The sequence below is a fragment of the Clostridioides sp. ES-S-0001-03 genome (assembly GCF_020676075.1).
Taxonomy (GTDB): domain Bacteria; phylum Bacillota; class Clostridia; order Peptostreptococcales; family Peptostreptococcaceae; genus Clostridioides.
Window position 1 is genome coordinate 115,344 of the sequence record NZ_JACVWJ010000006.1, and the last position, 57,671, is coordinate 173,014.

A 57,671-nucleotide genomic window follows, 5' to 3' on the forward strand; every position below is an offset into this window, starting at 1 on the left:
ACTTCTCCATTTTGAATCATCCCTTCTTTTCTTTTGTTGTAAAGCTTAACAAAACCTTTTCTCTTTTTTAATTATACTTATAAATATTACTCTTTGCAACTTTATTTGTCATTTTTTTATCATAAATAAAATGAAAACCAGTATTCCAATAATAAAAATTTTTCAGATTTCTGCAAGTTTTCGACATATTATCTTTCATATATAAAATGATACAATTTCTTACTAAATAGATATAACCTCCTCTAACGACCTAATATCTAATAACAAGTTGTAACTTATAACTTTTATATTAATCAAAAAAGATTATGAAAAATTTTTTCCTTCAATATTTTTCATAATCTTTTTTTCTATTTTTATAAATTTTTTTCAAAAATTTTTTTTTAGTTATGTATTATTTTAATTTTTCAGCTATATATTTTACTAAATCAACAGTTCTTGAGGAATATCCCCATTCATTGTCATACCATGAAACTACTTTGACCATATTATCCTCTATAACCATTGTGGACAGAGCATCTATGATAGATGATCTTGAATCGCCTCTATAATCTATAGAAACAAGTGGTTTGTCACAGTATCCTAAAACACCCTTTAATTCTCCTTCAGCAGCTTCTTTTAATACAGAATTCACTTGCTCAACTGTAACGTTTTCTTTAAGTTCACATACTAAATCAACAAGTGAAACTGTTGGTGTTGGCACTCTAAGTGAAAAACCATTTAATTTTCCTTCTAATTGTGGTAATACTCTTGACACAGCTTTTGCTGCTCCTGTAGTGGTAGGTATTATAGATTCAGCCGCTGCTCTCGCTCTTCTCAGGTCTTTGTGGCTCTTATCTAATATTCTTTGATCGTTAGTATATGAATGTACAGTAGTCATTAAACCTTTTACTATACCAAATTTTTCGTCCAATACTTTAGCAAATGGTGCTAGGCAATTTGTAGTACAAGATGCATTTGAGATTATATTATGCTTTTCATTATCATATTGTTCTTCATTAACTCCAACAACTATAGTTATATCTTCATTTTTTCCTGGAGCTGTTATTATTACTTTTTTTGCACCTGCTTTAATGTGTTTTTCTGCCTTTTCTCTTTGTGTAAATAATCCTGTTGATTCTATAACTATATCAACCCCTAACTCTTTCCATGGTAATTCTTCCGGGTCATTGTATCTCAGTATTTTTATTTCTTTAGAGTTTACTATTAGTGTATCTTCATCCTTTGCTTCTACCTCACCTCTAAAAGTTCCGTAACATGAATCATATGTAAATAAATGTGCCAAAGACTCTGTTGTTGCTCTTGCATTTATGGCTACAATTTCTATATTATCTCCTAATTCTTCTTGAGCTATTCTCAACACAGCTCTTCCTATTCTTCCAAATCCGTTCATTGCTACCTTAATTTTCATTATGAAATGTCTCCCTCCATTACTATGTTTTTACATGATTATTGTACACTAAATAATTCATTTGTTCAATACTTTTTCTAGATTAAATAATTAAATTCTGTGTTTTTTTATTGTCAAAAGACAATTAGTGTATCATTTTTATCTCTTTTAACCCTTATTTAGTATATACTTTTTAATATAAAGAGGCTGGAGGGATGTATTTTACCCAATGTCCCTTGGGACATATTTCACCACCATTTTTTTGAATTTTTAAACTATATCTATATTTGAAAATACAATATGTATTAAAAGATTATCTCTCAATACAAAAACATCTAAAGATTACCTAAAAATAACCCTTAAATTTTTGTATTGATTACTTTACATCTTAAAAAATAAAACAAAAAAGAGATTATATCATTATATGAATAAAATAAATTTTTATACTTTACTCACTTACATAATACAATCTCTTTTTTGTATAATTATTCAAATAATTTAGTTCCTAAACTTACAAACATTTGTAAAATTAAAAATGCTTTTGTATCTATCTTATGATTACTCTGTAAAATTTCTTTTGCTTCATCTTGTGAAACTAAAATAGCTTCAATATCTTCATCTGGTTCTAAGAATTCATCAGTTATATTACCATCGCATATACAGTAAACAAATGCAATCGATTCATCACTCATACCAGGAGATAGATATACTTTCTCATTACTCTTATTTTTTTGAATTTCTAAAAGAGTAAGCCCAGTTTCTTCTCTAAGTTCTCTTTCAACAGAAATATCTATAGATTCACCCTTATCGATAAGACCTGCTGGCAATTCGTATATATATCCATTAATGGGTACTCTAAATTGTTTTATTAAAATTAATTTTTTACTACTTTTATGAAGACCTACTATTGCAACTGCATCTGCACTATCTTCTTTATTTTCAAGATAAATACTTTTTAGTTGTTCACTGCTTTTTCTTGATGCTACCATCCATATCTTATCTTCATCTAGCTTATTTTTATACTCAATTTCAAAAAGTCCCATAAACTTACTTTCAACCAATGGATTTATATTCTTTATTATAGTTTTTTTCAAATTTACTACGACCTCTCTTTATTTAAATATCCTTAAGTAATTATAGACATAATACTTTAAAATAAGTATTGGATACAGTTTCTTATATCTCCATTTCTAAGTTATCTTTATCTATGAACCCTACTTTAATTTCACAATCAAATATTTCTTTTAATAATTTTGCTAACTCTTCTCTTGCACTCATTACTTGATCTAAATTTGCATTAGTAAAACCATCTATAGGGAAAAATATATTTTTTGAACTACTTGTAATTTTTCCTTCTTCACCTTGTCTCCATATCCATCTTCTAGTTTTTACCATATCTCCAACAGAATAAATTAATTCTCCTTCTTCCATCAACTCAACTTCAGTTTCTCCAAACGGAATAAATTTATCCCCTTTTTTTGAAAATCTAACAAATACATCATCATCTCTAAAATCCATATCATGTGCACCCATTGGAAGTAGATATTTTAAAGAAATAGAGTTTCCTAAGTCTACAATAGGATTTATATGTGGAAGCTTTTTATTTTTAGCAACTCTTGTTGTCATTGCTTCTATCGAACTCATAAATTTATTTGGATTCATCCCTAAACTTCTAAATGCTTCTCTATACGGTATAATTTCTTCTGCTTCTTTTACCTTTTTATCTTTAAAGTACTCTTCTACTCTGTCTATGCTTATATCTAAAAGATTATTTATTCTTTCAATTTCTTTAGTATTGTCTATTCCTTTTGCAACTACTACACCAAAACATACATTTTCTAATTTATCAAATACTTCTTTTTCTACTATGAATTTCATTTTGCCTTGTCCTCCTGTTATTTTACATTATTTTCTAAGTAAATTTTATCACTTTATGTCTTATAAATATACCCCCTATTTTAGCAATTGTTTAATTTTTTTAAATTTTCCAATTAATACAATATTAGTTCTTATGAAATATTTTATATATAGTAATTATAGATTAAGCTTTTAAAAAAAATATTCTTGCTTTATAATGTATAATATATTTTTATTATACGTCTTATGGAGGTAATATTGTGAAAAATTTGATTTCTATATATTTTATAATTATTAATATTATTGGTTTATCTTCAATGTATATTGATAAGAAAAAAGCAATAAAAAATAAATGGAGAATAAAAGAAACTACCCTTCTTGCCATAGCAATAATTGGAGGTAGCATCGGTTCTATCATTGGAATGTATTCTTTTAGACATAAAACTAAGCATATTAAATTTACACTTGGGATACCATTTATAATATTACTACAATTGTTATTATTCTATTTTTATATGCTTTAAAGTGATTTTTAAATATAATAATTCTATTTTTATTAATAATTTAAGGTGTATAAATTTTTTAATTTTATACACCTCTTATCTAGCAATTCATAAAAATCTAACCAATTAAATTAATGACCTTTATGTTTGGCTTTTCTTTTTTCTTGTTTCAAAGTAAAAAGTCTTTCTTTTTCTTCTTCTTTTCTAGACTTAGCTAGTATTTTTTTATCTTGTTTTCTTTCTTCATGTTGAAGCTTAAGAGCATTTTGCGCTTTAGTTCCTATAGTTTCTTTAGACTGTTCTTTTTTTACTTTTCTCTGCATCCTTTTGTATCCAATGTTGTCTTTAGATACATTTTTATCCAATTTGATACTTCCAAAATTTAATGAAAAGAACTTTTCAAGTATGAATTCATATACTTCTACATCCTTAGGTTCTGCTCCAAAAACTACCCTACACACCTCATATTTTTTACCATCTTGTCTTTCGAATATACCTATCCAAAACGGTTCTTCAAATAAGACTGTTAATTTTCCACTAACATTATCCATTGCTAGTTCCTCCTATTTATTTGCTTTATTTCTAAAGAATGGACAACCAAGGAGGCAGGTTACTGACAGCAATTGCTGCGTCTGGACTACCAACCAGACTGTGTTTTTATCTTCATCAGTTAAATATTAACTTTTTTATTTTAATTTGTCAATGTTGATATAAATTTATCTTCCTTACTATTGCTATTAACAACTTTAAATATTATCCATTATTTCTCCATGCATAAACAAAGCTGCTTCTCCAGAAATTTTTACATCATTATCTTTTAATAATTCACACTGAATAATGCCACCACGATTAGAAAGTTGTGATGCTATCATTTTATCTTTTCCCAACTTTTCAGCCCAATATGGTATAAGACTACAATGAGATGAACCTGTAACAGAATCTTCTGAGTCTAATTCTGGACAAAAATATCGAGATACAAAATCTGTATCAGTTCCTTGTGATGTAATTATAACACCTAGCCAACCTGTTAATTTACGTAAATCTTGATAATTAGGTGTATAGTCTATAACTTCTTGTTCATTACTTAGTAACAATATTAAATCTCTTGAAGAGTAGATAGCCACTGGTGTACAACCCAGTAAACTACGTTGTTGTACTGATAATTCAATTTCAATAGGTTCTCTGTTTGGAAATATCATTTCATATAGATTCCCATTTCGTGTAACTTCAAGAGTTCCACTTTGAGTAAAAAAACAAATTTTCTTAATATCTATATCAATAAAATTGGATATAACATAAGCTGCAGCTAAAGTTGCATGACCACATAAATCAATTTCTTCTTTAGGTGTAAACCATCGTAAGTCATAATTTCCATTATTTTTAACTACAAAAGCTGTTTCTGGAAGATTATTCTCTGTTGCTATTTTCTGCATTAATTCTAGTGATAACCTCTTTTCAAGAACACAAACACCAGCAGGATTTCCTTTAAATAATCTATTTGTAAATGAATCAACTACATAATATTTCATTATTCACACCTTCTTTCTAATTTAAAGTTAGGAATACATTCATATTATATTATCCCATATTTAAATAATCAAAACAAATTACTATTTCTTATGAATTTATATAATTCAATATCTTACTCTCGACAAGTATTTATTGAAATACAAAACTAGAATACTTCTTTATCAATATTTCAATAATATTTTCTTTTCTGATAAAATCTCTTCTATAAATCTCTTCTATACTAATTGTAGTGACTTTTCTTTAAACCACATTATGACAGTAATAATTGTTGCACATACATCTGCTACCAATTTAGTTGCAATAAGACCTTTCATCCCCCATAAATTTGTGAAGATCAACAGAAATGGAATGAACAGCAAACCTTGACGACATATACTTAGCATACCACCTTGTTTTGCCTTTCCAATTGCTAAAAAGTAATTTCCTATGACAATTTGAACCCCTAATGTCATAAATGAAATAGCATCAACAATTAAAGCAGTTCTTCCAATTTCCAATACTTTAACTGATTCTTGATTAAATATATAAATAAATTGCTTTGAAAATAAAATGCACAAAGTTCCAAACAATACATTTACAACAGTACTCCAATATATTGCTGTCTTAGTAGCTCTTTCAACTCTATCTATTTTTCCTGCACCATAGTTATATCCAATCAGAGGAGAATAACCTTTTAAAAAACCATATAAAGCATTTGATTCCAAAGACATAAGGCGATTAACAATTCCCATAGCTGCAATAGCAGCTTCTCCAAATGGTTTAGCAACAATATTAGTTAAACTCACTGCCCCACCAGTCAAAAATTGGAAGAAGCAAACTGGTAGACCGATTTTGAAAATCTCTGTGTAAATAGTACGCTTGATTTTAAAATAACTAAAAGAAATTTTCAAAAATGTATGCCCTTTTAAAATATAAAATCCATAAAATGAGGTAGAGACAAGTTGTGAAATTAATGTTGCAATAGCTGCACCAGAAACTCCCATATGACATCCAAATATTAAAACTGGGTCTAATATGAAGTTTGTTAATCCACCAAGCAACATAGCAGTCATACTAAATGAAGAACTCCCTTCTGCAACTATCATATTATTCATCATTATATTTAAAACATTGAATATAAGCCCCAAAATATATATCAAACCATATTCTCTTACATAATAAAGTGTGCTATCTGTTGCCCCTAAAATATTCATAAGAGGATTAAAAAATAATAGCATAATTGTAACCAAAACAGTGATTAAAAATATACCTGAAAAGAAAGCTATACTACTACAAGCCTTTACTTCCTCATATTCTTTTTTACCAAGAAGCCTTGAAATATAAGAACCTGCACCACTTCCAAAAAGCAATCCTATTCCAGTACCAACCATAGTTAATGGATATACTAAGGATACTGCAGCAGTTTGCAGTGTCCCCAAACGACCTACAAAGAAAGCATCAACAATATTATATAATGCTGATACTATCATCCCCATCATAGTAGGCATTCCTAATTTTAACAGTGATTTCCTTACATCTTCTTTTTCTAAAAGATAGATTCTTTTTTGATTTCCATTCATATCAATCATCCTTTCAAATGTTTTGTTTCAATACAGTATAGTTACTAAACATATTTTCAAAAATAATTGCTACCCTCTACGATAGCAATTTTTTCACACACAGCTATTACTTTTCTTCTAATTTTTTATCAATACTTTCTTCAAAAGCAGAAAAATAACTCAACATATACTCATAAAAAGGCTCTGGCATATCATCTAACAGTTTTAGTGATTCATCATTAGTTTGCTTATGATATTCTTGATGAGCTTTATAATTTTTCATTCCATCATCTGTAAGGCTCAAAACTACTTCTGTATCAGAATCAGGAGATACTTTTTTTACTACAGTTCCTTTATCTACTAGTTTATAAATCATCTGAGAAGCTGCTCCTTTTGTAATACCCAAAACATCTGCAAGAGATGTAATGTTTATTCCAGGATTATCACCAACAGCTGATATTGTATGAATTTCTGATTTTGATAATAGAATCTCTGTTCCATAAGTTCGCTTTTTATCTTCCCACTGATTGTATTTGTGAATAATACGTTCCATCAATGTAATTAGTTTAGAATAATCTCTCATACTTTCACCTCTATTTGTTTAGTTTCATTACTGTTTAGTTACTATACATATTATATCTTTACTTATCAATTGTCAAGTTTCTCTTTAAGAAATATCCAAGGATTTATTTTCATAATTGAATGAATCCTTATTTCTGAACCTCCATATAAAAAAGGAGTACTATTTTTTGTACTCCTTTTTTATAAATTTTATTTTTTATATAGATTAAGATTACTATATTATCTTAATCTTCCAAATTGTTAATTTGACTTAAAATTATAAATTGGTTTCAATATATTAATTATGTCAACTGTTTCTCTTATATTTTCTACAATCTCATCAATTGGCTTATACGCTTGAGGTGCTTCATCAATGGTTTTAATATTTACACTCGTTGTAAATACATTTTTCATAGAATCTTCATAATCTTTCATATTTATACTTCTTTTGGCTTCTCCTCTTGAAAGTATACGTCCTGCTCCATGAGGTGCAGAATTAACCCAATCTAAATTTCCTTTTCCTACTCCCAAGATAACACCATCTCTCATATTTATAGGAATCAATAACTTTCTTCCTTCATATGATGCTATAGCTCCTTTTCTTAGTATTCTGTTTTCAATTTCTATATAATTATGTATAGTTTGAAAATGGTCTAAATCATTGAACTTAAGACCTATACATTCTTCAATTATTCTTTTAGCCATTGTATTTCTGTTTAGTTCAGCATATTTTTGTATAATATCCATATCATGAAGATAATCTTCCATCAATTTTCCTTCTAAATAGCATAAATCTTTTGGTATTTTAGGGGTAAAATTATGTTCTTCTTTAAGCGTTATCAATGCATCCTGAATTTCTTCTTCTCTATTTTCCTTTTTGTACTGCTCAACAAGTCTTTTACTGTCTTCATCAAAGCTATTGCTAATTCTGACATAGTAATCATAAGCTTTTTTTTGGTAGTATTTTGCTACCCTATTGCCAAGATTTCTACTACCAGAGTGTATTATTAAATATTTATTTTTTTCACTATCTTCATTTAACTCAATAAAATGATTTCCCCCTCCAAGGCTTCCAATAGCTCGATTATATTCCTCTGTAGCTTTTCCTATACCTTTTATACAATATAATGATTCTATCTCTTTTTTATAGTTTGCTTTACTATATTTATTTATATTAAATCCATGAGGTATTTTTTTTCTTATAAAATCATCTATCTGTTTCAAATTCAAATCAACTTTACCCAGATTTACACATATAACCCCACACCCTATATCTACTCCAACAAGATTTGGGACTATTTTATCTTGTATTGTCATTACAGTACCTATTACACAGCCAGAACCTGCATGACAATCTGGCATTATTCTTATCTTAGATTTTGTTGTAAATTCCTGATTACATAATTCTATTATTTGACTTATTGTTGTACTATCTACATTATCTGTAAATATTTTTGCTTTATTGTATTTTCCTTGAATCTCTAGCACTAATACCACATCCTTCTAAACTATATATTAATTTTAATATCATATTCTGTTAAAAAAATATATTCAAATAAATTTTATATAAAAAATAATAACAAAAATATTGCTTTTATTTTTATATAATCAAATTTATAATGTATTAAAAATAACATAAAAATGTCCATCTTTCAATATATATACTTTTCTTATGTGATATCATTGTAGATTTCAAATTTTTATTCATTTAAATATATTCATTATTTTTTTACTATTTTTGTAAAACCAATCCCATAGTCATACTATCATCAGAATATGCTTCACCTTTGACATTATTAAAAATTTCAATAGATTTAAAGCCAATATCTTTAATTTCTCTAAAAAAACTCTCTTTTGAAAAGTATTTATTCCAAATATAAAATACATTTTCACTTCCTTCTGTTATAACAAGAGTTTGTTCTAATGTATTGTAATCACTATATTTGCAATTATCTTGTATACACATATATCTTTCACTACTCCAAAATCCTCCATTTTCATTTATTTCCCATGTTTTAACTTCTTTAAAATCATCGTATTTATTTATTGTAAATACATCTAATATCAACTTTCCTCCAGGTTTTAAACTCTTGTAAATATTCTCCATCAATAGACTTCTGTTTTTAGTTGATAAAGCTCCATAATCACAATAAATTAAAGTAGCTATATCAAATTCTTCACTGTAATTCATATTTAAATAACTTTGAAATAAATATGTTATATTTAGATTTTTCTTTTCATTTCTACTTTGTGCATAATTAATAGAACGTTTTGAAAAATCAATTCCAGTTACTTTATAACCTTTCTGTGCAAATCTTTCTGAGTATAATCCTGGACCACATCCTAAATCGATTAAATTTGGATACTTATCTGGAGATGCAACTTTAACTATCCAATCTACAGAATCATTAATAAAGTCTAGACTTCTACTTGCTCCTTCAAAATCAACATCTAAATGTGCTTTTAATAACTGTTTTGAGATATATTCATCATCCCAAAAATTAACTTTACTTTCCTTATAAAGTTCTGGTTTTTCTAAATACATGCATAATTTGTTTAACAAAACATACCACTCCTTAAAATTTATTTATAAAATAAAAAAACCACAGATTTTACTCTGTGGTTTAACTTCAAAAAGATGAGTTTAAATAAGAGTAAAATAGAATCAAATATTTTTAAGCACAACAATAAAACTATCGCTTTATTTTGTTTACTTATTAAATTTGATTTTATTTACTCTTTTCCAGCAATACTTACATCAACGATTTTATGATATCAAGTACCCCGAACAACATCATCCTTTCATATTTTTATTTTATAGATGTATTGTATACTTACTATCTCTATTTGTCAATAAATTTCAGTTTAAATAATTTATAATATTAAATTAAAAAGTACACTATTGTATCTAAAATTAATCAAAAAAAGACAACTGAATATCGCTTGAATGTTTTAATTTTTCTTTCATTACTTTGTCATAACTACTTGATAAAGAATACTTATTTCTAAGTTGATTGACCATTTTATAAAGTTGGTTTTTATACTCTTTATTAGCTGAACCTGTACTGTACAATACTGATAATTTATCAAATAAATCAGGAAATTCTTTTTTAATGAATTCAAAAAAAACACCTCTAGTTATACCTCTTAAATACAGAGTTCCAGGTAGCACATAGTGTACATTACTTTCTTTTGCATATCTAAATAATGAATTTATGTTATCAAAATTATCTGTAATATAAGGTATGATTGGCATAATATGAAGACCAACTGAAGCGTTAGTTTTTCTAAATTCTTTTAACATTTCAAATCTTCTCATTGAATCTACTCCATTTGGCTCAATGAGCTTTTGTGTCTTTTCATCTACAGTCGTAATTGTAGATGCTATGTTAATATATGTAATTCTAGATAATTTATCAACCAAATCATAATCTCTTAAAATTAAATCCGATTTTGTAGAAATAATTGCTGGGGTTTTATATTTGATTAATAGATTCAATATTTCTGGCATAATTTTATACTCAGCTTCTATAGGTTGATAACTATCTGTCACTCCACCTATATTAATTACTTCTCGCTTCCACTTATTGCTACTCAATTGTTTCTCAAGCATTTCTACTATATTTGTTTTTACATAGATATCTTCAAAATAATTATTAGAATTAATATACTTATGTGAATAGATAGCATAACAATATTTACATGCATGTTCACATCCACGATAAATATTTAAATCCCATTTATATGGAATACTTCTTTTTAGTTTATTGCAAGCAGTTTCACAATTTATTGGAATATATTTTACTTTATTATACAAACAATCACCTCTTTACATCTAATAATATCATAATATTAAATTATAGTAATTAAAGTAAGTTATTACCATGCCATAATTCATAGTCATCACCGTATTTACAAAGTAATATATCCCATTCATTCATGGATATTCCTCCACACACTGCTTTTTCTTCTAAATTATATAGACATTGCTTTAAATATATTTCATTATGCCAATCTCTATATAAATTTTCTAAATTTAGATTATATACTACAGATACATCCATTGAGAAATTGTTATTGTTCCATTTTAGCATTTCTATAAACTTAGTTTCATTAGGTCTATAAGCCCTTTTTACCATTTCATCATGTACAACTTTAGCATAAAACTTAAATTCATCAATACTATAATTTAATACTTTATTTACTAATAGATGATTTGGAGTACCTTTTTTCTCTATAGAACCTTTTATAGCGAATAGTTCTCTCCATTGACTTACTAATTGATTTTTTGGTAATACATCAATCAAATCTTTATGCCATAATCTCATAATCTAACTCCTCACTATAAAATATTATCTAAATTTAGTACTTAAATTACCTTATAGTTTTACACGTTCAATAATTTTATCTGTAAAAACTATGCCATCCAAATGGTCTATCTCATGACAAAGACATTTTGCCATAAGTCCTGAACCTTTAATTATTATTTTCTCACCATTCTCATTTAAAGCTTGAACTGTAACTTTTTTAGGTCTTTTTAATTTTCCCCATACATCAGGAAAACTTAAACAACCTTCAACAACAATTTGCTCTCCTTCTTCTTTAATAATTTCAGGATTGACAAGTTTAATAAGTCCCTCTCCTAAATCTATAACAACTAAACGTTTTAATATTCCCACTTGGCATCCAGCTAAACCCCCACCATTTGGTGTATTGTACATGGTTTCTGCCATATCATTTAATAGGTCTCTTATCTTATTATCTACTTTTTCTACATTCTTACTCTTTTTTCTTAAAATTTCATCGTCAAAAGTTCTAATCTCTCTTAGAGCCATAATATTCCCCCCTACTTATCTGAGCTCTTGATTTTCTCTCACTTTGTTCAAATAAAAATATACTTTCTATTGGTTCATTAAAAACTCTTGAAATATCATATGCTAACCATATTGAAGGTTCATTTTTTCCAGTCTCTATAGCATTTATAGCCTGCCTAGATGTTCCAACTAATTCTCCTAGTTGTTCTTGTGTTAACCCCAATTTTTCTCTTAATACCTTGATTTTATTTTTCATATATACTCCATTCATGTAATGTTAACCTTACATTTAAACTGTAACATTTTCTAATTTTTATGTCAAGTCAACCTTACATTTATTTTGATAATCTATTTAACTAGATATTTTTTTATTGAATTTTTTAAGTAATAAAACAATCCAAATTAATGATACAATAAATGAGATAAAAATATATATGTAGTTACTATCTTTAAATGCCTTTGCTAACCAAAATGATGGTAAGAAAAGTAAAATATATTGTATTTTATTTAAAATAAAAAATGGTGCTGTAATACCTAACATAAAAAGTCCTGATAACTTTGTAAGTGCCATACCTTCTAATTTATTTGATGATAAAGAAATTATTAATATTGATATAATAATTCCCTGAGTCAAAGATACTAAAGAAATTGCCAAATTTAATAAAAAAGAAATTTTAGTTATCGAAAAAGTTAATAATAAAATTACTGTAATGGCAAAGGCTAATATAGCTGGTATTCCAAGTCTTGAAATAAGATAACCACTTTTTCCAATAGGAGTGATTATCAAATACTTTGAAATATTATCATCAATTTCTCCTAACATAACCATAGTAGAAGCAAAAAAGAACATAAAAGGTGTTATAAAAGCTAAAAGCAAGTCAAATACTAAAAAATATGGTTCTAAAGTTAATTTATAATAAGAACTATCAATTAATATATTTTGAATTAATGGTATTCCAAATTTTATAAGTCCTCCACATAATATTGGAGAAATACATACTACAAAAAGCATAGCATCACCTTTTATTTGCTCAAATTCTTGTCTAAAAGCATTAATAATTTTTATCATAACTTTATACCACCTACCTTTTTCCAAATACTACAAACAAAATAATATGTTATAAAGTAAACTATTATAGTCATCAATATTAAAATTAATATATTAGTTACTAAAGAATTTTTATCTCCACTAATAAGAGAAATACATATATTAAAAGGATACAAGTTGGTGAATACACTTAAATCCATCAATACATTAATTATTGGTGGCACAAAGCAGACAATCTCAATAGGAATAGTTAAAACAATAAATTGATTTAAACTTGATGCTCTACTTGCAAGTATAAGCCCAAGTAATGAAAATATTATGGATGCAAAGAAAGTTCCCATAATTACTATCAAAATATTATTTAAATTTGCTGTAATTGCAATTACCATAGATACAATACTAGATATTATTGACAATGAAATCACCTTTGATAAAATATATTCTGATATTTTTATGGGAGATACAGCTAGGGAATTTAAAACTCTTTGACTCTTCTCAAGAAGTACAATTGCTCCCATAAAAAATAGTCCCATTGCCGCTGGGTCAGAATAAATCATAATTATAGCTACCTTTTCTCTCAATAATGGTGGAAAGGCATTAAGCAAACAAATATATACAATACTTAAAGTAACATATAAAAAATAAAATCCATATTTAAATTGAAACTTTACATCTCCTAAGATAAGATTTTTTAATCTCATTGTAAATTCCTCCCTGTTATCTCAATAAAAATATCATTTAATGTCGGTTCACTGCTATGTATTGATAAGAGCTTATTTTCCTTAATAAGCATATTTAATTTTTTGTCATTACTAGTATCATTTAAAAAACATTCAGAAGTTTTTTCTTCATTATCAAAATCTTCATTATCAAAATATGTATATCTAATTTTAACAGCACCTTTTGACATAATAAGATTATGTGGTGTATCTAATGCAGATATTTTCCCATTTACAATGAATGCTACCCTATCACAAAGTTCTGTTGCATCCAACATATTATGAGTTGTTAAAATAATAGTTTTACCTTTAGATTTTTCTGACAAAATCATATTTTTCATAATCTTACTATTTGATGGGTCAAGTCCACTTGTTGGTTCATCTAAAAACAATATATCTGGATTATGTAATAAAGCTTTTATAAAATTTAGTCTTGATTTCATACCCTTTGAATATTCTGATATTTTTTTATTTGCTTCACTTTCTAATCCTACTGATTTTAGTAGTTCATCAATTGGTAATAATTTTTTAGAATATAAAGATCCAAAGTATTTTAAATTTTCTATTGCAGTTAATTTTTCATATAAACTAGGAAATTCAAAATCAACGCCTATATTCTCATAAAATTTATTTGAATGTTTTTTGCTTTCTATTCCATTTACAAATACACTTCCTTCATAATTGGTTATCATACCAATTAGAATTTTTTGTAATGTTGATTTACCTGCTCCAGATGGTAATAATATATTAGTACAAAAAAATTACTAGAAAACAACCTTTTAAAATCGTTTTTAAGACACTTAGAAACTTTCTTCGATACTTTTATATAGCTAACCCTTAGCATCTTAATTATAAATTTAAGCATAAAAAAGAAGGCAATAGCTTTTAACTATCACCTTCTTTTTTTATTTATAAATTGTCTTTGTATGCTCTTTCTATTCTATTTTTACCTTGTTTAAAATAACTATTGTCTAGCTCTATACCTATAAACTTTCTTTTAGTATTTGCACATGCAACACCAGTCGCACCACTTCCAAAACAATTATCTAGTACAACATTTTCTTCTTTAGTATATGTTTTTATTAAATATTCTAATAGGTTAATTGGTTTTTGAGTTGGATGAATACAATTAGTTTCTTTATTAAAATATAATGTGTTACTAGGATAATTTGTGTATTCTTGTATATATTCTTTGCCAGTTAATCCACCACGATATATATTCTCTCGTTCTCCATCTTTTCTTATTTTTTTAATTGGTTTATCTAATTTTTTCAGACCTTGAGGAGTGTATAATGGTGCATTTTTATAAAAAACATTTATATCCTCTACACATCGTAAAGGCTGATATTTACAAAATGCAAATCCTGTTTTTGTATTTTTAATCCAGTACCAACTATATTTATAATTTTTTAAATTAGATGCAATTAATTTAGTTGTAAATGGTTGAGCTGAAAATAAAACCATAGCTCCATTATTTTTTATTATTCTATTATATTGTTTCCACATCTCTTCTAAGTTTATAATACTATCCCATTTGCAATTAGTCATTCCATAAGGAAGGTCGCATAAAATTAAGTCTATTGATTTGTCTTTTATAGTTTCCATTACCTCAATACATTCCCCATTGAAAAGCTGATATTTTTGTATGTCTAACATATTGTAACCCTCCTAATATTATGTATTATATTCGAGTTGAATCTGGATATAGTATTTATTGTTATGCTTAATATCTTACTTTTTTATAAATAGCAATGCTTTTTTAATTGTTTCCCAAACATCAATATCGTATATTTGTGTAAACTTTTCACCTGTATTTTTAGCTATTTCCACCATTTTTTTACTAGCTCCACCACCAACAACATATAAATTTTGTGTTCGATGTGGTTTATAATTTTCTATGTCTGTGACTAGATAACTTTCTTTTTCTCTCTTGTAATATAACCCCAATAAATCTGCTGCTACTTTATCATCTCCAGCATAAACAATTGTGTGTTTATATCTATTGTAATTGTTTTCTTCTGCTGAACTTACATGTTTAGTTATAGCTTCTACAATTGCATTAGCTAACTTATCAGCTCCTAAATTTAAATATTTATTTGCATCTTCTGTATCAACAAAGCATACTTCTATTAACATACTTTTAGCTTTTGTTTTCTTTACTACATATAAGCCACTTCCATCTTTTACCCCTCTATTTGTAAATCCTAGAGCAGATATTTTTTTGCAAACGTCTATAGCATCTTGATACTGTTTACCTTTATATGTGTAAACTTCGCACCCTCTCCCTTTTCCAGCATTAAAGTGAATGCTTATAAACCAGTCAAGGTCTTGTCTATTTGCCTGTGCTGTTATCTTAGATAAACATTCTGATTGAGTAGACGCTTTATCTATAGTACAATCGACTACATTGTTACCTAAAGCTTTTAATTTATCTATTACTTTATATCCTACATTTCTTGTCTCTACAGATTCGTTTATTATTCCTACTGCTCCACTTCCTGCCCCTGCCTTTGTATGTCCACAATTTACACCTATTTTCATCTTATTTATTCCCCTTTCTAAGTTGTTCTAGTGCTTCTTTTATTCTAGCTGGTACTGGCAAACCTATTGCTGCACAATTTTCTGTTATACTTAATGCTTCATTTGCTATGTAAAAATAACAAACTAATGTCTTAAATATCCAGTCTCCATTATTTATTAGTCTGTCTAATAATGCTGCTACTGCCACAATTACAAGTATTCCACTTTTTTTTGCAATTCCTTTGAATCCTACACTACTAGAAAGTTTCTTAAGCACAAACCCTTTAATCACTCCAAACAGATAGTCTATTAGCATAAGAGTTAATAGGATAGCCAGTACTTCCTCCCAAGTTCCAAATAACCACGTAAAATACGTTCCTATCAGTGCTGTAATAGTGTTTAATTTTCCATCATAAATATTCATTTTTTTCTTTCCTCTCTTTTTATTATTAAATTTTAAATAACTAATTAATAAACATACACATAAAAAAAGAACCTATACTATTTCACTTGGTTCTACTGGTGTTTCTTCTTTAATTAATAAATTTGTTAACTCTGTGTATTCACTTTCTTTTATTCTATTCATTGCATAGAATACATCTAGCTTAGTTTGTAACTCTTCTTTAGTTTCATAATTTTTTTGTTCAATCATTCTTTTTAAAATATTATACATGTTACTACCTCCTAGTCTTATATATTTTTTATAACACATTGTTTGTGTTAAGTTCCAACATAGCTATTCTATAAGCATTATCTATTAGTAAATTATCCTGCTGCTTTTGATTTTCTATTAAAGTTGTAATTTTATTTGCATTTATTTCTTCAATTGGTAGTTCTGATTTAGGTGGATTCTTTTGTAATTCCAACCATCCATTGTAGACTTCTTCTCCTGTCTTAATTAGCCCTCCATTTTCTATTACTGGAGTAAATAATTGTTTATCTTCTGTAACAAAATAATTATCTATATTATTTAAATCATTTTCAAACCCATATTCTATTAAAAATTCTTTCTTTTTTTCTAGGTTTAACATACCTCGATTCCTTTCTTATTCAATAAAATAAGTTCCATAACTATACACATCTACATTACTTCCTAATTGTGTAGTTTGAAGATATCCATTTCCAAAATTAAAAAATATAAAACCTTGAACTAATTGATTGCTTTGAGTTGTAAAAACGGGAAAAACATAAAAGGTTTTAGGTATAAATCCATTTGGTAATTTTAATAAGGTCGTACCATCTGTTGTTGCTCCACCTGTTATTCGCATATGAAAACTAACTTGATTACCATTTTTACTTATTATAAATCCTCCATTATCTGAAACAGTTCTCTTCCATCCATTTAGAAGTTTATTAGATAAATCCATAATTCTAGGACTAGACTGTATATGATTTATATTTTTTATACTGCTTTTAATAACATCTATTTGACTTCCTAAATTTCTAGTACATTCAAAACTAATATTAGTGACAATATTAGAATTACAAATAAATTTAGTTTTATTGTCATATTGATATAAATTTATTGAAGAAATATCTATCTCTTTATGCTCTTTCAAAGGTCTTACTAAAGTAACTTTGTTATTGTTTAACCATGAATTAAAACCCTCTAAATTTGGGGTTGCTAATCTATCTTTAAAAATCCTTACCCAAATATTACTAGACGTCTCATAAACTCCCTCAACAGTATTAGTTGCATCAAATATTACTATTGGTTTAAACATATCACAATATAAGTTTGTATTATTAGATACACTTTTACCTATAGGATTTTTAAATAGCAAGGTTGCATCATTTGAATTAGCTGTAAATTCAGACCAAAAACTTTGACCATCTAATGTGATTTCTTCGCATCTTTGTATTAACTTATAACAACCATCTTTATAAACTATTCCATCTCTTGTACCATCTGGTAATCCTCTAAGTGTATATTGAATTACTTTTTTATCAAACAAACTCATATCTTCTTTACAAGATATAATTTCTATATTATCTCCTTGACCAACACTTTGTAGCCCTTCAAAATAATTAATATCTACACTTGTATAATCACCTTCTAAAATTATCACTGACTTAGTAAACTCTTGTTTATCTGTATCAGTTTCTCCCCAGCCCTTTTCACTGTGGGCTACACAAAGACAGCTAGTATCAGTTATATCTATGTCTATAGTATATAGAGTTTTACTATCTGGATTCATTTTAAATTTAATTACATTATTGTGAAAATAGTATATTTCTTTATTACTTAAATTAATAAATGTATATTCTTTTCCTTTTTCAATGTACTTAAATGGATTTAAATATCGCAAACCTTCTGTTATAGCTATGTTGTTTGGATTAGCTAAATTAACTAGTGTTTTTCCTTCTATATTTAAGTTAGTTAAATAACCTTTCTTACTGTTTTCTATAGTATATTCTCCTGTATTGGTAGTACATTTTATATTTTCAGCCTCAACTAAATTTTCTATATCTAAAATACTTTTTTTACTAGTTTCTGTGTCTGTAAATAATATGTCTAAAGCTTGTTTCGAGTTTGAAATTTCTTCATTTTTTATATTTGTATAATTTATATCTTCTGCATTTGCAACTATTCCTTCTATATCACTAACATTATGTTTATGTTCTTTATTCGCTTTTTTACTAAGTTCTAAATTAATATTATCCTGTTCATTATTTAATTTATTAATATTTTTTACCACATCTTCATTTAACAATTTATCACCTTCTTTTTTATTTAGAGAGCTACAAAAGTAACTCTCCATTTTGAACATAAAAAAGAACTATTCAGTATAGTCCTCATCTATTATTTGCTTATATTCTACTTCAGTTATTTTATTCTTACCTACTGAATTTTTAACCATTTCTTTAGTCCACATTTTATTATCATAATAATATTTTATTTTATCGTAATTTAACATTATATTAATCCTCCCATCATTAAACTGTAATTTATGTTTGCATTTTCCTGTTCTAACTCTTTAATCTTTTTTAATACTTCTTGTTCTGGTGTTAAAGGTATTTCTACATACTCATATGTAATCTCTTTTGTTGCCTTATCTACATACATAACAGATGCAAAACCTTCTCTTTGTTCTGCTTCTACTATTTCATTAACTAATACTCCATTTAATTCTAATTCTTGAGCTGATTTACCCAATCCATTTACTTTATCAAAAGGCATATTGTGTATTAAATTTACTTTATACATATTACCTTCTTTATGTTTTAAACCTGTTAAATATTTTTGATTACTCATTTTTATTTCCTCCAAATTTTTTAATTATAATAAGCTACTTTCTGTACTGTATGTGTATTTTGTATTTTTCTTACAGTTTTATCGTAACCACCACTAATAATATTATTTTGTGAGTCTAAACATACTGAATACACAGTATGTGTATGCCCAATAAAACTCCATATTTCTTCTCCATCTGCTGATAATTTTCTCACTGTATTATCGCTACTGCCACTATAAATATTATCTTGAGAATCTACAAATACTGAATACACACTACTTGTATGACCTGTAAATTTCCATATTTCAGTACCATCAACAGATATTTTTCTTACAGTATTATCATAACTACCACTATATATATTGTTTTGTGAGTCTGCACATACTGAATATACAGTATTTGTATGACCTGTAAATTTCCATATTTCAGTACCATCAACAGATATTTTTCTTACAGTATTATCAATACTGCCACTATATATATTGTTTTGTGAATCTGAACATACACTATTAACATTATTTGTATGCCCAATAAAACTCCATATTTCTGTTCCATCTTTTGATATTTTTCTCACTGTATTATCTGCTCCACCACTATATATATTATCTTGTGAATCTACACATACTGAATATACAGTATTTGTATGACCTGTAAATTTCCATATTTCAGTACCATCAACAGATATTTTTCTTACAGTATTATCATAACTACCACTATATATATTGTTTTGTGAATCTGAACATACACTATTAACATTATTTGTATGTCCTGTAAATTTCCATTCTTCTGTTCCATCTTTTGATATTTTTCTTACAGTTTTATCCCAACTACCACCATATATATTATCTTGTGAATCTACACATACTGAACTTACAGGAGAAGCATTATCAGTAAAACTCCATATTTCAATAGGAGCAGGTAACACCTCTTTCACAATAGTATCTAGTTTAGTTATTTTGTGTATTTCACTTTGATTGTCTTTTGTAACTAAAATACCTAAATTTTGTTGTAGTTTTCTTACAGTAGTATCATTACTTCCACTATAAATATTATTTTGTGAGTCCGCATATACTGAATTTACATAATTTGTATGTCCTGTAAATTTCCACATTTCAGTACCGCTTGATGATATTTTTCTCACTGTATTATCAATACTTCCACTATAAATATTATCTTGTGAGTCCGAACAGACTGAATACACATAATTTGTATGTCCTGTAAATTTCCACATTTCAGTACCGCTTGATGATATTTTTCTTACAGTTTTATCGCTACTGCCACTATAAATATTATCTTGCGAATCTACACAGACTGAGTACGAACTATTTGTATGCCCAGTAAACTTCCATACTTCTACTCCATTTGATGATATTTTTCTCACTGTATTATCGCTACTGCCACTATAAATATTATCTTGCGAATCTACACAGACTGAGTACACAATATCTGTATGTTCTATAAATTTCCACATTTCAGTACCTTCAGAAGAAATTTTTCTTACTGTTTTATCATAACCACAGCTATAAATATTATTTTGAGAATCTACACATACACTTCTAATATAACTCGTATGTCCTGTAAATTTCCATACTTCTGCTCCATTTATTGATATTTTTCTTACTGTATTATCACTACCACCACTGTAAATATTGTCTTGGTAATCTACACATATTGAATATATAATACCTGTATGCCCAGTAAACTTCCATACTTCTACTCCATTTGATGATATTTTTCTTAAAGTTTTATCACTACTGCCACTATAAATATTATCCTGTGAATCTACACAGACTGAATGTACTGTATTAATATGTTCTTTAAAACTCCAAATTTCTTCAACATCATCAGGCATATCTGGCATTTGTTTTATACTACTAATATTACTTGCCATAGTTTGAAATGTATCACTACTATTAGTTGGTACTTTTTTGTCAGTAATAGCAGTAGCGATTAATTCCTTTCCATTACTGACAGATTGAAAAAGTTCATTAACTGCATCTGTTAGGTTTTTAGCATTTGTGCTTAATTCGTTTACACCTATTTTTGCATCAATTTTAACGCTAGAATAAGTACTATCTAGTGCTGTTATATTATCGTTTATTGTAGCTGTTATAACTTCTTTATTTGTATTACCATTTACAACAGTCACTTTTACATCTATATTACTTTCATTAAAAATTTCTATTGTATTAGAATCAACTACAGTATAAGAATTAGTCATACTTTTCTTAGTTGCTTCATCCAATATGGCAACAAATATATTCTCCGTAACAAGATTATGGTTAACTGTAAGTTTAAAGTATTCTCCATCAGATAACCAATCAGATTCAACATAAGACTTACTAAAGGCTACATTAGTTGCAGCCGAACTCATTTCAGCTATTTTTTCATATACTTTATCAAAATCATATGTAAATCTTTCTTTCAATGTATTTTTTTGAGTTCCATCGTAAGCTTCTCTTGTTTGTATTATTTCTCCTGTTGTATTTGTACTTTCCAACTCTTCAAATCTTTGTTCAAATTCAGTTAATTTATTAGATACAGTTGTTGTCATATCTGTTTTAGCAGTATCCACTTCAACAATCTTGTTGTCAACTTCAACTATTTTAGTATCTACTTCATTTATCTTATTATTAGTTTCAACTATTTTATCATCAATTTGTTTTTGTTGTTCTTTTAATTTATTATCTAGCGTTATATCAACCTCATTAAATTTTTCATCAGTTTTATCAATTAATTCTTTTTCCATTCTTTTTATAGAATTTTGCCTATCTATTTCTTGTGTTTTTCTTATTTCTTCATTTTCTTTTCTTACTAACTCATTAGCTTCTCTTGTTTCTTCACTGGTTTTTCTTACTTCTTCACTTTCTTTTCTTACCAGTTCATTAGCTTCTCTTGTCTCTTCACTGGTTTTTCTTATTTCTTCATTTTCTTTTCTTACCAGTTCATTAGCTTCTCTTGTCTCTTCACTGGTTTTTCTTATTTCTTCATTTTCTTTTCTTACCAGTTCATTAGCTTCTCTTGTTTCTTCACTGGTTTTTCTTACTTCTTCATTTTCTTTTCTTACCAGTTCATTAGCTTCTCTTGTTTCTTCACTGGTTTTTCTTACTTCTTCATTTTCTTTTCTTACCAGTTCATTAGCTTCTCTTATTTCTTCCTGTTCCTCTATCAAATTTTCTAAATTTTCAACTCTAGTAACCAGAATATCATTATCTTTCAAGACTTCTTTGACTTGACTTATTAATAATACTAAAACACCAAATTCATCTGCATTTTCAATATCATCATCATTTACAAGCCCTTCTTCTACTCTATAATAAAATCTTGGAGATTCTAAAGACCCCTCACTATTTATAGCCATGATTGTAAATGGGTTTATACCTGCACCCTTCAAAGCTTCCCTAGTAATTGGAATCTCTACTTCTCCATTTTCTGCATCCAATATGACACATGGAGAGTTCACCTTATTACCTACATTCTTCCATATGTTGACTATGACATCATAGTTACTTAAATCCATTATCTTTCCATCATTTTTTAGTTGTGCTTTAATAAAAGCTGTATTAATATCATTTTCACTATATATTATTTTTTTTACTATATTTTTTCTATTTTCATACTCTGAAAAATCTATTTCTAAAAAATATTGTTTTACTTCATAGTCTCTGTTTCGCATTGTTCAACACCCTCTACATTTTCAGATAGTTTTTTAAGCGATATAATATTTTCTTCTAATTCTTTTATTTTTTTATCTTTGTCTTTTATCTCTATATCTTTTTGCATTGCTATACTCTTATAGAGCAACATATTAGACATACTCTTATTCAATTCTTCTTGTACATTCTCATACAGAATTTTAAAATCTACATCCATTTTTATTCTCCTTTACTTTGTAATCCTTGTATATTTTTTTCTAATTCTTTTATTTTATTTTCTAATTCTTCTCTTTTTAATACTTCTTCTTTTAACGCTGCTGCTATAATAGTTGTATATCCAGATACACTAAATTTTAGCCCTTCATCGTTATAATCATAAACAAACATTTTTCCAACTTCTGTATCTTTTATATCATTTGCTATAAATCCGATTTGTTGATTATTTTCTTCTTCACTAAAATTTTTATAATTAAATGTAGCTATTTTCAAATCATCTGTTAAAAAATTTAAAAAAGGTGTTTCTATATTCATTGAGAAAGACCTTCTTTTTGTCATACTTATATAATTAATATTTTCTTTGAACCTGTTATCTGATGTACTTCTAACATCATCACACCTTAATGTATCGCAGTAAACATTTCTCCATGTGTTATAGCTTTGTCCTAAGTCAGTTCTGCTTTGGTCTGGGAAGAATGAATATGGGTCATTAGTAAAACAAAATCTTGCATTTCCACATTTTACAAAAGCATCATCTTGTTTTACTTGTAGTCTTACCTCTCCATCAACAAATATGTTTGCTCCATATCTATTTATAAATAGATAGTTTTCATTATACTTTAATCTTACTGCACTTCCTTTTACAGAACCATTGCTTTCTTGTGCATCTAAGCATATAGATGCACTACTATCTTCAAACAATCTAATAATAGGGTCGTGACCTCTTGGAGTAGTTAAACAATCACATGCTATAGAGCCATTCAAAATTGTTATCCCATCATAGTTAATAGTCACAGAAGCTGAACTTATTTTATTAAAAGCTATCCTTACACTATCATATTTTTGTTCTATTAAAGAACTAAATTCTCCTTTACTAACCTTTAGTGCTATTTCATCAGATAATAGTTTAATTTCAGATTTTATATTTTTTTCTGTTTCTTGTACACTCATAGTCATTTGATTAGATTTAATATTAAAATTCGCTAATTCTTCTGATATACTTCCACCTGCACCAAGTAAAATTATATTGTCCAGAACATTTTTCAATTCATTTATTTTTATATTATATTTAGAAAAAGTATTTATAACTAAAACCTTGTCACTAGGAGTTGCGACACCATCTGCTATAGCTGAATTTATTACAGTTTTCAAATTGTCATGAGCTTCATTTAAAGCATTTTTAGCATTATTTATATTTAATTTTCCAGTTGTATCAACATTTTTATCACATATTAAAATTACTTTTTCAATTTGCACATATAGCAATTTTTTCTTATCATCAATAATAGTATTTTGTATATTTATTTCTGTTTTTTCCTCATTTGTTACTTTATCATCTTTGAAATATTCTGTTATCTTAGAGCTATATAAGCCAATCGCTGCATTTAATTCTATGATATTTTTATTAACATTTTCTCTTAGTTCATTTATTTCTTTATTATCTGTAAAATCTTTTCTAACACTTTTAACACTAGCGTCTATTTCATCAGATTTTAATTCTAATTTTGTTATATTTTCTTTTATCTTTGTATCTTCTTCTTTTAAATCTCCTATCGTCGTTTTTACTCCTGTTATATCTGTTTCTATAGAAACAAATCTTTTGTCATTTTCCTCATTTTTTTCATATAATCCATGAATGTGTTTTTCAATAGACTTTATAGAATCCCCATCAAAAGATATACTGAAATTTGAATCTTCACTTTGTGGAACTATATTATGCATACCATTTGTATTAGTTATTACAAGAAATTTTTCATCCGAATTATCAAATAAAATATTTGAATCTTCTAATTGATAAGGGTTCTTTCTATTCCAGTAGATGTATTTCATGCAAGAATATTTTTCTGCAACATTGTAAACTTCATTATGGTAATGTACTATTATTCCAGTTATACGAACATATGAAAAAGTAGGGCTATTATCTAATACAGCCAATGACTTTCACCCCTTTAGATATTTCTATTTTTTCTTATTTTATTGTATTTCTGTTGTATCAATAAGTATTTTTTAGACTCTAAAACTTGAAGTGACTCTTTTGCCATTTTTAGATAATCTGAGATAGTTTTTATATCATCATTTTTCAATTTTTTATTTGATAATTCTATTGTCAAACTATTAGGATTAAATTTTTGACAGTAGCCTACAAAATATATTAGTTTTTTTATACTCTCTTTATAACTATAAAGTTCTATTACATCACCAAGTCCTAATATGCCATCCCAATGTTGCCTGCCATTATCTAAAATTCTATCTAAAAAATTTATTATATCTATCGACCATTCACTTGTTGGCTTACATTTTAATTCTAAAATTCTTTCACCAGCTTTTATTAAATCTTCAACTTTAATAAAAGCTGAATTAGTATATGTATCATAATACACAAACTCTTTCAGCTCTTCTAATAATTCATCATTAAATATTAATTTTCCATCTTCATCTGTTGCAGTTTCACGCTTACAAAGTAAATTTACATTATCTATACTTTTTCTTAGATTTTCAATTTCTTCTTCTAAATTTCTTACAGCAACTTCTAGTATTACTTTTTCATCATTTTTTTTAGTTATCTCTGCTATAATTCTAGCTAAATTAATATCATCTTTTGATGCTTCATATGCTCTCTTTTCACCTTGTAAACCTGTTATAAATGCATAAACAAGTTGTAATTCATTTTTTTTATCTGTCAATTCATTGCTTTTACTACTTTTTAAATCTGCTAATTCTCTCCATTGTGCTTTTCTTTTTTTTACCATTTCTTCATATACATTTATTGCTTTCATTAGTTCTGAACTCATTTCTCCATTTTCTATAAAGTAAGAATAATTTTCAATGTAGGGATACCCTGTTTCAGTAGCATCTATTATGTCCATTTCTTCATTTCCTTCAAGTTTCAACCTTGTTACTATATCATTTGTATTCAAAGTTTTTTCAATAGATTTTATGTAATTATCCTCTGTTAATGTTATTTTTACTTCATCTCCAAAACTATCTATATTATATAAATTAACTAGTTTATTGAAGGTATCAAATTCAATAACACAATTAAATTCTTCTTTTATATTTTTTGTAATAAAGTCATACCAATTCGTGCTTACACTTTCTTGCCATCTGATTTTTTCTTGTTTACTTCCATCTTCTAATACATCATATGCTATATCTTCATCTACATGACCTAGCTGCCATCCTGTTTCATTTTTCATGTAATCATTCAATGAAAATATTTCGTTTTCTTCCTCTGCTGTAAATAGCTGTATATTTATATTTTCTATGTTTATATCTACTTTTGATAATTTAATTTCTCTTGAATATGCTTTAACTACTTTACTTTTATAATTATCTTCTTTTATTTCTTTTATAACAAAATACTCTTTATTATTAATACATATAAATCTTTCGTTTTTAGTCATATCATATATAATATTTATTTTTCTTTTCAATGTATCTCTATCAAAAACATATTTTGGTATTGTAAATTCTAACTCGTCAATACCATCAATTTTCCTAGTCAGAGAATTTAAACAATATCTTGGTATTTGTCCAATTATATTTTTATTAACTTTATGTAGTGTTATATTATAATCTTTTTTAATTTCTTTTAAATTAATTTTCTCTCTTAAAATAAGTATCACCTCATTATTGATTAAGTTAAAACAGGATATTTTGACTTTATTGTTAGTTTACAATTACCTATAATTTTTAATTTATTTTCTCCTATTTTTAATCTTAACCAATTTCTATTACATTTTTCAAATCTACTTTTACCTTCTGTATTAATTACTGTACAATATAAATTATCTATTGTTACTTTTTCATTTTTTTCTATCCCTGCAATTTCAAATTGTCCATCTTCTATACTAGTATTTTTTATTATATTTACAGTAGATTCATCCCCTAGATTAGTTATTTCAAATATAGGCATATAATCTTCTTGCATATTACTTTTATTATTTATAATTATTTTTCTTTCAATATTTTCTTTTATTGTAATTGATTTAACATCTGATTTATAAGCAAAATTTGTAAACGGCTGGAATGTAACTTCAAGATAACCTTCCATATTATCAGTAAATTTTTTTGTTATTTTAGTTACTCTTACATAATAAGTAAGTTCAACATTATCTTCACTGATAAATTCTACAAAATCATCTGTTTTAATCCATGTGTAGATTTCTTCTATATCATAATCAGACCACATTTTAGGGACATAATTTTCATCTACTAAGCATATTTTTAATACTATTTCATTAGTATCTTTTTCCCCTTTAAAGAAAGTTGGATTATCATTATAGCTTTTTACTTTTTCTATTGTTTCAGAGTACACAAATCCATAGTCATTAAATATATCATTATTTGATTCTGTAATTAAAATTACACTCATTGAATCACTAGTTCTTTTATTTAAAATAAATTTTTCTGAAATAAACAATTTTTATCTCCTTTTTTATTTAACAATTTCTTTTGCAAAATCATTTAGTGCTTCTTTTATAGTTTTATCAATAATTTTTTGTAAATCTGGTATGGAATCTTTTGTAGCATTTTCTATCACAATCAGTGGTTTACTAGGATTAAAAATAATTTGATTATTATTAGTAGTATTATTGTTTAGCATGCGACTAGTCGGTTGACTATATCTTTGAGAATTATAGTCTAAAGATTTTAAATTTGTATTAAATTCTTTTACTCCTAATTTTTCATTTATTTCTGCTATATTTTCCATTTTTTCAAGAGCTTCATCCAGTTTGTCTAGCCATTCAGTTTTTATTTTATCACCTGCGATAGTTAGACCATCTTGGTATTTGTTTATAAATTCAATCATGGTATCCTGTAAATCTTTTACATTACCATCTATATCTGTAAAAATTCCACTATCCAATACCTTTTTTACTATCTCCGCAAGCTTTGTATCAGAAAATTTTTCTTCAAGATTTTTGACTGTTTCTTCTGCTTCATTTTCTAATCTTTCGCTTTCTTTGTCAAACATATTATTTACTTGTTTATCAAGATTATCTTGTACTAATTTTTCTAGCTTTTTCTGCTCTTCTTGCAATTTTTTTTCTAAATCTTGTACTCTTTTTTGACCAGATAAACTTGTATCTTTTCTAGCTTTTTCTAAGTCTTTTTCTATTTTTGCAATAGCATCTTTTTGCTCTTTTTCATCATTCTTATAATTCATTTCTTCTCTTGCATCATTATAAGCTTTTTTCTCTTTATTAAGAGCATCTGTTCTTTTCTTTAATTCTTCCTGAACCTCCCATGACTGAAGTCACAGGGTTCCTGCTTCATAGAATTTCGCATACTAAAATATGTCTTACCAATTCTCCACAGGCTATCCCCGTAGTTCCTACGGTTCTTACATACGTTATCTATTTTAAACTGTTATTAGTCTTAATCCTTCTTTTAGTATATTTATACTCGCATTTATGTCTCTATCGTGAGTTACATTACAACAAGGACAAATCCATTCTCTTATATTTAAATTCTTTATTTCCTCGTTTTTATACCCACATTTATTACATATTTGTGAACTTGCAAAGAATTTACCTACCTTTACAATTTGTCTACCATACCAATTAGCTTTATATTCTAATTGGCGAACAAATTCTGACCATGACACATCAGAAATTAAGCGAGATAGTTTACGATTTCTAGCCATATTCTTTACTTGTAAATCTTCTATGCAAATAATATCATTCTCTTTTATTAATTTAGTAGATAGTTTTTGTAGAAAATCCTTTCGACTATTAGCTATATGTTCTTGAAGTCTTGCAACTTTTAATCTTGCTTTATTTCTATTTGAACTACCAATTGTTTTTCTTGATAATTCTCTTTGTAATTTAGCAAGTTTGTTTAATGACTTTAGAAGATACTTAGGATTTTCTATAAATTGTCCACAACTTGAGATACAAAATTCTTTAATTCCTAAATCTAAACCGATCTGATTATTAGTATTTTCAAATGCTTCAATATCTATATCAGTACAACATAATGATACATAATATTTACCACTTGGTTCTTTGGATATAGTAGCATTAAGTATTCTCCCTTGAGGTACTTGTTTATCCCTTACTTTAACCATACCAAGTTTAGGTAATTTTATATATTGACCAAGGTACATAATATTTCCATTTGTAAAATTCGTTTTATATGAAAATCTATTAGTTTTCTTTGATTTAAATTTAGGAAATCCTGCATTTTCTTTAAAGAATTTTTTATATGCGTTTTCTAAATCTTTTAAGGTGTTTTGTAGTGAAAATTTATCAGGCTCTTTAAGCCACTCTAATTCTTTTTTTAAATGGGTCAAATCAGAACTACACTGTTTATAAGTAAAAGTTTCTTTATCGTTTTCATAAACTTCTATTCTTTTAGCAAGATATTTATTATATACAAATCTACAACATCCAAAAGTTTTGTTAATTAACTCTTGCTGTTTTTTATTTGGATACATTCTAAACTTATAAGCTTTTTCCACTACTATCACCTCACTTTACTTGTTTTTATTAATATATTTCGTTACTCATCATAACATTAACATATATAATTTACTTAAAACAAGTATTTTGAAGGTTTTTATATTTATTTTTAAATAACATATATAAGAACCATAAGCCCTTAACTTTTATCATTTTTGAGGTTGTCGTTCACACAAGTTCGCTACTACCTATGCAGTTCTCTTATGAACTTCTTACACTTTCATGTAAGCACAGACTATATCTTATCCTTCGGCATTATCCGTTAAGGTCTACCCACTTCCACTACCAATAACTTGTAGTGTACTTCCCTCAAGAGGAATAGTCGTTGAAGTTTCTCCTATTCGGAGTTTACCTGCTGATTGCCCATTTTAAAGTACTTAGGGTTTAACCTTATACCATCTAACCAATTTTTTCTACTTTCGTAACTTTCACACTTAGGTTTATTTCATCCTTATGTTTTAGTTTGGTTAGCTTTAGGGATTTCCAGCAATTCAAGTAGTATTGGATAGGTTCTATCCTATCTCTACATATAAGTTTCCCTATATGCTGACTATTTTAGCTACTAACTCATGACTAAAGTCACAAGTGTGCGTAGCTATTTTTCAATCAATTAATTTTTTTCTTTCTTCAACTTGCTTTTTATATATGTCTGTTATTTCTTTTTCTACATCTGTGATAGTGTTTAATTGTTCTTCATATAGCTTTTTTTGTTCTTCTTTTAAATCTGCTATTGCTCCAGTTATTCCTTCAAGCTCTCGTTGTGCAGATGGTATTTTTTCTAATAATAAATCTAAATATCCTTTTGCAAGTTCTTCCGCTTCTTCAAAATCTTTGTTTTCTTCTTTCAACTTTTGTAATTGTTGTATATAATTAGAAATATCTCCATTGTCTCTAAATTCAAATCCTAATTTTTGTAGCTTGCCTTTAAGCTGATTTTGAACTTGTTTCATGTACTCAGTTGTTTCAGTTAATTCTTTATTATACTTTTTTTGTAACTCTATTTTTTTCTTAATTATTTCTTCTTTTTCTTCTGTAGATGCATTTTTTAATTTTACATCTAACATATCTAATTCATTTTTCACTTGCTGAACATCTTTGTACATAGATGTCCATGTCGATTCCATGAATAATTTTTCTTGCTCTCTTTTTACATTTTTTATACTTTGTTCATTCTCTTTAATCTTTTGATTAAGTTCATTCCACTGACCTATGCATTCTGGTAAACTGGTTAAAGTAACCTTTATATATTCATCATAAAGTTTTTGTATTTCTTCCAGACTATTCTTTTCTTTTTCAGCTTTTTTTTGCAATGAATCACTATTCTTATCTTTTGCTTTTTCAGCTTTTTCTTCTAAGTCTGCAACTATTTTCTTTTTCTTTAATATTTCCTCTTCATAATTTGTTGAATTTCCGTCACTATTAAATTTTAGTCCTTTTTGTTCAAGTGCAGATTTATAATAATTTTTTTGTCTTATTAATTTATCTTCTAAATCTTTTTGTACCTCTGCCTGCTCTTTGTACAATTCATTTTGTTTTTGTAGATATTTTATTTTATCTGCATCAGTTGCATTTTCTGCTAACTTATCTAGTCTAGTTAATTCATTATTTATTTTTTGTAGTCTATTTTCTAATTCTTGCAATAAATTAACATCATATTTTAATGCTTCTGCTATATCTTTCCCAGTTATTGCAATTGTTGTTGAATTAGTAAATCCCCTCAATTGAGGTATTATATTTTCTCTTGTAGCTGGCATTGGCGAATCATTTAATAATGCAGGTGCAGGTATCGCTTTTTCTATTAGTAATGATGCAGGTTTCCCAGTCTCATTTTTTTCTGTTTTTTCTGTTGTTGTAACATTCTTATTAACTTGTACATTTGCTGTCATTGATGTTGTAAATGACCTTGCGTAACTAGCCTTATATGAATCTATCTTACGCATCAAGCCCGATATATTTTTAGCTGCTTGTGCTGTTTCTGCTCTAAATGTTGTTGTTATAGTTTTTCCACCATATTTACTTTTGTAACTAGCTACTTTTTTATCTAAACCAGTAACATTTTTAGCTGCTTGTGCTGTTTCTGTTTTAAATACTAATTGTTTAACTTTTACTTTACTAAATTGATTTATCTTTGTTATTAACCCACTTACATTTTTAGCTGCTTGTGCCGTCTTTGCTGTTATACTTATTTCATATTTACCACTTCCTACTTCTTTTGCTTTAGTTGCTAATTGATTCAGTTGTTCAGCTGTACCTTCGACCCCTTTAGCTTCTACCGTCTGTATATGCTTCTTTCCATCATTTTTTGATGCTTCTTCATTTGTTTTTTTAACATCCTCTTCACTTTTTTCAGCACCTTCAACTTTCATTTTTTGCGTAGAGGTCTGACCTTTATTTTTATCTACTTCTTGATTAGTACCCTCAGCTTTTTCTTTACTTTCCTCAGCACCTTCAACTTTCATTTTTTGCGTAGAGGTTTGACCTTTATTTTTGTTAGTTTCTTTATTGGTTTCTTTTGCTTTTTCTAAACCTTCTATTTTTATATTATATTTCTGTGCAATTTCTGGATTATCTTTTAAATATTTAATTATATCATCATAATTTTTTGCTTTATTAATCGCTTCTGTATTATCTAATATAAATTTCGTTCTAACATCTTCTGGTATTTTATCAAATATTTCTCCAACTAGTTTAACTTTATCAGAATTTATATCTCCATTTTCAATTGCAACATTAATTTTAGCTGATACTTTATCTTGTGCAAATTTATCTTTTATTTTTTGTTCAACATCATCTGTTTTGACATTTGATGTGTCAATTTCACCTTCTGTAATTTCTAAATCTTCTGTTACTTTTACTTTGTCACCTTTGAACAGCTTATCTGCTTCTGCCTGTAAATTATCAAAGTTAGGATTTTCTTGTTGTAGTTCAAATAATAAATCTGCTGTAAATTTTATAACTTCTTTTGAATTAGTTATATTTCCATTTGCATCTTTTTTTATTAAGCTATTTACAAAATTTCTAACATCTTCTGGTATGTTCTGGTCATTAGTAAAATCAATAACAGTCTGTATGTCTACCTCTTCTTTTCCTGTTATCTGTAGACCTTCAAGAGCAGCATTTAATGCTTCATATTGTTGTTGTACTGCAACAGCTAAACTGTCACCAGCTTCTAATTGTTGTCTAGTTCTATTAAACTTTTTAAGAAAAACATCTGTTGAATCACTAGTTTTTAAAAATTCTTTATCTAAAGTAGTTAATAAGCTTACCCAGTCGCTGGCTTTTGTTCCTGTTTTATTAGCAATTGTTTTAGCCAAATCTTGCATTTTTTTATTATAAGAATTTAAATTTCCATCTTTAGCTAATGCATCATTAGCTCCTTCAATTTCTTTTTTTACATCAGATAAATTTATTTTCCCAGCTGAGGCTGACTTAAACAATTTATTCATAGCATTTTCTGCATTAGATAATTGTTCTTGTGTCTTTATTCCACTAAAATCTAAAATACCTTTTAGGTCATCAAACTGTTTTTTAGCATCATTATTTTCGCTAGACTTAAAACTACTACTAGACTTTACAGTAGCAAATACACCTTCTTCAACTTCTTGTGCTACTTTCTTAGCTTCTTCTAAACTTCTTTCATTCTCTTTTTGTGCATCTTGTGTTAATTTTTCTCTTTTTCTTAAATGTTCATTATATTTTTGTATATATTTTTCTCTGTCTTTGCCTTCTGAATTTCTTATTTTACCACGTAGAATTACACCATCTTTTTCTAACTTTGCAATATCATCATTGTACTTTTTTTGTATGGTTATAATTTTTTCGCCGTCTGTTTGGTATGAATCTGCTGCCTTTCCTGTAAGCTTGTTACCATCCTTACCTCTTTTACCAGACTGCTTATCAACAGCAATTTCAGCATTGTCCATTTTATCAAAATTTATAAGACGTTCTTTTTTCTCTATTGCTCTATCTAATTCAGAACATAATTCTGTGGCTGAACCCTTCATTTTTAGTATCGGATTGCCTTCTTCATCATATCCAGATACTAATTCTGGCATTATTTCAGCGATTTCTTTAGTTAATGTTTTCAGTCTTTCAGCTTCTTCTGAACTTAGTTTCGATTTACCTTTTAACTTGTCATATTCTTGAGCTATATATCCAATTTTTTGTCGTGATTCTTCATAACTTTTCTTTTCTCTATCTAATGTTTCAATATTCTTTTTTCTTTGTTCATATGCTTTGCCATCTGCAACACTATAGTCATGCAAGGCTTTTGTAGCTAATACAATCCCACCTGCTGCTAACAGTGCAAAAGCACCTTGTAGAGTAAATAATTTCGGAATTAAAGCTCCAACCTTTGCTGCTAATTTCCCAAAACCACTAGCTCCTAATGCTGTTGTAGCTTTCTTAATGTTCCCCATCAGATTAGTTAAATGACTACTAACAATTATAAGTTGACCAAAAATCATTAAAACAGGTGCAAGTGCTACAGCTATAGCTGCCATTTTGACTATGTTTTGTTGCGAAGATTCTCCAAGATTAGTAAACCAATTAGCTAACTCAGTAATTTTTTGTATGAGACTTGCTAAAACTGGTTCCATTGCTTTAAATGCTTTTATTCCAGCACCTTCTAAAGCTGATTTCATATTTATAATTGAACCACCTAGATTATCTTTCATAGTTGTAGCAACTTCCATCAATGCACCTTTAGAATTTTTCAAACTTTTTTCTAAATCGTCATATTCATCATTTACACCTGCCAGCAACTTCATTAATGTATCATATTGTGTCTTACCACCTATCATAGTTGCAAAACGTGTTCTTTCTTCTTCTGTTAATTTTGTTGTTTCATCAGATGTTACACCTAGTGCATTACTCATTTCTTTTAAAACTTTAACTGTATCTTTTTGTTTGCCCTCTGAATCAAATAAAGATATATTTAATGCATCTAACGCTTTTCCTGCTCGTCCATTTTCTCCTATTATATTTGAAAATACACTTATTAACGCATTTCCAGCTTCACTTGCTTTTGTTCCTCTATTAGCTAATATTCCAATTAATGCTCCAGACTGTTCCAATGGCATATTCAGATTTTTAAATATACCCCCTGCAACAACATATGCTTCTAGCATTTGTTGCATATTAGTATTAGATTTTCTTTGTGCTTGTGCTGTTATATCTAAATATTTAGTAAAATCTTGACTTGCAATTCCAGCACTTGCCATACTATCTGTAACCAAATCAGAACATAATGCTAAGTCCATACCACCAGCTTCTGCCGCCCTTAGAACAGGTTCTATCCTTGACAAAGATGTTTCTACATCCCAACCAGCAAGGCTTAAATATGTTAAACCATCCGCTGCTTGTGCTGCTGAAAATGAAGTTCTAGCTCCAAGGTCTTGTGCCTTTTCTTGTAGTTTTTGAAATGAAACACTACTTTTATCTGCAATTCCTGCTGTTGCTTGTAGTTTAGACATGCTTGTATCAAAGTTAACGCCTGCTTTTGCTGCTGCTATCCCTAACATCCCGAGTGGCATAGATACATACATACCTAGACTCATTCCAACGCTTTTCAAGTTTTGTCCAGCCGTTAGTAACGAACGGCTTAACGTTGTGAAAGGCATTTGTCTAAGTTGTGCTGATAATCTTGTTATATTTGCACTAGTCTGGTTGAGTTCTGCTTGATAACCATTCAAAGCAGTTTCAGCTTGTTTTATTTCTATTTCTTGTTTATTATAAGCATCTTTTAATCTATATAATTCTTGTGTGAGTTGTTGTGCTTCATGTGAATTTTTACCATAATACGCTGCTACTTGGCTTAAAATACTTTCAGTTTTCCTAATCTCAGCACCAAGTTGTGCATGTTTTTGTTTATTTTGATTTAATTCATTATTTAATTTGTTAAATTCAGCTTGATATATTGCTAATCTAGCTTTATTTGATTGTATTTTACTTCCCAGCTGATTCATTTCATTTCCAAGTCTTTGAAAATATGACCCACTTTGTGCAAGCTCTGCCCCAAGTCGATTAAACTCTGATTCTGTTAATCTCGCTTGACTATTCAATCTACTCAGTTTTTGGTCAATAGTTAATGTTTTATTTCCAAGTTCTTGAAATTTTTGACCTGTTTGTGTTAATTCTGTTCTGAGTCTACTAATTGTACTTTTAGTTTGGTTTATATTACTTCCTAATCTACTTAACTTTTCAGCGTTTTTTTGTACAAGTTGAGCTTGTTTTTTCCATTCATTAGAATTTTTACCTAGTGTGCTTTCTAAACTATCCAGCTTGGCTTTTTGTGTGGTTAAAGTAGATTGCAAACTTTTATACTGATTTTTTTGACTCTCTAACTTTTTATTATACAAATCAATCTGTTTTGTAAGCTTTTGCATCTTAGCACCAAGACCATTGAAGCTATTTTCAAATTGTTTATTACCTTGTGCTGCTGTTTTAAATTCTCTATCTAAATTACCTATTTCTTTATTTATTGCACTGATTTGTTTAGTAAAGTTATTTGCTTCTAATGCTAATGTGACCGATAGCTTCTCTATCTCCTCTGACATTTAACCACCACCTTTTTTACATAAATTCTGTAGAATTAACAATCTCAACATTCTTTTTTTCTTTATCTACACCTTTGAATTTTCCATGTGCATCAAGTTGTGAAAATAATTTTTTTGGTGTAGTTTTTAAAAAATCTCGAACTGGTCTTTTTAATACTGTAGTCCACAAATATTCTAAGTACTCAAAGTCTCAATCATCTTGTTTTTCTTCTATATCCTCAATTTCATCTTCACCATTATTTTTTTCTTTTGCTGGCATAGCTTTATCAAGTAACAAATTTAAATATTCATGTATTTTGGGCATTTCTCTAAACTTTAAATTTGTTATTATATCTTCTCTATTCAATTGTTTGTGACACCTTAATATAGACTGTATAATTAATTCATTTACCACCATAAAATCGCCTTTACCAACCCATTTCAAAACTTCTGGTACTGTCATAAAATCATTTCTTAACTTGAAAAAATGCTGTGTTTCTGCTATTGCTCCCATGTCCAACCTAGCATCATACACAACACTTTCTTCATTTAACTTAATTGTTATCTTATCATCTATCATATTTTTACCTTTCTGGAATTTGTATTTTTTTGAACCACTTATCTAAAATTTCTTTTTCTCCATTTTTTGTGTCCATTGAAAAAAAAGTTAATTTCAACTTCTTGTCAACAAACACATTAAAATTTAATTCTCTTTTACTACTACTTCTTTTTGCTGTATCTGTTTCAGCTAAAATACTATCTATATCAAAAATAACATTATATATACAGTAATAAATAATTGCTCCATCACGTCTTTTTCTTGTAAATAGTAATCTTAAATTGTTTGGTTTTATACTATCTTCAACAACTATTCCATTTTTATATCTTTTAAAATTCCAGATTAATTCTTCTTCATCTGCTGTTAATCCCAATAAATTCAATTTCCCTGTGCCAGTTACTTTACCATAAAAAATTATGTTTTCATTTCCACCACATTTCATAATTTTGTAAGATTGTTTTAATTCTATACTTACAGAAATTCCACCTAATATTTTTCTAGGAACAGAATTTTCATCTATTTCACATAAATGTATGTTATCAAAACCATGTATAATTTTTTCTTTATAATTATAACTCATTTTTTTCACCTTTAATTAAATATAGAGGGCTTATAAGCCCTCCATATTATTTTTATGATTCTGGAGTATTCTCTACTGTTTTTTTTGGAACTTGAACTGTTTTATACCAATTTTCAATCATTTCTTGACTTACATTTTTATCTTTTGTGTCTACTGTGTAATAAAAATAGTTCTTATCATCAACACTCGTTATAGCTGGCAATGAAGTAAATTCTAATTCAACAGTTTCTTTTTCTTTCTTTTCTTCTACTGTAGTTGCATTAATTCCAGCTGGTTTAAATTGTGCATTATATATTACACTTAATATTTTCCCACCATCTCTTTTTTGCTGTTCAAATAAAATCGCTAGGTTAGGTACTTGCATATTAGTAGATAGTCCCCAACCTCCAGACATATTATCTCCACCATAAATTAGTGCTTTTTCATCCATTAATAATCCTAAAACTGTCACTTTCCCAGAACCATTTGAGACAGTCATATCGTTATCAACCGCCATATCATCTGCATAAGTTATATCTTCGCTTATCTCATATGATGATTCTACTTTTTTCCCTCCTAGTATAGGCACTGGAACAGCAAAAGTTCCATCATCATTTACTTTTGCAACATGTATGTTTTTAAGACCAGATATTATTTTACTTTTATAATTTTTTTCTGCATTTGGCATATCCTATTACCTTCTTCCTTTTTTTATTTTTGCATAAAAAATGTGTCCAATTTGGACACCTCAACAATTTTATTATTATTCATCTTTTTCATATAAAAAGTCGAATGTTTTACCATAAAATTCGCCTTCTTTTCTATCTGCTACTGATTTAAGATAAAAACCATTTTTTTTCATTTCATTCTTTATATCTTCATACAAAGTAATATCACTAGGTCTTTTATACCAAAATGACATTTGTATGCTATATGTAGTAGCTATATAATCATCATCATACAAATTTTGGTCAAGTCTATTTTCATTGTAAATAGAAAAAATAACATACTTATCTTTCTTGCAATTAGCTTCTAAATAATAACAATCTATATTCATACCTTTCATTATTTTACAAATCAATTCATTTAGCATTTTTTACTCCACATTTAACCTTTTAATGATTCTCTAAGTATTTCTTTTATTTTTGTACTAGCTTCTCCTATTTTCATATTCCAAGCCCTTCGCATCCAGCTAGTTCCCGCCATCTTAGTAGTTCCATATTCTTGATAATATCCATAAGTGGCAGCTCTATCTTGATTATGTGCTATACCTATATTTACTTTTTTATTAGCACCAGAGCCTTTTTTATCAAAAGTACCCAAACTTTGCAACAGATTCCCTGTTAAAACAGATACAGTCTCTTTCTGACCATTTAGAAGCACCTCTGAACCTTCACCTAATGCTTTGTCCACTACTTCATTACTTACTTTTTTCTCTAAGTTTTCTAATTTCTGTTGTAATGTTGAAAAACCGTTCCATTCCATACTCATTTTATTCACATCCTACTAAGATACAAGTTTACATTTAAAATCAACAAACGTATGTTTATTTTCAAAATCAGAAATATAAATTATATCATAATTTTTATTTTTATATTTAATTCTATATTTTTTAGTACTTTCTGCGTCTTCTATTATAAACTTTACTTTTTCTGAATATCTTATAGTAAAAGTTACTATATTTTCGCTAGATGTAGCTTTTGCAGATATATATTCTTTACCACTTATAGCTTTAAAATCTGACCAACAGTTGTAATACACTTGCCAATCTTCAAGTGGGAATCCCATTTCATCTGTATCATTCTCAGAAATTTTTTCTATAGTTATTCTACATTCTAACATTTTCTTCTGCTCTCTTTTCTAATTGCAATTGATTTATTATAGGGGTTATACCATATACAATTTCTGAATTTTTATTACTTACTATACCTCTATTATCATAAAAATGTAAAACTAGTTTCTTTATAGCTAAAAAATATAATTTATTTTCATAATCTTTTCTAACTCCTGCATTTTTCAAATATTCTTCGCAAGCTTCTTTCAATTCTCTTATTTCCTGTTCTGAACAATCATCTAGCCTACAATATAATTTTATAGAATCTAGTATTTCACTTTCTTCCAACATGCCCACCTACTTTACTTCTTGTGTTTTTTTCATGCTTCTAGCTTTTAACATCTTAGTAACTTCTGGCTGACCTTCTCCTTCTGGAAGGTCTGGTCTAGGGTGTATTGCTTTTTACTGTCGCTAGTCTAAAAGCAGATTTCATTTTAATTTTATGGTCTAAATATGCAGTTAAAACAAAGCTTTCTATACCAGTTTTAACATTTTTATCTCTATCATAATACATTTCTAAATCATAATTGAAATGAGAATATCTAAAATCTCCTACTACTGGTATTGTAGCTAAATCGCAATAAATTACTGGTGCTCCTAATACTAGTTCTGGTTGAGTTGTATACAAGCTTGAGTTTCCATTAGCTAAATTCTTGATTATTTTAAAATAATCAATTTTTCTCATAACAATACTAGCATTTTCTGAATAATCGTCTTCTAAATCTGCAAGACAACTTATTATCGACTCGAACATTGTGTCTTCCTCTATTGCTTTTATTAGAAATGGGTTTCCACTTTCTGTTGATTTTTTATAAAAAGAGGCTTCTGTTGGATTACTTATTTCAAAAGCTACCTTTTTTTCTTTTTTAGCTAAACCACTTTGTAAACCTGCATCCACAACTTGAACTAAATTTGTTTCTGTGCCTTTTAGAATTGTTTCTGTTATATCGCAAAAAACTTTAAATTTATTTCTACCAAAAGATACATTCGCTCCATCTGCTTTTAATTCTTTCGCTGATGCTGTATCTGAATCTAAGTAATCATCATCATCTAAAGAGAATGTAATTTTGGGTATTTCTAAATTAGTTATATTTGTCATTGTTGAAATTCCTCGCAATGGATTTTTTGCCAGTGGTTCATATAACAATTCATTTGTCATTGTAACAGGGAGCATTTTATTACCTCCTCCAAGTGCTTCCCCATCCCCAAGTACATTTTTTATCTCTTTTGTTACTTCTTTGCCAGCCATTACATTTCTTATCAATTCTGCTTTTGCTTTTATTTTCTTGTCTTTTTCATTGTTACCAAGATTTTTATTTTTATTTTGAACAGCAATTTTTTGAGCTTCTTTTTCATCTATTTCTTTTATTTTATTTTTTATACCTTCGAATCTTTCTTCCAAATCTCTTACCGCAGTTTCTTGTTCCTTCCTTTCTGGTGCTGTTGTTTTTACATCCATATACATATTTGCTAATTTATCACTTTCAGTTTTTAATTGGGCTTTTACCCCTTCTTTCATCTGTTGTAACTTAAATCTATTCATTTCCATTATAAAATCACTCCTTATTTTGTTTTATTTTTTATTCTTTCTATTAATAATTTAGTTTCTTTACTCATGACTGGTAACATTGAATTATTATTAATCTCATTTATTTGATTCGGTATATTTCTGTACTTATTAAAATAGTCAGAAGAACATGCGACTGTATTTACAGTTCCTTCTAATTCTATTTCAAAATATCTAGCTGCTTCTTCTCCAGTTAACCAAGTTTCATTATTTATTAAATCATTTATTTCTTCTTCTTTAATATTTGATTTTGCTTTTGTCATATATACATTTAAAATTGATTTCTGACATGTGTCTAGTACCTCAATTTCTTTTTTAAAATCATCTGCATTACCTCCACACCAACTCAAAGGTTTATGTATCATTAATAATGCATTTTCTGGCATAACAATACGATTACCAGCCATGGCAATTACACTCGCTATACTTGCTGCTAATCCATCTATATATGTAGTTATATTTGCATTGTATCTTTTTAATTGATTATATATAGCAAGTCCAGCGAACGCAGACCCACCACCAGAATTTACATGTACATTTATATTTTTTACTCCTTCTAATTCTTCTAAAAACTTACTGACATCACTAGGACATTTATCATCTTCATACCATTCACTTAACCAGCTTTCAGAAACAATATCACCATAAAAAAATAATTCTGCACTATTCTCATTTTGATTTTTTATCTCTATGCTTCCAACATTCTTTAAATCATTAGATTGTGAATCTTTATTTTTTAATTCTAATATTTTATTTTTCATTTAATCACCTCCCCTCAAGTTATTTTTATTAGACAATAGTAAATGTAAATCTTTAATTTTTATTAAATCTCTACTTACCATCAAATCATCACCACCTTGTTTTGGAGGTCTATCTTCTAGTTCTCGTATTTCGTTAGGTGTTAATCCTCCACACCTAACCATTTTTTGGTAAAACTCGCCACGAGTTTTCATATCTGCTCTAGCAAATCCGCTTAAATTGAATTTGATTTCATATCTATTTCTATCAATAGTAGTTAAGCATTTTTTATTAAATTCTTGTTCATACATTCGTACAATTGGTAATATTGTATCAACTAAGTACTCTAAGTCTGCCTGTTCAGAACTTGAATATGTTTGTTTCCCAGCATATAACTTGTGTGCTGGCATGGTAAAAACTCTTGCCACCCTACTTACAGTTATTTCTTCAACTTCAAAAATTTTAGGGTCGATAAAAGATTTATTTTTTAACTCTTCAAGTGATTTCCCATTGTCTAAATATATAATTCCTTTGTCCATGTAGCTTTTAATCATTTCATGATATTCAGTTAATTTTTCTTTACTTAAATTACCAGAAATTTTGAAAGCATATTTAGCATCTATATTATTAGAAAGTTGTGCTAAGCTTAATTCTTTTACTTCTCTATCATAATTCAAAGTATTTTTTAAGACACCAATTGGACTTATTCCACGTTCTGAACCTTCTTTTATATGATTAACAGATATTATATGACTATTATGAAAATAGTTATCTCCATCTTTTGTCGATATTCTATACCATAATTCTTTTGTGTCTGTATCAAGAATAGGTGTTACAAAATCAGAATCTAATACCCAAATATCAGTTATGTTATCATAATAATCATATTCTTTGATTGCATAAGCACTGCCTTTTGTATTTCTTATCACTTCCATTAACCTTATAAATTCAAACATGGTATCATTTTTGTTAAATCCATCTCTAAGCATACCAGCAATATAATGTTCGCTTGGTTTAACTTTTTCATAGCCATCCCTAAGACTAATCGGAACACTAGCAATTGAATTAGCTAACATTGTAATTGCTGCAAATATAGTTTCATTACTTGCCAGAGTATCATTGCAAAATGAAAATGGACTACTTTTATTTTTTTGCCCTATTTTTATGCTTGGTGTTCCGAATCTTAGATTCCTTAACCAGTTCATTATTCCCACTTTTTCTTATTCTCCTTTAATTAATCTGGTACATATGCAATATCTGCATTTTGTTTTACATCTTCAAAGTACATTTTCCAACCATCAATAATCGAATCTATTGGGTCTATTCTATTTTCTTGTTCTAATTTATCAACTTTTATTTCTCCAAAACTGTTTTTTGTTGTAGTTGCATTTATAGCACTCCATTTAAACAACTTATTTTTTCTATTATATAAAACTTGACCTGCTTTCATAGATAGTTTAAAGTCTACTGTTGCATCATTTAGTGACCTAGCACTTTGCGGTACATCTATCAAATCGCAACCTAGAAAATCTAAGTCTGATATAAAAGCACTTGCGTTGTGGTTATCATATGCACATTTTATTACATTTATTTCATATTCTGTTAATATATCTTCTAAATGTTTTATTATAAATTTATAGTCTGTTTTAATAGCAAAAGCTCCTGTAGTTAGCGTTAAAAGCCCTTCATTAATCCACATTCGGTACGGTGCTTCATCTGTTTGTTCATGTTCGATAATTCTTAGTTCTGGCATAAATGAATGACTATAAATATAAACTTTTCCATCTTCAATAGGGAATATTAATGCTATAGAAGTTAAATCTCCACCACTTGACAAATCTATACCTAAATAACATTCTTTACCTCTCATATCTTCAAGAGTTAAGTCACACGCACACGTTTCAAGCCAGTTTGCATCAAGATACCTTCCATCTTTGTAAGTTACCCATATATTTAACCATTTTGTCATGAAGTCCATTAAGTCGCTTCCACCTTTTTCTTTAGCTTCTAATGCAACCTCACTCATTTTAGCAACTTCGTGCATGTTTATAGTATCATCTTCATTTAAAAGTAATAATGGATTAGATTTTACCCAGTTATGATAATCCCAAATATCATCTTCTTTGTCCATTTCAGCAATATATATAAATAAACTTTCTTTTTCAATAGTCCCAGATAATACTTTTTTACAAAAAGAATAATGTTCATAGCAAAAACTATTTAAATCAAACCCTGCTGTAGTTATTGCTAATATCAAAGCATTATTAACCTTTCTTTGCCCACCTTGTAAAAGCTTATAAACTTGGTTTGTTCTATGAGCATGTAGTTCATCTGGTATCGCTAATATAGAACGGAATCCATCTAAACTTTTTGTATCACGTCCAATAGGCTTTATTATTGTTCCTGTTGCTCCTGCTGTTATCTCATAGTCAGAACGTTTTATTTTATACATTTCATTTAAATCGTCATCAGCCAGTATAAATTTTTCTACTTCTTCCCATACTATTTTAGCTTGCTCCATCTTAGTTGCTGCACAAATAATTTTTCCTTTTTTATATGTTGAGAAATTGCTTGTTTTTATACTTTTAGCACCAGATAGAAAAGACTTACTATTTTGACGTGCCAATTGGATATATGCTTCTCTAAATCTTACATAACCAGTCTTTTTTTCAACCCAGCCTTCTAAGCTACCTAAGATAAAATCTTGAAACCCTCTAGTTTTTAAAGTTTGTACTTCGTCACCTTCCAGAATAGTAAGTTCATTGTAAAGGTCAAGTGCTTCCTCTGATGCTTCAACATCCCATTTATATTTAAATTCTTTTGTTTTACTTCTTTTCAAATCTTCTAAATGTCTTTTACATGCTAGAATAACACTTTCACCAGCTATTATTTTTTTAGCAACTACTTTTTTTGCATATTCTGTTACTCTATCCTTTTTTCTTTTTGCCATTATGTTCCTACTTTTATGAATTTAGCAAATTTATTTTCTTTTTGTTTTTCATTTTCCGGAACAACTAACTTTAATCTGTCTGTAGTTGCTAAGCCTAATTTAGTAGAACATTTTAATATCAATTCAGCATATTTAAATTTCGCGGTTACGTAAGGACTTATTTTTTCTGTATCTTTTCCAGAAACAACATGACCTGTTTTTTCTATATACTCTTTCAATTTAATATAATTACTATATGCATCACTGTACATTAAAACCATTGCTAGGTCTAAGTTATCCCACAAGTCAATTTTTCCAGCTTCTTCTACTACTCTTGAAAACTCTTTATATGCTAAAATATCACTATTTAAATGCTCTGGAACTGTTACTAAATCATCTCTATCAAGTTTTATTTGTTTTTCTACATTTTGCCGAGTCTGTTTTTCTTTTTTAGTTAAATGTTTTTTAGTTGTAGATGTCATTTGTTTTTTTCTTCCCATTTTTACACCTCCAATCTTTTTAAATTTGTGCAAAAAAATAATAGCTATCAGCTATTTTCTAAAAATGATTTACTTTCTTGCAAGACATCCTGCATATTTTTTTACAAAAAAATCTTAAAAAGGGAAAAGCTCTGTATATATATACCCCTGTTCGCTGTCCCAATCCCCTTTTCTTTTTTTCATAGGTAGGGGGGATAGCCTTATTCATTATATATTTTATGAAGTCTCAATATCTCTTTTAATTTTGATTGAGTTTCTTTCTTTGTTATCTCATTTTTCTCATATAATGTATGTATTTTTTTATGTGTTTTAGATGATAATGGTACAAGATTATTTTCTTCTAATGAAAGTTCTTCATCTTCTGACAACTCAATGATATGATGCACTGTATTAGCTATAGTTATTTTTTTATTAATATAATAATCCCACAAATCTAAATATATATTTTTTTCTAATATATACTCTCTGGTTTCTCTCCATTCTTTTCCATTGTAGAATTTATCTCTTTCTTTATTTCTATTCTTAGAATTATATACTTTATTGCTCTGTTTCCTACTTTTAATATGTTTTTTAGCACACTCACTACATGCCTTTTCACTATAATCTATTGTCTTACCACACTTGCATATTTTTTTAAGCTTCATATACTTCACTTGGTTCTTCTCTTAATAATTCTTCTATGTGTTTTTCTATGTCTTTCATTTCACAGTCTGTATTAAGATATTTATTACACACTTCTTTTAATGTATTTACATATGCAATCATTTCAGTAAAAACTTTTTCTCTTTCAGACTTTGTTGTTCTATCTGTAAATCCACTCTGTTCTTCATAAATAAGTTCTTTATATAATTCTTTCAGTTCTTTTAATGTTTCATCTTCATAATATATAATATATTTTTCTTTACACTTTCTACATATAAAATATTTTATTTCTATATCTCCAATAGTTTCTGTTCTTACATCTTTATAAGCTACTTTAAATTTATTATTGCATTTATCACATACTATTCTTCTCATTTGTTTGCTCCTCTCCTAGTGCTGATAGATAGTCCAGTTTCTCACAAATAGTTTCAAGTACTTTTTCATATCTTTTTACTAACCTTTCTTGTTTCTTAGTTTCTTCTTCTGCCAAACTTTTTATTTCATCTTCTAGCTTCATGTTTTTATCAAATAATTTTGCTAAGTCTCTAAATGTATCTCTCATTTTAATCTTTAATTCCCTACTATCATCCATATACTTTCACCTCTTATTTATATTAAATCAATTAATTCTTTTATCTTTTTATATACATCCTTATAGTCCATATCTTCATTTATTAATTTATCCAGCTTCATTGTTATAACTCTTTCTAACGCTTGTATATCAAATAGTTCTCCTTGTTTTAATTCATCTCTTTTAATACCTTTTGGTATACTTAATTTCTTTCTAACCAATTCTGTGAAATGTTTCTGAAACTCCTACGCCTAAAGGCGTGGGGTTCTTAGGTAGTACATGAATTTCTACAATACTCTCAGTTACAATAAATCATAACCTACAGCATATTATCACTAATCATATTCCCTAAGACTTTTATTAACAAAGTATCTATTGATACCATTAACATTAATATTAGGCTCGTTTCTCAACCTATATAGTTTTTATATCCCCATACTAGATATTAATTTATAACCATTTAATTTTAATTCTTTTAATCTATTTATTTCTTTATCATGTAATATTTTAAAGTTATCATATGTGTTAATACATAATTCTCTGTTGATTGATTTTAAATCTTCATTAACATTCATTATTAAAAATGCAGAATAGCAATCTCTTTGAATATCCATACTATTATTCCATCTATCCCTTAATTCCTTCTTATTGTACTCATCTGAAAAGTGATTATATTGACTAGCCCTACATTTAGTAGTATCTATTTTATATAGTTTTTCACCATTATATTTTAACTTATTGTCTAACATAGTCAAAAACATTGATGGCGCTTTATTTGCTAATGATTTTCCAAAACGTTTCTTCTTATTAATTCTACCAGTCTTTTCATTGATAGTAGTATTCTTTACTCTAGCTTGAAGTCTTTTATAACTCATTGTTTCAACATAAAACTTATTACCTAAATTAAGTAATTTGTTAATCAATACATAATGGTCTTGCTTTCTTATTTCAGTTTGCTTTCTATATAACTCTTTTCTTAGTGTTTTTAATTTAATATAGTGATTACTAAATATCCACTTATCTCTATTTCCTTGTTTTATAGTACCATTATCATTGAATTTTTTAGGATTGGTTGCACGTTTACTTCTATCCATTTTGCGTTGAATTAATTTTAATTGCCTATCTATATTATTAACATTAGGAGCTAACTCCAATAACTTAACATCACATTTACTAGATATAGCTATAGTTTGAGTTCCAATATCTATACCTACATTACCTAAACCAATTTGTCCTTTTATTTTTCCTTGATTGGTTGTTTTTTTAGGTGGAATTCCTTCTAAGACTAATTGTACATACCATTTAATTTTACCCTTAATTTCTTTTTTAAGTATTCTACAATATTTTATTTTATCTTGAATTGCTCTTTGAGCATAGTTGTCATTATTCTTTATTATTACTGGAATAGTCATCTTATTAAATTTAATAATACCATCTTTATAACTAATACCAGTTGAATTTTGTTTCCCTTCTATTGATGTCAATTCATTATATCTAATATAATTAACCTGTTTAGCTTGATGATAGATATACTTACTAAAAGCATTAAAACATCTTGTAGCTATCTTCTGAGTTATAGCAGAATGTAGTTTATAATATTTACCAATAGATTTAACAAACTTATGAAGTGAATGCTCTGTTAAATTATACTTCTTATTAATTTCACTAAATATTTTATTTCTATCTTTACCCTTATATTTACAATTTGCTTGGTGTTCTTTAGATTCTATCATGTGGTTATATCTTTTAAATAGCTCTGATAAACATGAATTATATACTTTTCTATACTTATCAAAAGTATTACATATAATATCTTCTTGGAACTTTTCTGTTTTTAATTGCAATGTTAATATATAATTTGACATAGTGTTCACCTCACTTTCTAATATCTTGTTTTCTGATTTTCTACATATTTTTTAATAGTTTCACTGCATACATTCCCTGCTGTAGATACAAAATAGCTTCTAGTCCATAAACTAGGCATTTTTGATAATTCAATAAATTCTTCTCTTAATATTTTACTTGTATAACCTTTTATATTTTGCATTATATCAGAAGGACTTAAAGTTGGAAGACTATTTAAAAACATATGTGTATGGTCTTTATCGCATTCTATTGCAATAATTTCAATATCCATCTCCTTACACTTATTTTTAACCAATGTTTTAAATCTATCTTCTAAACCTTCTATATTAAATACTTTTCTTCTATATCTAGGACAGAATATAAAATGATAATTAATTAGACTAACAGTTGTTTGAGTTCTTCTATATTTATTTTCCATATATTTATATTAACATTATATGTGTATGTGTCAATGCTTTTTATACACTATTTGTGCTATCCATCCCACACCTAAAGGAGTGGGCTTTCCGCACTATCCTGTGTAAAAGTCGCATGTTGTCCCTAAAAATTTTCCTTTTTTAACAAGTTTTAGTTTCATAAAATCAACCTCCTAAATATTTGAATTTTAGATATGCATAGTGTGCATATCTGAATAATATGTATTATGCATTTTTAATAAATTTCAGATGTCGGAATTACCGATATCTGAAATTTATTAAGTTTTTTCATTAAAAAAGACCTAGAAATTAATCTAAGTCTTCTAAGACAAACATATAAAATAAAAAACCTAGTCTATTTGCTAGGTTTTTTAATATAAATATTTTTATTTAGTTCTTATATATAGCTTTTCCATATTATCATTATAACATTTTCTTTTCCCTATATTTACCCTCACTTTTCCCTCTGATTTCCCTTTTATATCAGAAGGACAATTCTACACTTTATATATTATCATTTTGAAATTGTTTTGTATATGAACACTTATTGCCCTTTTATTCTTTATATCTTTATAAATTAATACTTCTCTTATTATACACTTAATCATTTGCAATTACTGATATTATTATATATCAATATGTATCTTATTTAAACCTATCTATATATAAAAACATGCCCATTCACATATACTTTTTCAATACTTTTTTATCCCATCCACACCAAATATTAAAGCTGCTAACTTTTCACATGCTTGGTCTATATCTTTATATACAGTCCTAGTATCTATGTTTTCTCTTTTAGCTATCTTGTTTATACTACATCTATCTTTCTTATGTTTTACTTCTTTTATGAATCTTTCTTCTATTATTCTATATCGTCTTTGTTCTATATCATTAGAGTTATTACAATACTCTTTATATATCTTCAACATTATATCTATATGTGCAATTATCACATTAGTCCTAGATACACTTTTACTGATGCTTTCTACAAACAAATCTTCACTTACATATCTATCTGCTAGTGTAGTCAACACTTCAATAGCATTTCCGTTTTTACAAGAGACTTTAAAAACAGAATTATCAATATGCTTTTTAAACTCTCTATAATGTTTCAGCAACAGTTTAGTATTTCTTATCTTTCTATTATATAGTTCAATAGCTTCTTCATTTAATTTTGCTTTATATATTTGTATAGCTTGTTCTGCTGCTGACTTTGCTGCTCTTTCAATTATTAAATTGATATTATTTTTTTTATTATCTTCTATAGTATTTGTTTCCATATAATTTTATCCCTTTCTAATTATTATCAACTCCACTACTTCTTCTATCACCTTCATTAATAACCTCATTTAGTTCTATTTCTTTTGTATCTGTGACAACAAACCAATATGGCTTGTATCCAAATTCATCTATCCATTTTTTAAATACTTCGCTTATTCTATTCTCTAGTATCAATATATCTTCAACATGTATATTTTCAAACCAATCTTCACCATACCATCCAAATTCATCATCAATTCTATCTTGAACACGCTCTAACACTTTTTCTGCATCTATGTTAGGTATATTAACCTCTTCTTTTTTCCCAACATAAACCAATCTACCAAACTCCCCAAACCTTTTAAGTTCTTCCTTAGCTGCTTCAATAGCTTCCTCTTTACTTTCGTATTCATCACTTGCAAAATATTCATCATCCCAACTATATAGCCAAACATCTTTATCCATTTTATTACTCCTCCTGTTTTTATAATTCAACTTTTTCTATCGTATCTAAATCAATAACTTCATATTTTACATAACCATAGTTATTTTCAATGTATTCTTCTATAAGTACATCATCCTCTGGATTATTAGGTCTATTAATGTCTTGAACTATATCAAGCTGTATACTGTCATGTTCAGCAAACCATATTACATAACTATTCTTTTTTTCATTTGACCATCGTTCTATTTCACTCAATAATTCCTCAATATTTAGATTTTGTAATCTACTTTTATAAAATCCACATATATTTGCTTTATCATATACTACTTTTTCTTTTTTATTACATCTTCCAATTTCCATACCTCTATAATGTTTAAAATGAAAACAATCATTACATATATCCATTTTTATCACCCACCAAAGAATATTTTATTTATATAGAACGCCTGTTTTTTTATTTCTAAGTTCTATTCTTCCTACTATCTCAAAACCTGCTATCTTAGCCATTTTTTTAATTAATTCAATCAATACATTAACTTCTTGTTTCTCTTTGTCAACTTTTTTTATAGCTTCATACGCTGTACTATCTAAGTATCCACTTTTATTATGTCTTATATCTACTTCTTTTCTTGTGCTTCCACCTTTAACCACTTTATGCATATATCAACACACCCTTTTCCGTTTTTATCATTACATTCCATCGCAAAATCACAAAATGTTCCAGTCACATTACATTGAGAACAAATAAACTCTGCGAATTTTCTAATCTTCATATCTTTTAATATTTCAAAAATTGTTTTAAAAACTTTTCCTTCTTCTTTTTTATCTTCTATTATTACATTTGGGAAACTAATTATATTTTCACTTTCTTCATTTTCATCCTCTTCAATTTCATAAATTGTCGATTCATTTATTTCACTTTTTTCATCTTTATTTTTTTCTGTAACATCCTTAATACTTAAACTTCCTTTGTCTTTGTATTCTTCAAATAAACTTTGTTGTTCAGCTTCTTCCAGTCTTGATAATTCATAAGCTGTTGATATATTTATCTCATTTCCTTTGAACTCTTCTTTAAATTCTGGAGTAAGATTTTTAGAAATACTTTCTAATCTAGCCACCTTGGATGATGATATTTTAATCATTTCAGCTATCAAATCTCTTGTTCTGCCAGTTTTTCCATAACCTTCTTCTCTTAATCCTTCTAACACTTCTTTTGTATCTTCCAATTCTTTCATCTTAGCATATTCTGAATACCCTCTTATCGTTGAGTTTGTTGTGATTAGCAATAATCTATCTAATAATCTATCTACTTTAGTTATTTTTGATTTTTCTTTTTCTACTATACAAGGTACTAACTCAAATTCTTTTTTACCTTCATCAACTAAAAGATGTGATACTAATAATCTTCTATGTCCTGCTAAAACTTCATATTTATATAACTTTACCTTCTTTCTTTTATTTTTAGTACTAAAAATTTTCCGTTGTCCTTACTGGTAATAAGTAGCCTATTATATGCCCCTTTATAGATATGCGAACAAGAGAGTTATTGTCTATTCCTTCTACCTTATCAAATTTCCCAAAAAGTTTTATATAGTTTTCATCAAGGTAAATTGCAAAATCTTCACATATATATTTATGATAAACAAGCTCTCTTATTGGTATATAATATTTTAATAACAATTCTCTATAGCTATCTTTTTTTATGTTATCCATTATTATCTGAGACTTCTTACTGTTAGTTTCAAATAACTTGGGATTTAATACCATTTCATTTTTATCTACTATAAAAACACATGCACCATCTGATATATAGTACTTATTATCTTTTTCTATCAATATCCTAGTTTTATTTTTCTTTATACAATCTACAAAATAATTTATTACTTTCTTTTCCATAGACTTTCAGCTCCTTATATTATTTTTCAATCAATTTTAGAAGCTTGTTATATTCTTCTTCCTGTATAACTCCATTTACTTCTACTTTTCCTAAGTACTGTATAGCTTTTATTGTTGCTTCTAAATCTTCAAAATTGTATAGTTCTACTATTTTACTTGCAAGCTGTATTATTTTATCTTTATTAGCTAATAACATAATAATCAACCTTTTTTTATTCTAAGAAACTTTTTAATTCTAGTTCCTCAATAATTTTTTCTATTTTTTTCTTTTTTCTAAACCTCTTCGTTCTTGCTTTTATAGCTTCAAGTCTAGTTATTTTACTATTTAGCATCTTTTTAAATTTTAATTCTATTTCTTTGACTTTATTGTTAAAAGTTTCTATTGTTTTTTTCAAAATCTCATTTTCTTCTTTTAATCTTTCTATTTCTTTTCTTAAAATTCCAGCTCCAGCTTCCATCCCTTTTTTTATATTTTGGTCATTTTCATATCTAATTTTTAAAGACATTTTTTCTGTATGTAGTGCAGCGTTTTTATTTTCTAAGTCTGAAATTATTTTTTCTTTCTTTGAACATTTATCTTTTAGTTCTTCTATTCTACCAATAGCTATTTCATATTCTGCTTTTATTTCATCAAAATCTTTTTTAGTATATAAGTTTAAAAACATTTTATCCCCTCACCTTTTTAATACTATCATCTATTTCATTTTCAAATTTTTTTCTTAATAAGCTATAATTTTCATTTAATATTTTCTCGTCTTTAGTTATATAGTCTAAAAACAATACAGCTCCATTGAAAAATTTTACTTCAAATCTTTTTATATCCTCTTGTTTTACATATTGTCTACCAAAACAATTTTTCATATTTTTCCATACAAGAAAAGGTATAAAGTAAAATCTATCTTGTATACCTATACAAACCCCTGTTATCGCTCCCATGTGGTAATATCTGTTTAATGTTTCTAGCTGTGTATTAGTTAAAACACTTCTTTTTATATTATCTTTAAGCGTGTATTTAGCTTCAAAGCATATACATACTCCACCTTTTAAAGTACCTTTAAAATCTGGTTGTGCATTAGCTATAAATCTACCTGTAAATTTTCCCATTCTATCTTTATTAAGCACCTTGAAAGGTTCTGGTGTCTTATCTATTTCAGCTCTATTATCATTTCTATAAATTATACAAGCTGAATTTATGTAATTTTCAAAGTGTTGACCTTGTGCATTAGCAACTTTATTTTTATATCTTTGTTGTAGTTTTTTATCATCCATATTTTATGCTCCTTTTTTCCTACAAGGAATTTATATTTAAAATAATTCATTCTATAATAAATGTTTTCAATTTTTCTTTATTCCTATTTTATTCCAAATTTCTTCTAGTATTATGCTTGCGGCATTAATATCTTCCATTTTTTTATTGCAATCTTGAGTTACTTTCTCTAGCATTTTTATAACTTCCTGTTTTATGTAAGCTCTTGTTTCTTTGCTAATACGAAGCTCTAAATCTTCATTCCACCCAAAATTAAAACTTATAAATTTCAATTTTGAACTATCACTACATTCAATAGATTTTTTTGTTTCTTCCGCATTTTCTTTCATGACTCTTAATCCCTCGTATTTATTACATATCTCTTCTAGCTTTTTAAATTCTTCATTAGTCATTTTTATCACCTTCTATTTATTTTTATTTTTTAATTTTTATCTTCAAAGATTACAAAACTTTTTCCATAATTGTTTGTAACTACTCTATAAGTTTTTTCATTCATGCTACAATGATAATCCAAGATTATTTCGTCTATTCCAGCCCTTTGAACATCTTTTAACTTTATTATCATTTTTGATTGTATAATTTCTTTTATATTGGATACTGTTATCTCTCCTGTATATAAATTATTTTTGAAATTTCTTTCTTTTTCTATTTCTCTTTCAAATTTTTTTCTGTCTAATATAATATCTCTTGCAAACTCTCCAAGCTTCTCATTGTAGTTATATAATTCTATATGATATTCTTCATCTTCTTCTGAAAAATAAAAATTGAGTTCTCCTTTTCTTGCAAGTTCTTTGTAAGCTTCTAATTCTTTTTCTAACATTTTTATTTTCTTTTCTTTACTTGAAATTATTTTTAATAATCTTGTTAACAAGCTTTTATCTTTATAAACCATTTCTACCACTCCTTCACATTACCAGATAACATTTTCATTTAACCAATTCTTATATGCTTTTTCACAATCAAAACTGTCACAATCAATCTCAGTATTATTACATGAATTACATATATCTTCTGAGTATTTTTTACATGCTTTATTTTCTCTCATTGAAGTAAAAGCTACTAATTCTTTATTAGTCATATTTTTAATAGCTTTTTTAAAGCTTGCAATTCTAAAACAGTTATGAATACATTTTTTATTTAATACATTAAGTTCTTTCTTAGCTTCTTTTTTAGTTTTATATACTTTAGCTTTATTTATATCCTTCACTAGTACAGGGTATAAGTCGTAGTTAAAAGTATGGTTTTTACCTGCATAATAAGTATCTTTTTCTCTTTTTTTACTAGATTCACCTTGGCATAAATCAACTAGCACAAAACCTTTTATTTTCTCTTTATTAGTCATTAATTTTTCCTCTCTCCTTATCTGTAAATATTATTATTTGTTCTTTTCCCCATCCACAAATTTCTATTTTTTTATTATTTTCCTCACAATAAGATTCAACTTCTTTCATACTTATATTTTTTAATTTAAAATCCATGGCAGTTATAGAATTACCTTTTTCCAGTATTTTTTCTATCTTGCTCTTTACTTTAAACTGACCACACATACACCCATTTTTATTCTCAACTCTACAAGTATTATTAAATTTACATATTTTACAAATATACTCTCCAGCCTTGGCACATATCGCATCTATTTCTTTATTCATTCTTATTACCTTCTTTCTTTTCTTTTTTTCTCCCATTCTTAAACTTGTTTTTACAAACATAAGAACAATATGTCTTTAAATACAAATTTGTTTTAAATTCCTTTTTGCAACACTTGCATACTCTTAAGTACATATAATCACCTCATTTTAATTTAATCTTCGCATTTTTATATATAAGCTAACTCCTGTTATCTCATTAAAACTAGCTTTACACTCTGTAAATATGTAACCTTTATACTGTTTTTCCCAAAACATTCTATTGTCTAAATCATTTCTTACTATATCCATTACTTTTCTTTTACTGTATCGACTATCATTACAAACTTGAAAAGGTTTCTTTAAATTCCGAGAAGAACTCCATCGCTTTTTACCTTTTGGGTCTTTCATCAAATAATTACATAGATTCTGTAATCCATATTCATTAGGTTGAAGCCTATGTGTATTTATCCATCCAAGTTTTTCGCCTTCTTTTCTACCTTTTTGCTTTTTAGACCAAAGGCTTTCTATTATATCCCTATCTAATCCACCATTCATAATAATGTGGTGGTGAACTCTTTTAGTTCCATCTTTCTTTTCTCCAAATTCTGTTATAAGCATATATTTTACTGGTTCAAGCCCTTCTTTCTTTCTTTTATAATCAATCCTTCTTATGTAGTTTCTAACCTCTTTTTCAGCTTCTTCTAATGTTTCTGGAAGATATTCTGGTGCATATGTAGAATGTATAACTAAGTCTTTATTATTAAAATTTGTATTAACTGATTGTGTAAAATATCTTTTAGCGTTTTTATCATTTAGATTCTTTTGCTTTGGTTTAGATACATATTCTCTTTTACCTCTTTTACCTTTTGTTCCATCTACTTTTGGTATTATATCTATCTCTAAATAATCATTACAATATATCTTTTTCTCTCTTATAAAACTCTTCATAGCAGTACCTCATTCAGTCTTTTATTAGCATCTATATATTAGTATCTAGTGTTATATATTTGTATAGATACTTATCGTTATAATGTTAATACCTATTACAAGCTCGTTAATCGCTTTATTTAGCGTGTTTATTGAACTCTGTTGTCTTATCTGCTATAATAAAGAGTAGATATGATTTTATAGCTTTGACAACAAAGTTATTTTGTGAAGTGTCTTATAATTCGTAGTTATAAGACACTTTTTGTTTACATAATTTTTAAATTTCAATTTAAATTACTTCCTTTTCTAACTTTTTCACTTCTTTTACTCTTGCTAATTTTTTGCAAATAAATCCATATTCATTTTTAATTTCAATGTTTTCATATGGCTTTGACATATGTATTTCACCAATCTTATTTTTTTATTTTTTTTCAAAATTTTATGTTATAATTTTCTTATTAAAATATAATGAAAGGACTATCAAAATATGGACTACTTAGCAGTAAATTGGATTGCCATTTTAGCACTAATAGTATCTTTTTCAAGCCTTTATATTTCTATCAAAGTATATAGAAAAGCTAGTGTTAAACTTAAAATCTCCTATGATATAGAAAAAAGTTATTGTTTTGGCTTTAATTGGTATGAAAAATATGAACTTTTAATATGCTATTTAACTATAGAAAATCTTTCGACCAGCAATGTATCTATTACTAAAATTAAATTATTAGATAATCATCTATCTTCAAATGCTACTAAACTTGATATACATGACTATTATAATGATAATGGAATTTCATTGATTAATTTTGAAGGTGATGATAATTTATACATACCTATCAATATAAATAGTGAAAATATTTTAAAATATACAAGGATTCCATCACTTGGTACTGTACATGGATATGCTGTATTCGAAGGCATACATCCAATAAGAGAATCAAAAGATTTTAAAATAATTGTAGATACTCCAGATGGCTCATTTAATACTAAAGTAACGATTAATCCTCTACCAAAAGATTTTAAACCTATAAATCCATTAAATGAAGATTAAAGATATTAGGCTTAATATAATACCTAATATTGACATTAATATAGCAATTTTTATTTCATATTCATCTTTTTTCTTCATGATATTTATAAATTCTTTATGTAAAATAATATTTTGTAATATAAATAATATATCTTCTTTTGATAAGTTCTTATCTTTACAAAAGATTAAGAGCTTATCATTTTTTTTCAAAGTAATACTTTTAACCTTTATGACATATTCTTTTTTTAAAATTGATTTTCTTATATACTTCTTTATGTAAACATTCTCTAAAATGAATTTTATATCTTTATTAGACAACTCTTTCAACTTGCAAAAATTCAAAAAACTATTTTTCTCTTTATTTGCAAGTATTTTTAATTCTAAATCTCTTGTAATTTTTTCACTAGTGTCTTTTTGTAGTTTCATTTTTATCACCTCAGATACTG

69 protein-coding genes and 1 pseudogene (1 of these 70 only partly in view) are annotated in these 57,671 nt (G+C 27.3%); 2 read left to right on the top strand and 68 right to left on the bottom strand.

Features of this window, described 5'->3' with window-relative positions; genetic code table 11:
* The 4 genes from IC174_RS13655 to IC174_RS13670 form a co-directional block, all read right to left on the bottom strand.
* Nucleotides 1-10 carry the 5' end (the start) of a hypothetical protein gene (locus IC174_RS13655; protein ID WP_227483144.1) on the bottom strand. The gene continues 1,160 nt to the left of window position 1, outside the view, so the window shows 10 of its 1,170 coding nt (coding positions 1-10); the start codon lies at nt 8-10; its stop codon lies beyond the left edge, outside the window.
* Nucleotides 11-391: 381 nt separating this feature from the next.
* Nucleotides 392-1,408: a type I glyceraldehyde-3-phosphate dehydrogenase gene (gene gap, locus IC174_RS13660; protein ID WP_227483145.1), complete on the bottom strand. Its 1,017-nt coding sequence runs from the start codon at nt 1,406-1,408 to the stop codon at nt 392-394.
* 464 nt (nt 1,409-1,872) lie between these two features.
* Nucleotides 1,873-2,481: an NUDIX hydrolase gene (locus IC174_RS13665; protein WP_227483146.1), complete on the bottom strand. Its 609-nt coding sequence runs from the start codon at nt 2,479-2,481 to the stop codon at nt 1,873-1,875.
* 82 nt (nt 2,482-2,563) lie between these two features.
* On the bottom strand, nt 2,564-3,265 hold the full coding sequence (locus IC174_RS13670) for a B3/4 domain-containing protein (protein ID WP_227435897.1): 702 nt from the start codon (nt 3,263-3,265) through the stop codon (nt 2,564-2,566).
* A gap of 239 nt (nt 3,266-3,504) precedes the next feature.
* Here IC174_RS13670 and IC174_RS13675 point away from each other — a divergent pair, with 239 nt between their 5' ends.
* Complete coding sequence (locus IC174_RS13675) at nt 3,505-3,768, top strand: DUF1294 domain-containing protein (RefSeq protein WP_255604585.1); 264 nt, start codon at nt 3,505-3,507, stop codon at nt 3,766-3,768.
* Nucleotides 3,769-3,878: 110 nt separating this feature from the next.
* On the opposite strand, the gene IC174_RS13680 is transcribed toward IC174_RS13675, so the two are convergent.
* The 63 genes and pseudogenes from IC174_RS13680 to IC174_RS13990 form a co-directional block, all read right to left on the bottom strand.
* Entirely contained in the window at nt 3,879-4,298 is a 420-nt protein-coding gene (locus IC174_RS13680) for a YjdF family protein (protein WP_227483147.1), read from the bottom strand.
* A 195-nt stretch (nt 4,299-4,493) separates the two neighbouring features.
* Nucleotides 4,494-5,276 carry a PhzF family phenazine biosynthesis protein gene (locus IC174_RS13685; RefSeq protein WP_227483148.1) on the bottom strand — a complete coding sequence of 261 codons (783 nt, stop codon included), beginning with the start codon at nt 5,274-5,276 and terminating at the stop codon, nt 4,494-4,496.
* Nucleotides 5,277-5,492: 216 nt separating this feature from the next.
* Complete coding sequence (locus tag IC174_RS13690; protein ID WP_227483149.1) at nt 5,493-6,836, bottom strand: MATE family efflux transporter; 1,344 nt, start codon at nt 6,834-6,836, stop codon at nt 5,493-5,495.
* A gap of 106 nt (nt 6,837-6,942) precedes the next feature.
* Nucleotides 6,943-7,398, bottom strand: a complete 456-nt coding sequence (locus IC174_RS13695; protein WP_227435888.1) for a MarR family winged helix-turn-helix transcriptional regulator — start codon at nt 7,396-7,398, stop codon at nt 6,943-6,945.
* Nucleotides 7,399-7,637: 239 nt separating this feature from the next.
* Nucleotides 7,638-8,864: an RtcB family protein gene (locus tag IC174_RS13700; RefSeq protein WP_227483150.1), complete on the bottom strand. Its 1,227-nt coding sequence runs from the start codon at nt 8,862-8,864 to the stop codon at nt 7,638-7,640.
* Nucleotides 8,865-9,108: 244 nt separating this feature from the next.
* The gene (locus tag IC174_RS13705; protein WP_227483151.1) at nt 9,109-9,939 is read right to left on the bottom strand and encodes a class I SAM-dependent methyltransferase; all 831 of its coding nucleotides are present in this window, start codon (nt 9,937-9,939) and stop codon (nt 9,109-9,111) included.
* A 351-nt stretch (nt 9,940-10,290) separates the two neighbouring features.
* Nucleotides 10,291-11,193, bottom strand: coding sequence for a radical SAM protein (locus tag IC174_RS13710; protein ID WP_227483152.1), 903 nt, complete (start codon nt 11,191-11,193; stop codon nt 10,291-10,293).
* 49 nt (nt 11,194-11,242) lie between these two features.
* The gene (locus tag IC174_RS13715) at nt 11,243-11,704 is read right to left on the bottom strand and encodes a pyrimidine dimer DNA glycosylase/endonuclease V (protein ID WP_227435873.1); all 462 of its coding nucleotides are present in this window, start codon (nt 11,702-11,704) and stop codon (nt 11,243-11,245) included.
* 51 nt (nt 11,705-11,755) lie between these two features.
* Nucleotides 11,756-12,211 carry a peptide deformylase gene (gene def / locus IC174_RS13720; protein ID WP_227435871.1) on the bottom strand — a complete coding sequence of 152 codons (456 nt, stop codon included), beginning with the start codon at nt 12,209-12,211 and terminating at the stop codon, nt 11,756-11,758.
* Nucleotides 12,192-12,446 (bottom strand): helix-turn-helix transcriptional regulator, encoded by a 255-nt coding sequence (locus IC174_RS13725; protein WP_227483153.1) that lies wholly within the window; start codon nt 12,444-12,446, stop codon nt 12,192-12,194. Before IC174_RS13725 ends, def begins: the two co-directional genes overlap by 20 nt.
* Before the next feature lie 96 nt (nt 12,447-12,542).
* Nucleotides 12,543-13,259: an ABC transporter permease gene (locus IC174_RS13730; protein WP_227483154.1), complete on the bottom strand. Its 717-nt coding sequence runs from the start codon at nt 13,257-13,259 to the stop codon at nt 12,543-12,545.
* Nucleotides 13,256-13,939 carry an ABC transporter permease gene (locus tag IC174_RS13735; protein WP_227483155.1) on the bottom strand — a complete coding sequence of 228 codons (684 nt, stop codon included), beginning with the start codon at nt 13,937-13,939 and terminating at the stop codon, nt 13,256-13,258. Before IC174_RS13735 ends, IC174_RS13730 begins: the two co-directional genes overlap by 4 nt.
* Nucleotides 13,936-14,694, bottom strand: a pseudogene (locus tag IC174_RS13740) (ABC transporter ATP-binding protein); the annotation flags it as partial. The gene IC174_RS13735 and the pseudogene IC174_RS13740, both read right to left, overlap by 4 nt.
* Before the next feature lie 172 nt (nt 14,695-14,866).
* A complete protein-coding gene (locus IC174_RS13745; RefSeq protein ID WP_227483156.1) occupies nt 14,867-15,613 on the bottom strand; it encodes a site-specific DNA-methyltransferase in 747 nt (248 codons plus the stop codon).
* A 75-nt stretch (nt 15,614-15,688) separates the two neighbouring features.
* Nucleotides 15,689-16,498, bottom strand: a complete 810-nt coding sequence (locus IC174_RS13750) for an N-acetylmuramoyl-L-alanine amidase (RefSeq protein ID WP_227483157.1) — start codon at nt 16,496-16,498, stop codon at nt 15,689-15,691.
* Nucleotide 16,499: 1 nt separating this feature from the next.
* Nucleotides 16,500-16,901, bottom strand: a complete 402-nt coding sequence (locus IC174_RS13755; RefSeq protein ID WP_227483158.1) for a phage holin family protein — start codon at nt 16,899-16,901, stop codon at nt 16,500-16,502.
* Between the two features lie 72 nt (nt 16,902-16,973).
* The gene (locus tag IC174_RS13760) at nt 16,974-17,150 is read right to left on the bottom strand and encodes a hypothetical protein (protein WP_227483159.1); all 177 of its coding nucleotides are present in this window, start codon (nt 17,148-17,150) and stop codon (nt 16,974-16,976) included.
* A gap of 28 nt (nt 17,151-17,178) precedes the next feature.
* A complete protein-coding gene (locus tag IC174_RS13765; protein WP_227483160.1) occupies nt 17,179-17,508 on the bottom strand; it encodes a hypothetical protein in 330 nt (109 codons plus the stop codon).
* 15 nt (nt 17,509-17,523) lie between these two features.
* Nucleotides 17,524-19,191 (bottom strand): hypothetical protein, encoded by a 1,668-nt coding sequence (locus IC174_RS13770; protein WP_227483161.1) that lies wholly within the window; start codon nt 19,189-19,191, stop codon nt 17,524-17,526.
* A 66-nt stretch (nt 19,192-19,257) separates the two neighbouring features.
* Nucleotides 19,258-19,395: an XkdX family protein gene (locus IC174_RS13775; RefSeq protein WP_227483162.1), complete on the bottom strand. Its 138-nt coding sequence runs from the start codon at nt 19,393-19,395 to the stop codon at nt 19,258-19,260.
* Complete coding sequence (locus IC174_RS13780) at nt 19,395-19,733, bottom strand: hypothetical protein (RefSeq protein WP_227483163.1); 339 nt, start codon at nt 19,731-19,733, stop codon at nt 19,395-19,397. The genes IC174_RS13775 and IC174_RS13780 overlap by 1 nt, the downstream gene beginning before the upstream one ends.
* Before the next feature lie 20 nt (nt 19,734-19,753).
* A complete protein-coding gene (locus tag IC174_RS13785; RefSeq protein ID WP_227483164.1) occupies nt 19,754-23,389 on the bottom strand; it encodes a BppU family phage baseplate upper protein in 3,636 nt (1,211 codons plus the stop codon).
* Nucleotides 23,365-23,586: a hypothetical protein gene (locus tag IC174_RS13790; RefSeq protein ID WP_021382691.1), complete on the bottom strand. Its 222-nt coding sequence runs from the start codon at nt 23,584-23,586 to the stop codon at nt 23,365-23,367. The genes IC174_RS13785 and IC174_RS13790 overlap by 25 nt, the downstream gene beginning before the upstream one ends.
* A 2-nt stretch (nt 23,587-23,588) precedes the next feature.
* The gene (locus tag IC174_RS13795) at nt 23,589-25,520 is read right to left on the bottom strand and encodes a tail fiber domain-containing protein (protein ID WP_227483165.1); all 1,932 of its coding nucleotides are present in this window, start codon (nt 25,518-25,520) and stop codon (nt 23,589-23,591) included.
* 14 nt (nt 25,521-25,534) lie between these two features.
* Nucleotides 25,535-27,211 (bottom strand): phage tail protein, encoded by a 1,677-nt coding sequence (locus IC174_RS13800; protein ID WP_227483166.1) that lies wholly within the window; start codon nt 27,209-27,211, stop codon nt 25,535-25,537.
* An 11-nt stretch (nt 27,212-27,222) separates the two neighbouring features.
* Nucleotides 27,223-28,008, bottom strand: coding sequence for a phage tail domain-containing protein (locus tag IC174_RS13805; RefSeq protein ID WP_227483167.1), 786 nt, complete (start codon nt 28,006-28,008; stop codon nt 27,223-27,225).
* A gap of 15 nt (nt 28,009-28,023) precedes the next feature.
* Nucleotides 28,024-28,755: a hypothetical protein gene (locus IC174_RS13810; RefSeq protein ID WP_227483168.1), complete on the bottom strand. Its 732-nt coding sequence runs from the start codon at nt 28,753-28,755 to the stop codon at nt 28,024-28,026.
* 195 nt (nt 28,756-28,950) lie between these two features.
* A complete protein-coding gene (gene tnpB, locus IC174_RS13815; RefSeq protein WP_227483169.1) occupies nt 28,951-30,060 on the bottom strand; it encodes an IS200/IS605 family element RNA-guided endonuclease TnpB in 1,110 nt (369 codons plus the stop codon).
* A gap of 594 nt (nt 30,061-30,654) precedes the next feature.
* Nucleotides 30,655-36,609, bottom strand: a complete 5,955-nt coding sequence (locus IC174_RS13820) for a phage tail tape measure protein (protein WP_227483170.1) — start codon at nt 36,607-36,609, stop codon at nt 30,655-30,657.
* A gap of 16 nt (nt 36,610-36,625) precedes the next feature.
* Nucleotides 36,626-36,778, bottom strand: a complete 153-nt coding sequence (locus tag IC174_RS13825) for a hypothetical protein (protein ID WP_021382702.1) — start codon at nt 36,776-36,778, stop codon at nt 36,626-36,628.
* A 21-nt stretch (nt 36,779-36,799) separates the two neighbouring features.
* Nucleotides 36,800-37,168 (bottom strand): hypothetical protein, encoded by a 369-nt coding sequence (locus IC174_RS13830; protein WP_227483171.1) that lies wholly within the window; start codon nt 37,166-37,168, stop codon nt 36,800-36,802.
* Nucleotides 37,169-37,172: 4 nt separating this feature from the next.
* Entirely contained in the window at nt 37,173-37,727 is a 555-nt protein-coding gene (locus IC174_RS13835) for a major tail protein (RefSeq protein WP_227483172.1), read from the bottom strand.
* A gap of 52 nt (nt 37,728-37,779) precedes the next feature.
* Complete coding sequence (locus tag IC174_RS13840; protein ID WP_021382699.1) at nt 37,780-38,394, bottom strand: major tail protein; 615 nt, start codon at nt 38,392-38,394, stop codon at nt 37,780-37,782.
* Between the two features lie 75 nt (nt 38,395-38,469).
* Nucleotides 38,470-38,799: a hypothetical protein gene (locus tag IC174_RS13845; RefSeq protein ID WP_227483173.1), complete on the bottom strand. Its 330-nt coding sequence runs from the start codon at nt 38,797-38,799 to the stop codon at nt 38,470-38,472.
* A gap of 14 nt (nt 38,800-38,813) precedes the next feature.
* Nucleotides 38,814-39,197: an HK97-gp10 family putative phage morphogenesis protein gene (locus tag IC174_RS13850; protein WP_227483174.1), complete on the bottom strand. Its 384-nt coding sequence runs from the start codon at nt 39,195-39,197 to the stop codon at nt 38,814-38,816.
* Between the two features lie 15 nt (nt 39,198-39,212).
* Entirely contained in the window at nt 39,213-39,548 is a 336-nt protein-coding gene (locus IC174_RS13855) for a phage head closure protein (RefSeq protein WP_227483175.1), read from the bottom strand.
* Nucleotides 39,535-39,828 (bottom strand): head-tail connector protein, encoded by a 294-nt coding sequence (locus IC174_RS13860; protein WP_227483176.1) that lies wholly within the window; start codon nt 39,826-39,828, stop codon nt 39,535-39,537. Before IC174_RS13860 ends, IC174_RS13855 begins: the two co-directional genes overlap by 14 nt.
* Before the next feature lie 97 nt (nt 39,829-39,925).
* A complete protein-coding gene (locus tag IC174_RS13865; RefSeq protein WP_227483177.1) occupies nt 39,926-41,089 on the bottom strand; it encodes a phage major capsid protein in 1,164 nt (387 codons plus the stop codon).
* Nucleotides 41,090-41,103: 14 nt separating this feature from the next.
* Nucleotides 41,104-41,868, bottom strand: coding sequence for a head maturation protease, ClpP-related (locus IC174_RS13870; RefSeq protein WP_227483178.1), 765 nt, complete (start codon nt 41,866-41,868; stop codon nt 41,104-41,106).
* Nucleotides 41,869-43,050, bottom strand: a complete 1,182-nt coding sequence (locus tag IC174_RS13875; RefSeq protein ID WP_227483264.1) for a phage portal protein — start codon at nt 43,048-43,050, stop codon at nt 41,869-41,871.
* 29 nt (nt 43,051-43,079) lie between these two features.
* Nucleotides 43,080-44,795 (bottom strand): terminase TerL endonuclease subunit, encoded by a 1,716-nt coding sequence (locus tag IC174_RS13880; protein WP_227483179.1) that lies wholly within the window; start codon nt 44,793-44,795, stop codon nt 43,080-43,082.
* Complete coding sequence (locus IC174_RS13885; RefSeq protein ID WP_227483180.1) at nt 44,795-45,274, bottom strand: phage terminase small subunit P27 family; 480 nt, start codon at nt 45,272-45,274, stop codon at nt 44,795-44,797. Before IC174_RS13885 ends, IC174_RS13880 begins: the two co-directional genes overlap by 1 nt.
* 200 nt (nt 45,275-45,474) lie before the next feature.
* Nucleotides 45,475-45,918, bottom strand: a complete 444-nt coding sequence (locus IC174_RS13890) for an HNH endonuclease (protein ID WP_413927194.1) — start codon at nt 45,916-45,918, stop codon at nt 45,475-45,477.
* Nucleotides 45,908-46,291 carry a hypothetical protein gene (locus IC174_RS13895; RefSeq protein WP_227483182.1) on the bottom strand — a complete coding sequence of 128 codons (384 nt, stop codon included), beginning with the start codon at nt 46,289-46,291 and terminating at the stop codon, nt 45,908-45,910. Before IC174_RS13895 ends, IC174_RS13890 begins: the two co-directional genes overlap by 11 nt.
* Entirely contained in the window at nt 46,272-46,508 is a 237-nt protein-coding gene (locus tag IC174_RS13900; RefSeq protein WP_227483183.1) for a hypothetical protein, read from the bottom strand. Before IC174_RS13900 ends, IC174_RS13895 begins: the two co-directional genes overlap by 20 nt.
* 17 nt (nt 46,509-46,525) lie before the next feature.
* On the bottom strand, nt 46,526-46,708 hold the full coding sequence (locus IC174_RS13905; RefSeq protein WP_227483184.1) for a hypothetical protein: 183 nt from the start codon (nt 46,706-46,708) through the stop codon (nt 46,526-46,528).
* Nucleotides 46,709-46,912: 204 nt separating this feature from the next.
* Complete coding sequence (locus tag IC174_RS13910) at nt 46,913-48,352, bottom strand: transposase (RefSeq protein WP_227483185.1); 1,440 nt, start codon at nt 48,350-48,352, stop codon at nt 46,913-46,915.
* 17 nt (nt 48,353-48,369) lie between these two features.
* Nucleotides 48,370-48,771, bottom strand: a complete 402-nt coding sequence (gene tnpA, locus IC174_RS13915; protein ID WP_227483186.1) for an IS200/IS605 family transposase — start codon at nt 48,769-48,771, stop codon at nt 48,370-48,372.
* 693 nt (nt 48,772-49,464) lie between these two features.
* The gene (locus IC174_RS13920) at nt 49,465-50,052 is read right to left on the bottom strand and encodes a hypothetical protein (RefSeq protein WP_227483187.1); all 588 of its coding nucleotides are present in this window, start codon (nt 50,050-50,052) and stop codon (nt 49,465-49,467) included.
* Nucleotides 50,053-50,068: 16 nt separating this feature from the next.
* Nucleotides 50,069-50,497 carry a hypothetical protein gene (locus IC174_RS13925; RefSeq protein ID WP_227483188.1) on the bottom strand — a complete coding sequence of 143 codons (429 nt, stop codon included), beginning with the start codon at nt 50,495-50,497 and terminating at the stop codon, nt 50,069-50,071.
* A 19-nt stretch (nt 50,498-50,516) separates the two neighbouring features.
* On the bottom strand, nt 50,517-50,882 hold the full coding sequence (locus IC174_RS13930; RefSeq protein ID WP_227433281.1) for a hypothetical protein: 366 nt from the start codon (nt 50,880-50,882) through the stop codon (nt 50,517-50,519).
* Between the two features lie 24 nt (nt 50,883-50,906).
* The gene (locus IC174_RS13935) at nt 50,907-51,137 is read right to left on the bottom strand and encodes a hypothetical protein (RefSeq protein ID WP_227433280.1); all 231 of its coding nucleotides are present in this window, start codon (nt 51,135-51,137) and stop codon (nt 50,907-50,909) included.
* Nucleotides 51,095-51,712, bottom strand: coding sequence for a hypothetical protein (locus IC174_RS13940; protein WP_227483189.1), 618 nt, complete (start codon nt 51,710-51,712; stop codon nt 51,095-51,097). The genes IC174_RS13935 and IC174_RS13940 overlap by 43 nt, the downstream gene beginning before the upstream one ends.
* A gap of 232 nt (nt 51,713-51,944) precedes the next feature.
* Nucleotides 51,945-52,373 (bottom strand): hypothetical protein, encoded by a 429-nt coding sequence (locus tag IC174_RS13945; RefSeq protein ID WP_021382686.1) that lies wholly within the window; start codon nt 52,371-52,373, stop codon nt 51,945-51,947.
* 19 nt (nt 52,374-52,392) lie between these two features.
* Nucleotides 52,393-52,569, bottom strand: a complete 177-nt coding sequence (locus IC174_RS13950) for a hypothetical protein (RefSeq protein WP_227483190.1) — start codon at nt 52,567-52,569, stop codon at nt 52,393-52,395.
* A gap of 16 nt (nt 52,570-52,585) precedes the next feature.
* Nucleotides 52,586-53,038, bottom strand: coding sequence for a hypothetical protein (locus tag IC174_RS13955; RefSeq protein WP_227433276.1), 453 nt, complete (start codon nt 53,036-53,038; stop codon nt 52,586-52,588).
* A 1-nt stretch (nt 53,039) separates the two neighbouring features.
* On the bottom strand, nt 53,040-53,642 hold the full coding sequence (locus IC174_RS13960) for a Holliday junction resolvase RecU (protein WP_227483191.1): 603 nt from the start codon (nt 53,640-53,642) through the stop codon (nt 53,040-53,042).
* 66 nt (nt 53,643-53,708) lie between these two features.
* Nucleotides 53,709-54,032 (bottom strand): hypothetical protein, encoded by a 324-nt coding sequence (locus tag IC174_RS13965; RefSeq protein ID WP_227483192.1) that lies wholly within the window; start codon nt 54,030-54,032, stop codon nt 53,709-53,711.
* A 29-nt stretch (nt 54,033-54,061) separates the two neighbouring features.
* Complete coding sequence (locus IC174_RS13970; protein WP_227483193.1) at nt 54,062-54,532, bottom strand: hypothetical protein; 471 nt, start codon at nt 54,530-54,532, stop codon at nt 54,062-54,064.
* Between the two features lie 18 nt (nt 54,533-54,550).
* Nucleotides 54,551-54,982 carry a hypothetical protein gene (locus IC174_RS13975; protein WP_227483194.1) on the bottom strand — a complete coding sequence of 144 codons (432 nt, stop codon included), beginning with the start codon at nt 54,980-54,982 and terminating at the stop codon, nt 54,551-54,553.
* Entirely contained in the window at nt 54,975-55,289 is a 315-nt protein-coding gene (locus tag IC174_RS13980; protein WP_227483195.1) for a hypothetical protein, read from the bottom strand. The genes IC174_RS13975 and IC174_RS13980 overlap by 8 nt, the downstream gene beginning before the upstream one ends.
* Entirely contained in the window at nt 55,282-55,422 is a 141-nt protein-coding gene (locus tag IC174_RS13985) for a hypothetical protein (protein ID WP_227483196.1), read from the bottom strand. The genes IC174_RS13980 and IC174_RS13985 overlap by 8 nt, the downstream gene beginning before the upstream one ends.
* A gap of 14 nt (nt 55,423-55,436) precedes the next feature.
* Complete coding sequence (locus IC174_RS13990) at nt 55,437-56,216, bottom strand: hypothetical protein (RefSeq protein ID WP_227483197.1); 780 nt, start codon at nt 56,214-56,216, stop codon at nt 55,437-55,439.
* Between the two features lie 466 nt (nt 56,217-56,682).
* Here IC174_RS13990 and IC174_RS13995 point away from each other — a divergent pair, with 466 nt between their 5' ends.
* Nucleotides 56,683-57,246: a hypothetical protein gene (locus IC174_RS13995; protein ID WP_054277928.1), complete on the top strand. Its 564-nt coding sequence runs from the start codon at nt 56,683-56,685 to the stop codon at nt 57,244-57,246.
* On the opposite strand, the gene IC174_RS14000 is transcribed toward IC174_RS13995, so the two are convergent.
* Entirely contained in the window at nt 57,232-57,651 is a 420-nt protein-coding gene (locus IC174_RS14000) for a hypothetical protein (RefSeq protein ID WP_227483198.1), read from the bottom strand. The two genes, IC174_RS13995 and IC174_RS14000, sit on opposite strands and share 15 nt — an antisense overlap.
* Nucleotides 57,652-57,671: the final 20 nt, after the last annotated feature.

Bases quoted from the DNA above. Each gene is read 5' to 3' on its own strand.
- IC174_RS13775 (WP_227483162.1), bottom strand. From the start codon at position 19,395: ATGTTAAATTACGATAAAATAAAATATTATTATGATAATAAAATGTGG.
- IC174_RS13755 (WP_227483158.1), bottom strand. From the start codon at position 16,901: ATGAATATTTATGATGGAAAATTAAACACTATTACAGCACTGATAGGA.
- IC174_RS13920 (WP_227483187.1), bottom strand. From the start codon at position 50,052: ATGGAAACAAATACTATAGAAGATAATAAAAAAAATAATATCAATTTA.
- IC174_RS13995 (WP_054277928.1), top strand. From the start codon at position 56,683: ATGGACTACTTAGCAGTAAATTGGATTGCCATTTTAGCACTAATAGTA.
- IC174_RS13725 (WP_227483153.1), bottom strand. From the start codon at position 12,446: ATGAAAAATAAAATCAAGGTATTAAGAGAAAAATTGGGGTTAACACAA.
- IC174_RS13955 (WP_227433276.1), bottom strand. From the start codon at position 53,038: ATGTTTTTAAACTTATATACTAAAAAAGATTTTGATGAAATAAAAGCA.
- IC174_RS13785 (WP_227483164.1), bottom strand. From the start codon at position 23,389: ATGCGAAACAGAGACTATGAAGTAAAACAATATTTTTTAGAAATAGAT.
- IC174_RS14000 (WP_227483198.1), bottom strand. From the start codon at position 57,651: ATGAAACTACAAAAAGACACTAGTGAAAAAATTACAAGAGATTTAGAA.
- IC174_RS13870 (WP_227483178.1), bottom strand. From the start codon at position 41,868: ATGAAAAATAAAATATTAGAATTAAAAAATAAAGATTCACAATCTAAT.
- IC174_RS13745 (WP_227483156.1), bottom strand. From the start codon at position 15,613: ATGTTAGACATACAAAAATATCAGCTTTTCAATGGGGAATGTATTGAG.
- gap (WP_227483145.1), bottom strand. From the start codon at position 1,408: ATGAAAATTAAGGTAGCAATGAACGGATTTGGAAGAATAGGAAGAGCT.
- IC174_RS13780 (WP_227483163.1), bottom strand. From the start codon at position 19,733: ATGAGTAATCAAAAATATTTAACAGGTTTAAAACATAAAGAAGGTAAT.
- IC174_RS13930 (WP_227433281.1), bottom strand. From the start codon at position 50,882: ATGGATATATGTAATGATTGTTTTCATTTTAAACATTATAGAGGTATG.
- IC174_RS13715 (WP_227435873.1), bottom strand. From the start codon at position 11,704: ATGAGATTATGGCATAAAGATTTGATTGATGTATTACCAAAAAATCAA.
- IC174_RS13810 (WP_227483168.1), bottom strand. From the start codon at position 28,755: ATGAATTATAAGAATGATGAAAAAGAGCAAAAAGATGCTATTGCAAAA.
- IC174_RS13865 (WP_227483177.1), bottom strand. From the start codon at position 41,089: ATGGAAATGAATAGATTTAAGTTACAACAGATGAAAGAAGGGGTAAAA.
- IC174_RS13695 (WP_227435888.1), bottom strand. From the start codon at position 7,398: ATGAGAGATTATTCTAAACTAATTACATTGATGGAACGTATTATTCAC.
- IC174_RS13830 (WP_227483171.1), bottom strand. From the start codon at position 37,168: ATGATAGATGATAAGATAACAATTAAGTTAAATGAAGAAAGTGTTGTG.
- tnpA (WP_227483186.1), bottom strand. From the start codon at position 48,771: ATGGAAAATAAATATAGAAGAACTCAAACAACTGTTAGTCTAATTAAT.
- IC174_RS13845 (WP_227483173.1), bottom strand. From the start codon at position 38,799: ATGCTAAATGAATTGATTTGTAAAATAATGAAAGGTATGAATATAGAT.
- IC174_RS13670 (WP_227435897.1), bottom strand. From the start codon at position 3,265: ATGAAATTCATAGTAGAAAAAGAAGTATTTGATAAATTAGAAAATGTA.
- IC174_RS13945 (WP_021382686.1), bottom strand. From the start codon at position 52,373: ATGGAAAAGAAAGTAATAAATTATTTTGTAGATTGTATAAAGAAAAAT.
- IC174_RS13820 (WP_227483170.1), bottom strand. From the start codon at position 36,609: ATGTCAGAGGAGATAGAGAAGCTATCGGTCACATTAGCATTAGAAGCA.
- IC174_RS13970 (WP_227483193.1), bottom strand. From the start codon at position 54,532: ATGGTTTATAAAGATAAAAGCTTGTTAACAAGATTATTAAAAATAATT.
- IC174_RS13950 (WP_227483190.1), bottom strand. From the start codon at position 52,569: ATGTTATTAGCTAATAAAGATAAAATAATACAGCTTGCAAGTAAAATA.
- IC174_RS13730 (WP_227483154.1), bottom strand. From the start codon at position 13,259: ATGATAAAAATTATTAATGCTTTTAGACAAGAATTTGAGCAAATAAAA.
- IC174_RS13940 (WP_227483189.1), bottom strand. From the start codon at position 51,712: ATGAAAGAATTGGAAGATACAAAAGAAGTGTTAGAAGGATTAAGAGAA.
- IC174_RS13850 (WP_227483174.1), bottom strand. From the start codon at position 39,197: ATGAGTATGGAATGGAACGGTTTTTCAACATTACAACAGAAATTAGAA.
- IC174_RS13690 (WP_227483149.1), bottom strand. From the start codon at position 6,836: ATGAATGGAAATCAAAAAAGAATCTATCTTTTAGAAAAAGAAGATGTA.
- IC174_RS13765 (WP_227483160.1), bottom strand. From the start codon at position 17,508: ATGTTAAACCTAGAAAAAAAGAAAGAATTTTTAATAGAATATGGGTTT.
- IC174_RS13965 (WP_227483192.1), bottom strand. From the start codon at position 54,032: ATGACTAATGAAGAATTTAAAAAGCTAGAAGAGATATGTAATAAATAC.
- IC174_RS13975 (WP_227483194.1), bottom strand. From the start codon at position 54,982: ATGACTAATAAAGAGAAAATAAAAGGTTTTGTGCTAGTTGATTTATGC.
- IC174_RS13875 (WP_227483264.1), bottom strand. From the start codon at position 43,050: ATGAACTGGTTAAGGAATCTAAGATTCGGAACACCAAGCATAAAAATA.
- IC174_RS13925 (WP_227483188.1), bottom strand. From the start codon at position 50,497: ATGGATAAAGATGTTTGGCTATATAGTTGGGATGATGAATATTTTGCA.
- IC174_RS13935 (WP_227433280.1), bottom strand. From the start codon at position 51,137: ATGCATAAAGTGGTTAAAGGTGGAAGCACAAGAAAAGAAGTAGATATA.
- IC174_RS13980 (WP_227483195.1), bottom strand. From the start codon at position 55,289: ATGAATAAAGAAATAGATGCGATATGTGCCAAGGCTGGAGAGTATATT.
- IC174_RS13750 (WP_227483157.1), bottom strand. From the start codon at position 16,498: ATGAAAATAGGTGTAAATTGTGGACATACAAAGGCAGGGGCAGGAAGT.
- IC174_RS13885 (WP_227483180.1), bottom strand. From the start codon at position 45,274: ATGGGAAGAAAAAAACAAATGACATCTACAACTAAAAAACATTTAACT.
- IC174_RS13895 (WP_227483182.1), bottom strand. From the start codon at position 46,291: ATGAGAAGAATAGTATGTGATAAATGCAATAATAAATTTAAAGTAGCT.
- IC174_RS13685 (WP_227483148.1), bottom strand. From the start codon at position 5,276: ATGAAATATTATGTAGTTGATTCATTTACAAATAGATTATTTAAAGGA.
- IC174_RS13985 (WP_227483196.1), bottom strand. From the start codon at position 55,422: ATGTACTTAAGAGTATGCAAGTGTTGCAAAAAGGAATTTAAAACAAAT.
- IC174_RS13680 (WP_227483147.1), bottom strand. From the start codon at position 4,298: ATGGATAATGTTAGTGGAAAATTAACAGTCTTATTTGAAGAACCGTTT.
- def (WP_227435871.1), bottom strand. From the start codon at position 12,211: ATGGCTCTAAGAGAGATTAGAACTTTTGACGATGAAATTTTAAGAAAA.
- IC174_RS13960 (WP_227483191.1), bottom strand. From the start codon at position 53,642: ATGGATGATAAAAAACTACAACAAAGATATAAAAATAAAGTTGCTAAT.
- IC174_RS13910 (WP_227483185.1), bottom strand. From the start codon at position 48,352: ATGTCAAATTATATATTAACATTGCAATTAAAAACAGAAAAGTTCCAA.
- IC174_RS13835 (WP_227483172.1), bottom strand. From the start codon at position 37,727: ATGAGTTATAATTATAAAGAAAAAATTATACATGGTTTTGATAACATA.
- IC174_RS13855 (WP_227483175.1), bottom strand. From the start codon at position 39,548: ATGTTAGAATGTAGAATAACTATAGAAAAAATTTCTGAGAATGATACA.
- IC174_RS13890 (WP_413927194.1), bottom strand. From the start codon at position 45,918: ATGAAGCTTAAAAAAATATGCAAGTGTGGTAAGACAATAGATTATAGT.
- IC174_RS13880 (WP_227483179.1), bottom strand. From the start codon at position 44,795: ATGGCAAAAAGAAAAAAGGATAGAGTAACAGAATATGCAAAAAAAGTA.
- IC174_RS13790 (WP_021382691.1), bottom strand. From the start codon at position 23,586: ATGGATGTAGATTTTAAAATTCTGTATGAGAATGTACAAGAAGAATTG.
- IC174_RS13900 (WP_227483183.1), bottom strand. From the start codon at position 46,508: ATGGATGATAGTAGGGAATTAAAGATTAAAATGAGAGATACATTTAGA.
- IC174_RS13990 (WP_227483197.1), bottom strand. From the start codon at position 56,216: ATGAAGAGTTTTATAAGAGAGAAAAAGATATATTGTAATGATTATTTA.
- IC174_RS13760 (WP_227483159.1), bottom strand. From the start codon at position 17,150: ATGTATAATATTTTAAAAAGAATGATTGAACAAAAAAATTATGAAACT.
- IC174_RS13735 (WP_227483155.1), bottom strand. From the start codon at position 13,939: ATGAGATTAAAAAATCTTATCTTAGGAGATGTAAAGTTTCAATTTAAA.
- IC174_RS13840 (WP_021382699.1), bottom strand. From the start codon at position 38,394: ATGCCAAATGCAGAAAAAAATTATAAAAGTAAAATAATATCTGGTCTT.